Below are 57,671 nucleotides of genomic sequence, written 5' to 3' on the forward strand. Positions count from 1 at the left end.
CGTTGGCGTGGGCGTTGGCGTGGGCGTTGGCGTGGGCGTTGGCGTGGGCGTTGGCGTGGGCGCAGGTGAAGGCGTCGGCGTAGGTGAAGGCGCGGGTGCCGGCGCGCCGGTGTAATCGACCGCGAAGTTGTAGTCCTGCGGACTGTCGACGTAGATGCGGTTCGCCGACATCGTCTTCTGCGGCACGATGTTGCCGTTGTTGTCGATCAGCCCCAGCCGCACATGCTTCGCATCCGAGTTGACCTTCTGCGCCATCGCATACACCCAGTCCGCAGCGGCCGTCGTCTGCGCCGTCACCGTATAGCTGATCGATTCCAGATCGTGCCCGTCCGCATCGAAGACCCGCAGCGTGATCTTCATGCCCGCCGGTTGATCCAGCGCGGTCGTCGGGATCGGACGCATCTCGCGCCAGGTCGTGCGCGCGCCGTTGATGACCACGTCGCTGCACGCATAGAACGCTTCGGCGCTGTCGTTGCGCTGCCAGATCGTGTAAATGATCCGCCTGCCCGTTTTGCCGGCGGGCAGCTTGCATTGCAGCTTGTAGCGCCCGTTGTCGAGCGTCGCGCTGTTGAGTTCGCAGAACGGCTTGCTGTCGAGATCGGACCATTTCAACGGCTGATTGAAATCGTAGCCGTCCGAGGTCATGTACATCTGGAAGTAGCGCGTGACGTGCGGCGCGGTCGCGTACCAGACGAATGTGTAGTTTCCGCTCAGATCGGCCGAGATCGTCGTGGCCGGCCAGTCGCTTCGGCCGAGATCCAGACCGTAGTAGTTGGTCTTGCCGCCGCTGCACAGATGCCCGTCGGGCACGAAAGCCTTGTGATCGCCATTGGGCAGTCGATTCACGCCAGCCCAGTCGTACAGGAATGATGGCCCCGCCACCGCGACCGCAGCCTTGCACGGCGCCGACGTCGGGCTTTCCGGGCCCTCGAGGTAGCACGAATAGACGCGGCTGATCGGCGTCTCGATCGTACCGTGCGCCGACACCGCACACGGCACGGCCAACGGAAGCAGCACGAACGTCAATTTCCACTTCTCAGCGAACATGACAATCCCCTTTTTTGATTTGCTTCGCATATCTAATTCAAATCGTCGAACCGCGCCCGATCGCTCTTCATTCTAGAAGGCGCAATCAGGATGAGTTAGCACGAAGATGCTCCGTGCCGGCAGCCAGTGATTCGCGGCACGCATCAATCTCAATAACGCCCGCGACATAACCACAACAAGCGAAACACCGCGCCTGCCTATCTCAATTAAGAGTCGTCTCATTCAGTCTTAGTCGCGTATTCCCTATGATTCATCCATGTCCTCGCGACGCCAGCGCGATTCAGCATCAGTCATCTTTTCGATCTCAGGAGTGTTCCTCATGCTTAACCTGTTCAAGAAAGCCGCCGTCATTGCCATCGTTGCAAGCGCCGCCACGCTCGGCGCCGTCGGTTCGCAGAATGCATTCGCCGCCACGAGCAAGACCGCGACTTTCGACGTCACGCTGACGGTTCAGGACGATTGCTCGATCGCCGCCAATCCGCTGGATTTCGGCAGCACCGGCGTGCTCACGCAGAACATCGATCAAAACGCCGGCCTGTCGGTCACCTGCACCAAGGGCACGCCCTACACCGTCGCCCTCGACGCGGGCACCGCCACCGGTTCGGCCATATCGGATCGCAAGATGGGCAACGCAGCAGGCGACGCATTCGTCTCGTTCAACCTGTATCGCGATATCGCCCGCACGCAGGTCTGGGGCAACACGGCGGACACCGACACGGTCGCGGGCACCGGCGACGGCGGCGCGCAAACCATCCCGGTCTATGGCCGCGTGCCGACGCAGAACACGCCCGCGGCTGGCGCGTATTCGTCGACCATCACCGCGACGGTCGTGTTCTAAACCTCGCATCGCGCTGCAAGCATCTCGCACTCAGCGCGACGCTTGCTTGTTCGCAGATAAATCTATATCAATGGGATAGTCGGGATGACATAAGGAGACCGACGATGCCCACCTTGCTACCGCGCGTCTGCGCGGTTTTTCTCTTTCTGCAATGCTCCGCGACGCTCGCCGCTTCATTGCAAATCTCCCCGGTAACTATCCAGCTCACTGCCGCGGAGAACGGCAAAGTCATCAACCTGAGCAACGGCGGCGACGAACCGATCCACGCTCAAGTGCGCGCGTTCGTCTGGGATCAGGCCGATGAACAGGACAAGCTGACGCCGACGCGCGAGATCGTCGCGAGCCCGCCTATCGCCGAAGTGGCCGCGGGCGGACAGCAGGTCATCCGCGTGATTCGCGCGAGCATGGAGCCGTTGCAGCAGGAGCGCGCGTATCGTCTGCTCATCGATGAATTGCCGCCGGAAGGCGCGACCGCCGGTGCGAACGTTCAGTTTCGCTTTCGATATTCTGTACCACTATTTATTTCGCCAGCCGGTGAAGCGGGCAAGCCGAAGCTGCAATGGAGCATCGTCGAGAGAAACGGCAAGCCGTTTCTGCTCGTCTCGAACAGCGGGGCGATCCATGCGCAGTTGAGCGCGGTATCGCTGAAAAACGGCGGCGCGGACATTCCGATTTCCGCGGGCCTGCTCGGCTACGTCCTGCCGGGCCGCGTGCGCGCGTGGGCGCTGCCCGCCGCCGCGAGCGCCTTGCGCGGCAAGCCGGCGGACGTCGCGGCGACGGTCAACGGCTCGGCCGTCACGGAGCGGCTCGGCGAGAGCGGCGGACCTTGATCGCTTGCGCATCGCCGCGAGCATGTCCTCGTCCGCCGACACCGCCAGGAAGACGCCGGGCCGGAAAGCTCGCGTCGCGCTGACGCTCGTTCTCGTGTCGGAAGCGGCGATCGCGCAGGTCGACATCACGGGCGGCGGCTCGCCCGCCGAACTGCCGAGCCTCTCGGGCGCAGCGCGCGGGGAGCCCTTCGGCGCGTTCGCCGAAACGAATCAGCAACTCGTGCTCGAGATCGTCATCAACGGAACGAATCTCGGCGAGCCGTCGGAGTTCGAACTGCGTCACGGTCAGCTCTATGCCGAGCCGCACACGCTCGGAGCCGCGGGCATCCGCGTGAGCGATTTGAAACCGGACGCCGATGGCTGGCTCGCGCTGTCGTCGATTCCCGGCTTGCGCGCGACGTATGCGCCCGCGCGCCAGCAGGCGATTCTCGACGTCGACGAAGCTCGCCAGACCACACGCAAGATCGGCTACACGCTGCCGGTCACGCCGAAGGCGACGCCAGGCACCGGCTTCCTGATGAACTACGACGTCAGTTACACGCGCGAATACGGCGAAGACAGCGAAAACAGCATCGGCGTGTGGAGCGAGCAGCGCCTCTTCACGCCCTTCGGCGTGTTCGACAACACCGGCACCTGGATCAACGCGGACGGCGGCTCGAACCGATACACGCGGCTCGACACGAACTGGAGCTACTCGAATCCCGCGAAACTTTTCACGATGACGGTCGGCGATTCGGTATCGGGATCGCTGCCGTGGTCGCGCTCCGTGCGCTTCGGCGGATTCCAGATCCAGCGCGACTTCACGCTGAGGCCCGACCTCATCACGTTTCCCCTGCCGATGTTCTCCGCCTCGGCCGCCGTGCCTTCCGCCGTCGATCTCTACGTCAACGGCCTGCGCCAGTACAGCGGCGAAGTCGCGCCCGGGCCGTTCCAGATCGCGCAGGCGCCGAGCCTGAACGGCGCGGGCGTCGCGCAAATCGTCGTCACCGATGCGCTCGGTCGCCGCGTCACGACGAGCGTGCCGCTCTATATCGATGCGCGGCTCTTGTCGAAGGGATTGTTCAACTATTCGTTCGAACTCGGCTTCCTGCGCGACAACTACACGGTCGAGTCTTTCGACTACGAGCGTTCGCCCATCTATAGCGGCGTGTTCAGCTATGGCGTCAGCGACTGGCTGACCTTGCAGGCGCACGCCGAAGGCGGCCAGGGACTCGTCAACGGCGGCGCGGGCGCGGTGATCGGCACCGGCGGCTTCGGCGTGTTCAGCACGGCGGCGGCCGCGAGCAAGGTCGACGGTATGACCGGTTCGCTCTACAGCCTCGGCTATCAGTACATCGGGCCGAAGTTTTCCGTCAGTCTGCAGGGCACGCAGGCGTCGAGCGGCTATCGCGATGTCGCGTCGCTTACGGGCACGTCGACGTTTCAGCATGTCTATCAGGCGACGGCGTCGGTTTCGTTCCTGCGCACGCAATCGGCGACGATGAGCTACGTCGATTCCGAGGACAGCTTTTCCGGGCACGCGCGCGTCCTCACGCTCGCGTACAACGCGCAGTTCGGGCGGCGCTGGTCGCTCTTCGCGACGGCGTACCGCGACTTCCTGCAGAAGAACGTGTGGGGCGGATCGATCGGCGTGACGGTCGCGCTCGGCGGCAACATGGCGGTCAGCACGACGCTCGCGCAATCGGGCGGCCACTCGACGGCGGACGTCACCGCGTCGCGTCCGGCCGATTTCAGCGGCGGATGGGGCTGGACGGTGCAGGCGGGCGCGGGCGCGGATTATCGGCATGGGTTCGCGGGCGCGAACTATCGGGCGAGCTTCGGGGAATTCCAGGCGACGGCGCAGCGCTTCAACGGCACGACGACGGGCACCGCCGAGATGACCGGCGCGATCGCCATCATGGACGGTGCGGTGCTGCCCGCGCGCACGATCACGGATGGCTTCGCGCTCGTCTCCACCGACGGCGTCGCGGGCGTGCCGGTGAGCCAGGAGAACCGCAAGGTCGGCGTCACGAATTCGGGCGGCCATCTGCTGGTGCCGGATCTGCAGTCGTATCAGCGCAATCAGATCGCGATCGATCCGCTCGCCTTGCCCGCCGATGCGCGTATCGAAACGACGAAGCTCAACGTCGCGCCCGAACGGCGCTCGGGCGTGCTCGCGCGCTTCGGGATGTCGCGGTATCAGGGCGCGTCGGTGAGTTTCGTCGATGCGGACGGCGCGCCGATCAAGGAAGGCGCTGCCGCGACCAACGAGAGCACGGGCAAAACGGCGATCGTCGGCTTCGACGGCCTCGCGTTCTTCAACAAGCTCGACGCCGCCAACACGGTGACGATTCGCGGACACGGCGCGAGCTGTTCCGCGCAGGTGCCGTTCGACGCCGCGTCGTCACACGAGTTGCCGCAGATCGGGCCGTTCGTCTGTCGCGGCAACGGAGGATGAATCATGCGAACGCGATCGTGGATACGAAGAGGCGCGGTCATCGTCGTCGCGATGTTTGCGCTGCTCGCGCTGCCGAAAGCGTCGCGGGCGCAGATGTGTTCGTTTTCCGTCGGCTACACGGATTTCGGCGAATACGACACGACCTATTCGGAGCCGACGGAGGTCGTCGGCGCGGTCATCATGTATTGCACCGGCTACACGACGCCGATGGTGCGCATGTGCCTGAACATCAGCACGACGTCGCCGCGCGTGCTGACCGGCCCGAACGGCGCGACGCTCGACTACAACCTATACGTCGATCCGGATCATGTGAGCGTGTGGGGCTCGATTCTCAACCCGTCGACGACGCCGTACATCATCGACCTGCCCGTGCATCCGAGCGGCAAGGTGTGGGCACAGGAGCCGTTCTACGGGCGGATTCCGCCAAATCAGCAGGTCGGATTGGGGACGTACACGCAGACGTTCACCGCCGCCGACACGTATTTCGTCTATGTGGGCTACAGCGGCACGCCGCCGAGTTGCAGCACGGCGACCGCGCCGTACAAGTCGGCGGCGTTCAACGTATCGGTCAACGTGGCGAACAACTGCAACATCTCCGCGACGCCGATGGCGTTCGGCACGCAGAGCTCTTTTCAGGAGCCGCTCGAGGCGACGAGCCGCATCACCGCGACCTGCACGTCGGGCGCGTCGTACAACATTGCGCTGAACGGAGGCACGTCGGACGGCGGCGCGATCACTGGGCGCAAGCTCACACGGGTGGGTGGGACCGAGACAATCGACTATCAGCTGTACATCGACCCTTCGCATACCGTCCCGTGGGGCGACGGCACGTCCGGGACTGTGATGGGCAACGGCGTCGGTACGGGCGTCGCCTACACCTTCACCGTCTATGGGCAAGTGCCTGCGCAATCGGCCCCACGGCCCGGCCCCTATCGCGACACGATCACCGCATTCATTATTTTTTGATGCGGCTCGTGATCGCCACTGCGTGCACTCAATCCCGCACGCAATCCACGAAATACTCGATCCGTCCGTTGATCATCTCGCCGACCAGCCCGTGAATATCCGTATGGAATCCCGGGAAGCGCTCGTTGAACTCGCGCGCGAAACGCAGGTAATCCACGATCGTGCGATTGAAACGCTCGCCCGGAATCAGCAACGGAATGCCCGGCGGATACGGCGTCAAAAGAATCGACGTCACGCGTCCTTCCAGTTCGTCGATAGGCACGCGATCGATCTCGCGGTGCGCGAGCTTCGCGAACGCCTCGGACGGCTTCATCGCCGGCTCCATGCTCGACAGGTACATCTCCGTCGTCAGGCGCGCGATGTTGTTCGCGCGATAGACGCTGTGAATCTGCTCGCATAGATCGCGCAGACCGATGCGCTCGTAAGACGGATGCTGCGCGACGAACTCCGGCAGCACGCGCCACAGCGGCTGATTGTTGTCGTAGTCGTCCTTGAACTGCTGAAGCTCCGTGACCATCGAGTTCCAGCGGCCCTTCGTGATGCCGATCGTGAACATGATGAAGAACGAGTAAAGCCCCGTCTTCTCCACGATGATGCCGTGCTCCGCCAGATACTTCGTCACGATCGCGGCCGGAATGCCGGTCTCGCCGAATTCGCCGTCGACGTCGAGTCCCGGCGTGATGATCGTCGCCTTGATCGGATCGAGCATGTTGAAGCCTTCCGCGAGCGCGCCGAAACCGTGCCAGCGGTCGTTGGGCTTCAGCACCCAGTCCTCGCGATCGCCGATGCCCTCTTCCGCCAGCGCGTCCGGGCCCCAGACCTTGAAGAACCAGTCGTCGCCGTATTCGGCATCGACCTTGCGCATGGCGCGGCGGAAATCGACCGCTTCCGCAATCGACTCCTCGACGAGCGCCTCGCCGCCCGGCGCTTCCATCATCGCGGCCGCGACGTCGCACGACGCGATGATCGCGTATTGCGGCGACGTGGACGTGTGCATCAGATACGCCTCGTTGAAACGATGACGGTCGAACGTGCTGTTCTCGCTGTCCTGCACGAGAATCTGCGACGCCTGCGAAATGCCCGCGAGCAGTTTGTGCGTGGAGTGCGTCGCGAACACGAGCGCGCCCGTGCGCGGACGGCCCGCGCCGATCGCGTGCATGTCCTGATAGAACGAGTGGAACTCGGCGTGCGGCAGCCAGGCTTCGTCGAAGTGCAGCGTGTCGAGCATGTCGCCGAGCAGATCCTTGATCATCTCGACGTTGTAGATCACGCCGTCGTACGTGCTCTGCGTGATCGTCAGAATGCGCGGCTTGATCTTCGGGTTCTTCGCCAGCGCCTCGCGCGCGAACGGATTCGCCTCGATCTTCCTGCGGATATTCTCCGGCTTGAACTCGTCGCGCGGAATCGGTCCGATGATGCCGAAGTGATTGCGCGTCGGCGTGAGGAACACGGGGATCGCGCCCGTCATCGTGATCGCGTGCAGGATCGACTTGTGGCAGTTGCGATCGACCAGCACGATATCGCCCGGCGCGACGGTCGCATGCCACACGATCTTGTTCGACGTCGACGTGCCGTTGGTCACGAAGAAGAGATGATCCGCGCCGAAGATGCGCGCCGCGTTACGCTCCGACGCCGCGACCGGGCCGGTGTGATCCAGCAGCTGACCCAGTTCCTCGACCGCGTTGCAGACGTCCGCGCGCAGCATGTTTTCGCCGAAGAACTGATGGAACATCTGCCCGAGCGGATTCTTCAGGAATGCCACGCCGCCCGAGTGCCCCGGACAGTGCCACGAATACGAGCCTTCGTCCGCGTACTGCACGAGCTCCTTGAAGAACGGCGGCGCGAGCGCATCGAGATACACCTTCGCCTCGCGAATGATGTGACGCGCCACGAACTCCGGCGTGTCCTCGAACATGTGGATGAAGCCGTGCAGTTCGCGCAGGATGTCGTTCGGCAGATGGCGCGACGTGCGCGTTTCGCCGTACAGGAAGATGGGGATATCGGCGTTGCGCTTGCGCACCGCGGTGATGAACGCGCGCAAGGCGACGATGGCCGTCGCCAGTTCCGGCGTATCGCCTTCTACGACGACGTTGTCCGCGTAAGGCAGCAATTCCTCGTCGTCGATCGACAAAATGAAACACGATGCGCGGCTCGACTGCTGCGCGAACGCGGCGAGATCGCCGTAACTCGTCAGGCCGAGGACTTCGGCGCCTTCCTTTTCGATCGCTTCTGCGAGCGCCCGGATGCCGGAACCCGAAATGTTTTCGGAGCGAAAGTCTTCGTCGATGATGACGACGGGGAAGCGGAACTTCATGGGGCGAATCTCCAAATGGAAACGACCGCTGCCCGAGTCGCAATCTCGGGGCCAGCGGTCTTTCGACAAGCTTGTAACGTGCGTGGTTCGATCAGGTTTTCGGCAGCGTCACGCCGTGCTGACCTTGGTACTTCCCGCCGCGATCGGCATACGACGTCTCGCACATTTCATCGCTTTCGAAGAACAGGACTTGGGCGACGCCCTCGTTCGCGTAGATTTTGGCAGGCAAAGGTGTCGTATTCGAGAATTCGAGCGTGACGTAACCTTCCCATTCCGGCTCGAACGGCGTCACGTTCACGATGATCCCGCAGCGTGCATACGTCGACTTGCCGAGGCACACCGTGAGGCACGAACGCGGAATGCGGAAATACTCGACCGTGCGTGCGAGCGCGAAAGAATTCGGCGGAATGATGCAGACATCGCCCTTGAAGTCGACGAACGATTTCTCGTCGAAGGCTTTCGGATCGACGATGGTGGAATTGATGTTCGTGAAGATCTTGAATTCGTCGGCGACGCGGATGTCGTAGCCGTAGCTCGACGTGCCGTAGCTCACGATCTTGCGGCCGTCCTCGGCCACGCGCACCTGATCGCGCACGAACGGCTCGATCATCTTGTGCTCTTCGGCCATGCGGCGAATCCACTTATCGGATTTGATGCTCATAGGGGACGCTACTCAACGGTGAACGGCTCGGTCTCGCGACCGCCGCCTGCGGTGAAACGGGGCATGGCCGGCGGCGGTTCTCGCCGCGCGGGCCAAACGAAAGCGGGTATTTTACGCGAAGCGCGCCGCCGCGCCGGGCGCTTCGCATGCCGCCGCAGCAGCTACCGCCGGATCACGCCGCAAGCGAGCGCGGGTCCGACGTTGTGCGGCGCGCTCGCGTACGGGTCGAGCGCTTCGCGGTGCAGCATGATCGCGCGCGAAATGATCGAGCGCACGCCGTCGAGCGAGACATCTGTCGCGACGATGAAGCCCGTCGCCGCGCCGGTTGCGTCCGCGTGGATGTTGCCGAGCTCGCCTTCGAGACGCGATGACGTTCGTCTGCGATCGGAAGGCAGCGCGAACACCGGACTCGCGTCCGGCCCGTTGACCGCGATGCAGTCGCCGCGCTCGTGGACGGTCAGCGCGTGATCGCTGTTCGGCGGCATGTCGGTGAGGCTGTAGGAAACCTGCACGCCGTCCGCGCGCTCGATCAGCGTGACGGTGCCGCGCGTGGCGTTGCCGGGCGTCGGATTCAAAACGGCGTCCGCGCGCTTTTCGTGATTCTGGAAGATGAGGCCGCAACCGCTCAGCATGACGCTGCAAGCGGCCATCGCGATCGAGGCGTAAAGCGCCCTTCCGTCGAATCTGTGTCTCATGCGATCCTCTCGGCGGCCCGCCGACGCCCCGTGCGTCCGCGCTGCCGCGCATCGAAGGCGACATGATACCGCGAGCCGCATCGCACAAGGCTCGCGCCGATTCGATCGCTTATTCGAAATCAGGTGTTCTGCACGACGATGCTCGGAAACTTCGAGGTCATGTCGCGCTGGCGCTCCGCAATCGAAATGGCGACGCGGCGCGCGATGGCGCGATACGTCTCCGCGATGCGGCTGTCCGGCTGCGACACGACGGTCGGCTGGCCCGCGTCGGTGCGCTCGCGAATGGCGATATCGAGCGGCAGGGAACCGAGCACTTCGACGCCGTATTCCTTCGCCATGCGCTCGCCGCCGCCCGCGCCGAAGATGTGCTCTTCGTGACCGCAGTTCGAGCAGATATGCGTGCTCATGTTCTCGACAATGCCGAGAATCGGAATCCCGACCTTCTCGAACATCTTCAAGCCCTTCTTCGCGTCGAGCAGCGCGATGTCCTGCGGCGTCGTGACGATCACCGCGCCCGTCACCGGCACTTTCTGCGATAGCGTGAGCTGGATGTCGCCGGTGCCCGGCGGCATGTCGACGACGAGGTAATCGAGATCCTTCCAGTTCGTCTGACGCAGCAATTGTTCGAGCGCGGACGTGACCATCGGGCCGCGCCAGACCATCGGATTGTCCTGCTCGATCAGAAAGCCGATGGAGTTCGCCTGAATGCCGTGGCCTTCGAGCGGATTCATCGTCTGATTGTCAGGCGATTCCGGACGGCCGGTGATGCCGAGCATCATCGGCAGCGAGGGACCGTAGATGTCCGCGTCCAGCATGCCGACCGACGCGCCTTCGGCCGCGAGCGCGAGCGCGAGATTCGTCGCCGTCGTGCTCTTGCCGACGCCGCCCTTGCCGGACGCCACCGCGATGATGTTCTTGACGTTCGGCAGCAGCTTCACGCCGCGCTGCACGGCATGCGCGACGACCTGCGACGAAACATCCACGGTCACGTTCGCGACGCCCGCGATCTGACGCAGCGCGCCTTCCACCATTTCGCGGATCGCACCGAACTGCGATTTCGCCGGATAGCCGAGCACGACACTCACCACGACGTTCGCGCCGTCGACGGATACGTTGCGAATGCTTTTCAGATCAACCAGCTTGCGGTTGGTGTTCGGATCGGTCAGTGTGGCGAGTGCGGCGTCGATCTTCGCGCGGTCAATACTCATCGAGACTCCATGGAACGATTGTTGCTGGCGCCCAGCGGCGCACGGAACACTCTGAGGAAATTGAAAGTAATTGTTAGCGCCGTTGCGTTGTAACGCTTACGCATTGCACTATCCCGCTGCAAATCTTTCCGGGGACGCATCCCACCGGGCAGTCGGGCGCTTTTCTCATTATTGTAGAGGCTCGCCCGGAGGCTCGTCCGAAGACCCTTTCGCACTGTCGGCGCATGCGCCGAACGCTTGTTGAATCAAAGGAGATCGTAGATGAATACTAAGTTGATGACCCGCCTGTCCGTCGTTGCCCTGGTGGGCGCGCTTCTCGCCGGCTGTCAAACGCAGCAGGGCACCAACACCGCAGTCGGCACCGGCGCGGGCGCCGCGACCGGCGCGGCGATCGGCGCGATCTTCGGCGGCGGCAAGGGCGCGGCGATCGGCGCGGCAGCCGGCGCGGCGACGGGCGGTATCGTCGGCTACAACTGGCAGTCGATCAAGAACAAGATCTCGGGCGACTCGAAGGGCACGGGCACGCAAGTGACCGAGCAGCAGGACGGCTCGCTGAAGGTGAACATTCCGAACTCGATTTCGTTCGACACGAACAGCTACGCGATCAAGCCGTCGTTCGATCCGGTGCTGAACTCCGTCACGCAGACGATGCAGCAGCATCCGGAGCTGATCGCGAGCGTGGTCGGCCATACGGATAACACGGGTCAGGCGGCTTACAACCAGACGCTGTCGCAGAATCGCGCGCAGAGCGTCGCGTCGTACATTTCGACGCACGGCGTCGCGGCGCAGCGTCTCGCGGCATCGGGCATGGGCCAGACTCAGCCGATCGCGGACAACTCGACGGAAGCCGGCCGCGCGCAGAATCGTCGCGTGGAGATCTATCTGCGTGCGACCGCGCAGCCCGGACAAGTGCAGTAAGCGTCTGATTATAAAGGAGAATATGCCGCCGCGAGGGCGGTGGCACGAGCGGCAATTAGTCGTCTGAAAAAAATTTGAAACTTGGACGCGGTGCTGCTGTCTGTCCTTACGGTAGGCGGATGGCGATGCCATCACCTGCCATTCTCCTCTTGTCGTTGTTGCTCCGGGGCCCGATTGGACCCCGGTTTTTTTTTGGGCGCTCGAAACGCACTCCGCCCTATCCACCGCCGACTCCGCCCGCCTCTCCCCGCCCTGCTAAAATCGAACTCCGCGTTTTTTCACAACCTCAAGCACTCCCACCGGGCCGCGCCTTTATGTCAGCACCGATTTCAGCCACTGCCACCGCCGCGCCTGCCGCTCAAGCCTTTGAAGGCGGCCGCCGCCAGATCCTCGTCACGTCCGCGTTGCCGTACGCGAACGGTCAGATTCATATCGGCCATATGGTCGAATACATTCAGACGGACATCTGGGTTCGGACGCTGCGAATGCATGGCCACGAGGTCTACTACGTCGGCGCGGACGACACCCACGGCACGCCGATCATGCTGCGCGCCGAGAAGGAAGGCATCACGCCGAAAGCGTTGATCGAGCGCGTGTGGAAAGAGCACAAGCGCGACTTCGACAGCTTCGGCATCTCGTTCGACAACTACTACTCGACCGATGCCGAGGAAAACCGCGAACTGTGCAACACGATCTACGGCGCGCTGCAGCAGGCGGGCCTGATCGAGGCGCGCGACATCGAACAAGCCTACGATCCGGTCAAGGAAATGTTCCTGCCGGACCGTTTCATCAAGGGCCAATGCCCGAAATGCGGCGCGAAGGACCAATACGGCGACAACTGCGAAGTCTGCGGCTCGACCTATCAGCCGACCGAACTGATCAATCCGTATTCGGTCGTGTCGGGCGCGACGCCGATCCGCAAGACGTCGACGCATTATTTCTTCAAGCTGTCCGACCCGCGCTGTGAGGAATTCCTGCGCGGCTGGGTCAGCGGTCTCGCTCAGCCCGAAGCCACCAACAAGATGCGCGAATGGCTCGGCGACAAGGGCGAAGCCAAACTCGCCGACTGGGACATTTCGCGCGACGCGCCCTACTTCGGCTTCGAAATTCCCGGCGCGCCGGGCAAGTATTTCTACGTCTGGGTCGATGCGCCCGTCGGCTATTACGCGAGCTTCAAGAATCTCGCGGACCGCATCGGCGTGAATTTCGGGGAATGGGTGAAGCCCGGCTCGAAGGCCGAGCAATATCACTTCATCGGCAAGGACATTCTGTACTTCCACACGCTGTTCTGGCCGGCGATGCTCGAATTCTCCGGCCATCGCACGCCGACGAACGTGTTCGCGCACGGCTTCCTGACCGTCGACGGCGCGAAGATGTCGAAGTCGCGCGGCACGTTCATCACCGCGCAGAGCGTCATCGACACGGGGCTGAATCCCGAGTGGCTGCGCTACTACTTCGCGGCGAAGCTGAACAGCACGATGGAAGACATCGACCTGAATCTCGAAGATTTCCAGGCGCGCGTGAACAGCGATCTCGTCGGCAAGTACGTGAACATCGCGAGCCGCGCGGCGGGCTTTCTCATCAAGCGTTTCGACGGCCGCGTGCAGGACAGCGCGATGCATCATCCGCTCGTCGCGCAACTGCGTTCGGCGATTCCGCACATCGCCGGCTTCTACGAGTCGCGCGAATACGGCCGCGCGCTGCGCACGACGATGGAACTGGCCGACGCCGTCAACGCCTACGTCGACACCGCGAAGCCGTGGGAACAGGCGAAGGATCCGGCGAACGCCGTCGCGCTGCATGAAACCTGCAGCGTGAGCCTGGAAGCGTTCCGCCTGCTGTCGCTCGCGTTGAAGCCGGTTTTGCCGAAGCTCATCGAAGCGGTGGAATCGTTCCTCGGCATCGCGCCGCTCGTCTGGGCCGATGCCGACAAGCCGCTGTCGTCGGCGAGCGCGATCAACGCGTACAAGCATCTGACGACGCGCGTCAATCCGAAGCAGATCGAGGCGTTGCTCGCCGCGAATCGCGAATCGCTCGCGCCGGCCGCGGAAGCCGCAGCCGCAACGGCGACGACAACAGCCGCTCCGGCCAAGACCGCCGCTAAGAAGCCGGACGATGCGGGCGTCATTTCCATCGACGACTTCGCGAAGGTCGATCTGCGTATCGCGAAGATCGTCGACTGCAAGGCCGTCGAAGGCTCCGACAAGCTGCTGCAACTCACGCTCGACGTCGGCGAGGACAAGACGCGCAATGTGTTTTCGGGCATCAAGTCGGCGTATCAGCCGCAAGATCTGATCGGCAAGCTGACCGTGATGGTCGTCAACCTCGCGCCGCGCAAGATGAAGTTCGGTCTGTCGGAAGGGATGGTGCTCGCGGCATCCGCCACGGACGAAAAAGCCGAACCGGGCCTCTACATTCTCGAGCCGCACAGCGGCGCGAAACCGGGCATGCGGGTGAAGTAACACGCATCGCATAACGAAAAGGGCACGCAGATCGCGTGCCCTTTTTGCTTGAAGCAGACGATGCTCAGTCCGATTCCACTTCCGTCGCCGATGCCCCGAATGGCGCGCTCACGCCCGACGCCCCCGAGGCCGCCGATGGCTGCACAGTCGACGCCCGCGATGCCGACGAAGACGACGACCACAGCCTCGACCAGCGATTGAAGCGCCGCGTATAAGACAGATCGACGCCCTGATACGTCCCGCCGTACACCGTCACGGCCCAGAACCGCGACAGGTTCAGCGTCGCCTTGACCGCGTTGCTCGCCGATTGCAAGCCTTGCTCGTAGCCGATCACGAGCCGTTCGTTGATCGCCTTCGACAGCAGCACGACTTGCGGATCGGTCAGGCCCACTTCGCTCGATCCGACCGTGAACTCGTCCAGTCCGACCGTCTGCGCGATCTTCGCGCCGCCGCGGCTTCCGAGCAGCGCGAGCGCGCTCGTCATCGCGCTCTGCTGGCCGACGTTGTTGCCCTGATCGGTGCCGTGGCCGAACAGCAGCCACGAGAGCTTTTCGTTGTCTGGCACGCTCGGCTCGGAAATCAGCTTGGCGACCGGCGCCTGCACCGTGCCCGTCACCTGCACACCCGCCTCGACTTCCTGATTGCGCCGCATCGCGAGAATGTTGAGGCCGGGATTCGCCACCGGCCCGTTGAACGTGAAGAAACCGTTCTCGATGTTCAGCTTGCGCCCGAACGCCGTGTACGACGAACCCGGCGTCGTCACGCGCACGTTGCCGACCGCGCGCAGCGGCATGTTCGGCGCGCTCATCGCCGTAATCGTGCCCGCGAGGCCGAGGTCCGCACCCGCGCCCTTGAAGCGGAAGTGCTGACCGAGATCGATCCCGATGTTCGCGCGCGGCGTGAACGGCCCGACCGGCTTCTCGGTCTTCGCGGTGATCGACTGGTTCTCGCCCTTGATCGTGCCATCGGGGCGCTCGATCACGACATCGTCGCCGAGAGACGGCGCGGACGATTCCGGCAGATCGATGAGCGCGTGATCGACGGTGAACTTGCCGTCGATCGCCATGCCGCCCTGCAAGCCCGCGTTCGCGATCGTCGCGCTGCCTGACAGCATCAGCTCGCGATCCGGCGATGCGAACAGCTCCAGCTTGTCCGCGATGATGCTCGCGGTCAGATCGGGCTCCTGCTGATCGAGGCGCACCTTGCCGGTCGCGCGCAGCGTGCCGCTCGCGCCATGAAACTCGACGCGCTGAAAATCGACGAGATTCTCCGACAGCGCAATGCGGATGATGCCGTCCTTCAGTTGCACGCCCTGATCGACGACCGTCGCGGAAATGTTGTCGCCCGTCAGCGAGCCCGACAGATTCGGCTTCGCGACGATGCCCGCGATCACGAGTTTGAGCGCAATCCTGCCGCCGAGCAGATAGTTCGCGCCGAGCAGGCCGCCGGTCGTGCGCAATTCCGGCACGTTCGCGTTGATGGCGCCGGTCAGCGGCGCGTTGTCGTCGATGGTGAGCATGCCGTCGCGATTGACGAGCGGCGTGTGCACGTTGGCATCGATCACGCCGATGCGGCTCGCCTGGGCGTGCAGCGACGCGTTCAGGCGGTTGCCGTCGGTGAAATCCGCGCGCGCGGCGATATCGGAAATGCCGAGCGCCGACAGACCGCGCGTACCGTCGATCGTCACGTCGCCGGCGCGGCGCTTGATCTGCGCGTAGCCCGTCGCGGTCGCGCCGAGCGTGAAGTTCCAGTCGCCGTCGAAAACGAGATCGGTGCGGATCGGCGGCTCCGCGCCCGTCAGCGTCTGGCGCACGTCGAGCAGATGCGGCACCGACAGGTTCGTCAGCGTGCCCGCCGATTGCAGGCGGCCGTTCTCCATCGCGAACGATTTCAGATTCAGCACCGCGCCTTCCGCGACGAGCCGCGTCGCGCCGAGCACGAGACGCTTCGGACCGTAGCTCACCGAAAGCGGCGATTCGAGATTCAGCGACGGCGTGCCCTTGTTCGACAGCTTCGTGATCGCGCCGTCCCAGTGCGGGCCGTCGGGCGCGTCGGTGAACTTGCCGTTCGCGCCGAGCGCGAGATTCACGGGCTGGCCGCGCACCTTGCCGGTCGCCGTCACGTCGAGCGTGTGATGCGCGCGCGTGCCGTTCAGATTCGCGTCGAGATTCGCGATGTCGATGTCTTCCGTGCTCGCATCGCGCGCCTTCAGCGTGAAGACGAGCGCGCCGTTCGCGCCGTCGCGGATATCGGCGCGGCCTTCCGCGTGACCGAGCCGATTCGCGCCGAACACGAGGCCATCGGCCTGATAGTTCGCCGCGATGTTCGGATGCGCGATCGAGCCGGTCAGATCGCCGTCCGCCTTCGCCGTGCCCGCGATGCCGAAGCCGAGCCGTTCGAGCGCGGGCGCGTCGACCTTGAAGCGCAGCCGGTCGCCGGGCGCGCCGAAGCTGCCGTTCAGATCGACGTTGTTGCCCGCCACCGACAGCGCCGCCTTGCTCGGCAACAGCCGCATGCCCGCGACCTGTATCGTGCCCTCGCCCGTCAGCGGCAGATTGTCGTACATGCTGTCGGTGAGCTTGAAGGTCGCCTTGGTCGTGAGCGTCGGCGCGAGTTGCCCCGATGCCGCCAGCGTGCCGTTCACGCGCGCTTCCACGACACGCGCCGGCGCGGCCGGCTTGTTCGACGGCTTCGCGCCTTTCTTCGCCGGCGCGGGCTTCGGCGCGATCAACTGCTGTTGCAGCAGCAGCGGATTGAACTCGACGATTTTCGCCTTCAGGTCGTAGCTCGAATTCGCGTCCTTCTTCAGCACGCCGCTCGCTTCGACGCGGCCCTTCCCGACCGTGAGCTTCACGTCGTCGAGCGTGGTCGCTTGCGGATCGAGCTTCACTTTGGCCTGCGCGCGGATCGCGGCTTTTGGATCGTTCAGGTCGGCGGCGATGCGCTGCGTGTCGCCATCCAGCTCGATGCGGATCGGTCCGGCGAAATCCGTCGGGCGCAGCGTCGGCTCGATCGCGTTCAGATCGAGCTTCGCGACCTTGAGGTCGAACTTGCCCTTGCCGCTTTTGAGCGCGCCGCCGCCCCTCACCGACGCGTTCTTCAGGAGCCGCACATCGAGATCGGTGATGCTTTGCTCGGACGCGTCGAGCCGCACGTTCGCGTGCGCGTCGATGAGCGGCAGCAGCTTCTTGTCGATGGAACCGGGCTTCGCGTTCACGATCGACACCGGCCCGGCGACGACGAACGCGTTCGGGTCCGCGCCTTCGACGGGCTTCACTTCGGCGCGCACGGCGAGGTCGGCCTCGGGCGCGCCCGGCGCGAACGCCTGCGGATTGACGTGATCGAACGTGACGAGCGCCGACTTGAGCGGCACGTCCGCGAACGGCAGCGCCTCGACGTGCGCGCGTCCGTTGAGTTTCAGGCCGCTCGCATCGACGTCGGCGATCAGGTCTTCGAGCGAGCCCGAGAGCCGCGCGCTCACGTTCACCGTTTCGTTGTTGACCTTGCCGGCATAGCCCGCATCGCCGGAAAGCGGAAACGGACGCGCGCCGCCATCGAGCTTCGCCGACGCCGTCACCGCGCCGAACGGCGTGTCGAGCCGCTCTACCGCCGCTTCGTGATGCTGGCCGTCGCTTCGGCCGTGGAAAAGCAGGCGCGAGAATTCGGTCGTCGCCGTGCCCTGATGCAGACGCAGTTTCCCGACGGAAAGATCGTTGATCGCAAGTTGAATCGGAATGCGCAGATCCTTGGGCAGTTCCGTTTTCTTGCTCGGCTCGTTCGACGGCGCAATGCGCGCATCGACCGTCCCGATATGCAGATAATCGATCGTGAAGCGCAGCGGCTCGCGTGTGAGCGCCCAGCGGCCCGACACGCTATCGACCGCGATATCCGTGCCCTTGCCGTCCTTCCAGCGCACGTCGCGCAGTTGCAGGCCGGTCGCGATGGCGCCGCCGTCGAGCTTGCCGGTAAGTTGCCCCTTGAGCAGCTTCGTTGCCGCGTTCCATGCGTAGCGCGTGCCGCGCTCGGTCGTCAGCACGTAAAAGACCGTGCCGATGGCGATCCCGGCGATCAGCACGACGACGAGCACGAGCGCGCCGATCCACCGCGCCAAACGGCGCCAGCCGCTTTTGCGCGGCGGCGGTGTCTGCGCGCCGCCGTCGCCGCCGCCAACGTTTTCGGGCGGCGGCGCTTCGGCGTCCGCCTGCTTGTTCGGGTCCGTCATGCCGATTCAATGTCCTTCATCGTTCTCACGCATCAGAACGCGATGCCGAGCGTCAGATACGGTTTGATGCTCTTGTTCTTCAGCCCATACGCCAGGTCGACGTTGACCGGGCCGACCGGACTGCGCCAGCGCGCGCCGACGCCCACGCCCGGATCGAACACGCGCTCGCTCCAGTTGTCGGTCGCGGTGCCGATGTCGAAGAACACCGCGCCGCCCCAGTCGTGCGTGAACCAGTGCTGATATTCGCTGCTGGCCGTCACCATGTATTTGGTCGGCAGGATCGAGCCGGCCACATTGTTGCCGATGCTGAGATAGCTATAGCCGCGCACCGAATTCGCGCCGCCCGCGCGGAACAGCAGCGAAGCCGGCACGCCGCTCGACGGCCCGCTCGTGAACACGCCGCCGAACTCCGCGCGAAACACGAGCAGATCGTTCTTGCCGAGCGGCACGTATTGCAGCGCGTTGGTGTACAGGCGCGCGAAAGTCTGATCGGCCATCACGCCCTTGACGGCGAAACCCGCCTCCGCGCGGATGATGTTGCCGCGGCGCGGAAACAGCGGATCGTCGACGTCGCGGCGCACCCAGCTCCACGCGGGCACGAGCGCACGCGCCGTCGACGGATTCGGCTCGTTCTGCGTCAGGCGGTCGTCGTAGAAGGTCAGCGAATACGTCGTGTCGATGTTCTGACGCGAGCGCGAACGCTGCACGCCGACGCGCCCGCTATAGATCTTCGTGCTCGAGACGTCGGTGATCGTGTACGAGCCGAACACGGCGTTGACCCAGCCGGACGAATCGGGCGGCATCGCGAGTTGCACGCGGCCGTATTGCTGCGTCTGGTCGAGCCGCCCGGAAATCGTGAACGGGTACGCCGCGCCAAACGTATTGAGATAGCTGTAGGCGCCCTGAATGTGGAAACCCGTGTCCGTCGCGTAACCCACGCCGTAGCGGATGCTGTTGTACGGATACTCGCTCACCTTCACATGCAGCGGTGTGTCGACCGGCTTGTTCACGTCGCTGTCCGCATCGATCGCGACGCTCGCGTAATACGGCGTGTTCTGGATCTGGCGCTGCAACTCGTTCAGGCGCGCGATGTCGTAGACCTCGCCTTCGCGGATCGGATTCACATGGTCGATGATCCACGCGGGATAGCGCTTCGGGCCGCTCACCTCGAGCTTGCCGAGCGTGAAGGTCGGGCCGCTGTCGAACGTCACGGAGAGATCGGCCAGATGCGCGCGCGGATTGATGCGCGCCTGCGAACGCACGATCTTCGCGCCGAGATAGCGTTTCGATTGCAGGGCCCGCAGCGCGGCGTTTTTAGCGTCGTCCCAGCCGCTTTGCGTGAAAGGATCGCCTTCGCTGACCGAAAAAGCGAAACGCGCCGCGTTCTCCTGCGCGCGATCTTCGGTCGTCACCGCGCCGGTGAAATTCAGTTGCACCGAGGCGACCATCGTGCGCGGGCCGGGATCGACGCTCACCTTGACGTTGCGCTTGTCGTCGACCGTCGTGACGTCCGTACGCACGATGGGCGTGAAATAGCCTTCCGTCGCGACGAGATCGCGCACGTCCTTCGGCGTCGCGGTGACGAGGAACTGGAACTGGTCGTCGCTGACGTCGTCGCGCTTGGCGAAACGGGAGAGATCGAGGTTCTCCTTCAGCAGCTTCTTGATGCTGCGCGGCGCGTCGATGTCGACGTCGTACTTGGCGCAAGCGGGCGCAGCGAAGCCGAACGCGACGAGCGCCACAATCAGGGCCGGCCAGCGGCTCATGCCGCGCGGCCTTACGCGCCACGCGCGCAGCGGATCAAACGAACGCCCCGCCAAACGTGACCTCCGGCATCGGGAAAAAGTGGGATTCGAGGTAAAACTTGCAGCCGACGCAATCGGACGCAGGCGCTATTTCACCACATCGGCATGGACGCACGCCGCAAAAGCGGCCATCTCGCGCCGGACGTGCGCCGTTGGACGGCTGCGCGCCGCGTGGGTTCCGCGAAAGCTGCACGCGCGTGCGCCTTCCGGGCGACGAAACTGCCGCGCGCTTGCGGTAAAATTGCGCGCACAGGCAAAATCACAGGCTCACGCCTCGACCTCAACGGAAGCCGGATCATGTATCAGTCGGATATCACCCAGTTCATCAATCAGTTGAAAGAGCAGAAGCCCTCGCTGGAAGAAGAACAGCGCCGCGGCCGCGCGCTACTGTGGGACAAGCAGCCGATCGACCTCGACGAGCGCACCACGCAGCAGCAATCGCGCGTGAACCAGACGCCCTACGTCTATTACCAGAACTTCTGAACGTGAGCGCAGCAGGCCGCGAGCCGCAATCGTCCGCGCATTCGCCGTCTGAGGCAAAGCGCGACGAAGCCCGGGAAGACCGTGCCGTGGCGCTCGCCACGCCCGCAACCGATTCGACGCCCGACACCATCGACGGCGTCGCGATCGCGCACCTGTACGGCGAGCCGCTCTGGAAGCTGCCGACCGACCTGTACATCCCGCCCGACGCGCTCGAGATCTTTCTCGAAGCATTCGAAGGCCCGCTCGACCTGCTGCTCTATCTCATCCGCAAGCAGAACTTCAACGTGCTCGACATCCCGATGGCGGATGTCACCGCGCAATATCTCGGCTACGTCGATCAGATTCGCGAATCGAATCTCGAGCTGGCGTCGGAATATCTGCTGATGGCCGCGATGCTGATCGAGATCAAGTCGCGCATGCTGCTGCCGGTCAAGAAGGCCGACACCGGCGAAGAAGCCGAAGATCCGCGCGCGGAACTCGTGCGGCGTCTGCTCGAATACGAGCAGATGAAACTCGCCGCGCAGAAGCTCGACCAGTTGCCGCAGCTCGGCCGCGACTTCCTGCGCGCGGACATTTACATCGAGCAGTCCGCCGAGCAGCGCTTCCCCGACGTCGACATGAACGACCTGCGCGCCGCGTGGGCCGACGTCATCAAGCGCGCGAAGCTCGTGCAGCATCACAAGATCACGCGCGAAGAGCTTTCGGTGCGCGAGCACATGAGCGTGATCCTGCGGCGTCTGCAGAACGCGCGCTTCATGGAGTTCACGGAACTCTTCGACACCACGCGCGGCGTGCCGGTAGTCGTCGTGAACTTCATCGCGATGCTGGAGCTGTCGCGCGAATCGCTGATCGAAATCACGCAGGCCGAACCCTACGCGCCGATCTACGTGCGGCTCGCGTATTCTCCTGCCTAGTCTTTCTTATCTTTTTCCGCGTGGCGGCGCACCGGCCGCTCGACAGGAGACACCCGCTCGATGAAAGTCATCAGCTCCATCCACGAACTGCGCGACCAGTTGCGCGGCCAGAACCGAACCGCCTTTGTCCCGACGATGGGCAACCTCCACGAAGGCCATCTCTCCCTGATGCGTCTCGCGCGCCAGCACGGCGATCCCGTGGTCGCGAGCATTTTCGTGAATCGTCTGCAGTTCGGCCCGAACGAAGATTTCGACAAATATCCGCGCACGCTGCAGGACGACATCGAAAAGCTGCAGAAAGAGAACGTCTACGTGCTGTTCGCGCCGACCGAGACGGACATGTATCCGGAGCCGCAGGAGTATCGCGTGCATCCGCCGCACAATCTCGGCGACATTCTCGAAGGCGAATTCCGCCCCGGCTTTTTCACGGGCGTGTGCACCGTCGTCATGAAACTGATGTCGTGCGTGCAGCCGCGCGTCGCGGTGTTCGGCAAGAAGGATTATCAACAGTTGATGATCGTGCGCGCCATGTGCCATCAGTTCGCGCTGCCGACGGAAATCGTCGCGGCGGAAACCGTGCGCGATGAAGACGGCCTCGCGCTGTCGTCGCGCAACCGCTTCCTGTCCGCCGACGAGCGCGCCGAAGCGCCGCAGCTCGCCGCCGCGTTGCAGCGCGTGCGCGAAGCCGTGCTGTCGGGCAATCGCGATATCGCCGCACTCGAACGCGACGCGATGAACGCGCTCGCCGACCGCGGCTGGAAGCCGGACTACATCAGCGTGCGCAAACGCTCGAACCTGATCGCGCCGGGCGCCGACGAAACCGACGCGCCGCTCGTCGTGGTCGCGGCGGCCAAGCTCGGCGCGACGCGTCTCATCGACAATCTGGAAATCTGAAGGAAGGAAGCACCATGCAGCGCACCTTGTTGAAATCGAAGATTCACCGCGCGACGGTCACGCATTGCGAATTGCATTACGAAGGCTCGTGCGCGATCGACGAAGACCTGCTCGACGCCGCGAACCTCATGGAAAACGAGCAGATCGACATCTGGAACGTGAACAACGGCGAGCGCCTGACCACGTACGCGATCAAGGGCGAGCGCGGCAGCGGCATGATTTCGCTGAACGGCTCGGCGGCGCGCCGCGCGCAACTCGGCGATCTCGTCATCATCGCGGCGTTCGCGCAAGTCGACGAGGAAGAGATCAAGGCGGGCTGGAAGCCGAACCTCGTGTTCGTCGACGAGGACAATCGCATCAAGGGCAGCCGCGATCACGTCCCGACGCAGAACTGGACCTGATTTCCGGGCGGTTTTCGTCCGACGAAGCCGGCGTTCCTCAACGGACGCCGGCTTTTTTCATTTCTTCGACACCCAGTCGATGATCGGCTCCCACTGCTCCAGATCCTTTTCGACGCGGCTTTTGGCCACGTCCCAGATCGTGAGGCCGTGCGCGGCGAGCTGCACGTAGTTCTGCGTATCGCGCAAGAAGCCGAGCACCGGCAAATCGAGTCCTTCGACGAAACGATGCAACTGTTCGGCCGAGCGCGTGCGTGCATCGACGCGCATGCCGACCACGCCGACCTGAATCGCGCCCTTCCTCACCGCCTTCTCCTTCGATAGCCGCGTGAGAAAGTCCTGCGTCGCGAGGATGTCGAACATCGACGGCTGGAGCGGCACGATCACTTTATCGGCGAGATCCAGCGCGAGCGACAGGCGGTTGCCGTGCACGCCGGCGGGCGTATCGACGACGGCTTTCTCCAGACCTTTGGGCGGCTTCGCGGGAGAATCGACGTCGACGGCCCATTCCTCGATCTTCGGCAGCATATCGACGCGCAGCGAAAGCCACGCGTGCGACGAGCGCTGCTTGTCGAGATCCGCGAGCGCGACCCATTCGCCTTGCGCCGCGAAATAGCCGGCCAGATTGGTTGCGAGCGTGCTTTTGCCGACGCCGCCTTTAGGATTTGCCACCACGATCACGGTCATGAAGTGTCCTGGATTTTGTTGGGCGCGCTCGCGCAGTGTTTCCGCGCCGCGCACGATTTCGTCTTGACTAGAACAGGTGCATGATTTCGAGCGTTGATATTATCGGCAAAACTCGCGCGGCCGGCATCTCTCCCGAACGGCCGTACGCCTTCCTCCATTTCAACCGACCGAACGCTCATGACGCCCCTTCGCCCCGATGTCACGCTCGATTTCCTTCGCAATCGCCAGAAAGGCCGCCTGCCCGAGCTGCTCGGCGTGCAACTGATCTCGCTCGATCAGGGCCAGTTGAGCGGCGAACTCACGATCCGCCCGGAATTGCTCGCGCCGAATGGCTTTCTGCATGCGGCGACGGTCGTCGGCCTCGCGGATACGTGTTGCGGCTACGCGTGCATCGCGCATCTGCCGGAGAAGGCGCAGAACTTCACGACGCTCGAACTGAAGAGCAACCACGTTTCGACGGCGCGCGAAGGCAGGATCGTCGCGAAGGCGACGGCCGTGCACCTCGGGCGCAGCACGCAGGTGTGGGACGCGACGGTCACGAACGGCGACGGCAAGCTGATCGCCATGTTCCGTTGCACGCAGATGATTCTTTATTGACCGAAGGCAGCTTGTAGCGCGTCCAGATCGAGCGACTGCGCGAACGAATCGGCGAGGCGATCCAGCGACGCCTCGCGCAGCGCCGGATAATCGAGCGGCTCGGCGTCTTTTACGCCCGCCCATGCGAGCAGCGCGGCGCAGGCTTCGGGCGAATCGAAAACGCCGTGCAGATACGTCGCGGCGATCTGGCCGTCATCCGATACCGCGCCGTCGACACGCCCGCCGTCCAGCGCGACCAGCGGCCGCGCGAGCGCCGGTCCGCGCGTGCGGCCCATGTGGATTTCATAGCCGCGCACGGGCGCTTTGGCATCGCCGATGGTCAACCGTCCGGTGACATTCTCCAGTTGCTTCTGCGGCGTTAGCACGGTCGAGAGATCGAGCAGCCCGAGCCCGCCCACGCACCCCGCCGCGCCTTCGACGCCATCGGGATCGTCGATCTCGCGTCCGAGCATCTGCATGCCGCCGCATATGCCGAGCACCTTGCCGCCGTATCGCAGATGCCGTTCGATCGCGCGATCCCAGCCGTTTTCGCGCAGCCATGCGAGATCGCGCTGCACGCTCTTCGAACCGGGCAGCACGATCAGATCGGCGGGCGGCGGCGCGACGCCCGCGCGCACATAGCTGAAGTCGATCTGACGATGCGCCCGCAGCGCATCGAAATCCGTGTGATTGCTGATGCGCGGCAGCGCCGGCACGATCACCTTCAGCGCGGGTGCATCGCCCCGCGTGTGCGGCTGGCTCGGCAGCATGTCCTCGGCGTCGAGCGTCAGGCCGTGCAGATACGGCAGCACGCCGAACACCGGCTTGCCCGTCTGCGCTTCCAGCCAGTCGAGCCCTGGCTTCAACAAGCCGATATCCCCGCGAAACCGGTTGATGACGAAGCCGCGAACGCGCGCCCTTTCGCTCTCCGACAAACACGCGAGCGTGCCGACGAGATGCGCGAACACGCCGCCGCGATCGATATCGGCGACGAGCACGACCGGGCAATCGACGCGCTCCGCGAAGCCCATGTTGGCGATATCGCCGTCGCGCAGATTGATTTCGGCGGGACTGCCCGCGCCTTCGACGATCACCGCGTCGAAGTCCTTCTGCAAGCGCTCGTACGACGCGAGCACGGCGTCGAACGCGATGCGCTTGTACGCGTGATACGCGCGCGCGTCGAGGTTCGCGTGCGCGTGACCGTGGATGATGACCTGCGCGCCGCGATCGCTCGTCGGCTTGAGCAGGACCGGATTGAAGTCGATGCGCGCATCGACGCCCGCCGCGATCGCCTGAAGCGCCTGCGCGCGGCCGATCTCGCCGCCATCGACGGTCACTGCGCTATTGAGCGCCATGTTCTGCGGCTTGAACGGCGCGACGCGCACGCCGCCGCGCCGGGCGAGGCGGCACAATCCGGCGACGAGCGTGCTTTTGCCGGCATCGGACGTCGTGCCCTGGATCATCAGCGTGCCGCGTGGCGTGAATGGCATCGGAGGATTCCCATGAAGAGCGACGCGCTATCTTAGCCCGTCAGTACAATATCGCGATGACCCCCGACCTCACTTTCATCCTCGGCGGCGCACGCTCCGGCAAGAGCGCGCACGCCGAACGGCTCGCCGCCGAAAGCGGCCTGCCCGTGACGTATATCGCGACTGCGCGCGTCGGCGACGCGGAGTTCGCCGAACGCGTGAAGCTGCATCGCGGGCGCCGGCCCGCACACTGGACGCTCGTCGAAGCGCCGCTCGATCTCGCGGGCGCGTTGCGCGAAGCGGATCGCGCGGGACATTGCGTGCTGATCGACTGCCTGACGCTGTGGCTCGCGAATCTGCTTTTTTCGAAAGAAGCGATGAGCGACGAAGTCGCCGTTCTGCCCGACAGCGCCCGCGATGCCTTCGCGCAATTCGACGCGGCGCTCGGGCAGACGAAAGGCAAAGTGATCGTCGTGAGCAACGAAATCGGGCTGGGCGTCGTGCCGCTCGGCTCCGTCACGCGTCTTTATGTCGATGAACTCGGCCGGCTGAATCAGCGCGTCGCGGCCGCGAGCACACGCGCGACGCTGATGGTCGCGGGCCTTCCGCTCGCGCTCAAGGGTTAGCGCGATGCTCCTTCTCTCCGCCTACGCAATGGCGCTTCTCGCCGTGCTCGGCGTGATCGTCGATCGCATCTTCGGCGAGCCGCGCGCGCGGCATCCGCTCGTCGGCTTCGGCAATCTCGCGACGAAGCTCGAAGTGCGCGTGAACACCGGCTTTCGCGCGCGGCCGGCGGGCATCCTCGCGTGGTTCGCGCTGGTCGCGCCGCCGGTCGGCATCGCGTGGTTTCTGGTCGGCGCGCTGCCGTTCGCGTATGCGTGTCTCGTGCATGTGCTGCTGCTCTGGTTCGCCCTCGGCGCGAAAAGCCTGCGCCAGCACATCGCGCCGATCGCTCGCGCGTTGAGTTTCGGCGATATCGATCACGCGCGCGTGCTGACGTCGCGCATCGTGTCGCGCGATACATCCCAAGCCGATGAAAACGCGCTCTCGCGCGCGGCGGTCGAATCGGCGCTGGAAAACGGCAACGATGCGATCTTCGGCGCGCTCTTCTGGTTCGCGGTCGCGGGCGGCCCCGGCGCGCTGATGTTCCGCCTCGCCAACACGCTCGACGCGATGTGGGGTTATCGCACGCCGCGCTTTGTGCGTTTCGGCTGGGCGGCCGCGCGCTTCGACGATGTGCTCAACTTCATCCCCGCGCGCCTCACGGCCGCGACCTACGCGCTCGCCGGCGACACGCACATGGCGTGGCACTGCTGGCGCACGCAGGCGCGCTCGTGGGACAGCCCGAACGCGGGGCCGGTGATGGCCTCGGGGGCCGGCAGTCTCAACGTGCTGATCGGCGGCGCGGCGGTGTATCACGGCGTGCTCGAAACGCGTCCGACGCTCGGCGCGGGGCATACGGCGACGGCGAAGCATGTCGTCGCGGCGTTGCGGCTCGTCGAGCGCGCGACATTGATGTGGCTCGCGGTGCTATTGATGATCGCGGTTCTGAGCGTAACGACGAGTGGCTGACTGACATGACGCAATCCATCCGGCACGGCGGCAATCTGCGCGAGGCCGCGCGCCGCTACGCGATATCTCTCGATGACTGGCTCGATCTGTCGACCGGCATCAATCCGCACGGCTATCCGGTGCCGCCCGTCGCGCCCGATGCGTGGCGGCGCCTGCCCGAAGACGACGACGGCCTCGCCGAAGACGCCGCGCGCTACTACGGCGCGCCGCTCGCGTTGCCGGTGGCGGGATCGCAGGCGGCGATACGCGCGTTGCCCGCGCTTTTGCGCCGCGGCACGGCGGCCGTCGCGCCGCTCACGTACGGCGAATACGCGCCCGCGTTCGCACGCGCGGGCCACGCGATCGCCACGCTCGACATCACGAAGCACGATTTGCCCGATACGTTCGATCACGTCATCGTCGCCCATCCGAACAATCCGACGGCCGAGCGCGTCGCGCGCGACACGCTGCTTTCCTGGCACGAACAGCTCGCCTCGCGCGGCGGCACGCTGATCGTCGATGAAGCGTTCGCCGATACCGATCCCGCATCGTCGCTGGCGAGCGAGACGGCGCACGACGGGCTCGTCGTGCTGCGCTCGGTCGGCAAGTTTTTCGGGCTCGCGGGCATTCGCGCGGGTTTCGTGCTGGCCGCGCCCGCGCTCGCCGACGCGTTGCGCGACGCGCTCGGCGCATGGACCGTGAGCGGCCCGGCGCGACATGCGGTCGCCGCCGCTTTCGCCGATATCGCGTGGCAGCGCGAAATGCGCGAGCGTCTGCATCGCGATGGCGCGCGCCTTGCCGCATCGATCGCCATCTACGGTTTCGACGTGCGCGCGACGCCGCTTTTCGCGTGGACAGCGACGCCGAAAGCGCCCGAACTGCAACACGCGCTCGCGTTGCGCGGCATCTGGACGCGTCTTTTCGATCTGCCCGGCATGACGCCGAGCCTGCGCATCGGATTGCCAGGCGCGGAAGGCGACTGGGCGCGCCTGTCGCTCGCGCTGCGGGAGATTTGCGCGTGAAGTTGCGCCGTGCGATTGCCCTGCTGATCGGCTTCGCGGTGACGCAAGCGCATGCGATCACCGTCGTCGATGACAGCGGCGCGTCCGTCACGCTCGCGAAGCCCGCCGAACGTGTCGTCAGTCTCGCGCCGCATGTCACCGAGTTGCTGTTCGCGGCGGGCGGCGGCGCGCGCGTCGTCGGCGCGGTGACGTATAGCGATTATCCGAAAGAGGCGCAGGCGATTGCCCGCGTCGGCGACAACAAGGCGCTCGATCTCGAACGCATCGTCGCGTTGCATCCGGATCTGATCGTCGTGTGGCGGCATGGAAATGCGGCGCGTCAGACGGATCGGCTGCAGGCGCTCGGCGTGCCGATCTATTTCAGCGAGCCGAAGCATCTCGACGATATCGCGGCGAGCATCGGCAAGCTGGGCGCGCTGCTCGGCACGCAGAATGAGGCACGCGCCGCGTCCGATGCCTTCACGCGCGAGATTGCGCGATTGCGTGCGCGTTACGCGGAACGGCCGCGCGTGAGCGTGTTCTATCAGGTGTGGGACGATCCGTTGATGACGCTCAATCGCGACAACGTTTTCGACGAAGTGATCGGCTTGTGCGGCGGCGCGAACGTGTTCGCAGCCGAGAAACCGCGCGTGCCGACGATATCGACCGAAGCCGTGCTCGCGGCGAATCCGGAAGCGATCGTCACGGCGACACCCGGCGCGACGAAGCCCGATCGCCCGTTGCCCGCGCTCGAAAGATGGCGGCGCTGGACATCGATGACGGCGGTGGCGCGCGGCAATCTCTTCGGCATCGACGGCGATCTGATCAATCGGCCGACGCCGCGGCTTGCGCTGGGCGCGGATGAGCTGTGCCGCGATTTGGAAATCGCGCGCGAGCGGAGGACGAAGTAGTCAGGCGTTCCACCGCACAAGCAGCCACTGCCCGCGCACGCGCCTGAACCACGCGATCCCGCCGAAATCGAGCGGCCATTGCAACGCCGATTCACGCGCGACGCCGAGCAGATGCGCAGCAAGCACGCGCACGACGCCCGCATGCGCGACGACATGCACGGCCCGTTCATCGACACACGTCGCATCGAACCACGCGATCACGCGATGCGCGAACTGCGCGAGACTCTCGCCGCCGTGCGGACGCGCATGGGCGATATCGTCGGCCCATGCATCGATCAGCGCGCGATCGATCGCGTCCCACGCGCGCCCTTCCCACGCGCCGAAGTGCATCTCGGCCAGACGTGCGTCGGGATGAACGTCGCCGCCCAGCGCACGCGCGATCGAAGCGCAACGCACGAGCGGACTCGCGTGCCATCCATCGACGCATGGGGGCACGTTCAGCGCCTTCATGCGCGCCGTCAACGCGCTCGCCGATTCGCGCGCATCGCGCTGCAAAGGCACATCGGTTTGCCCGTAGCAAACGCCCGCATCGACGGCGACTTCCGGATGCCGGATCAGGACGAGATCCATGCGAGCCCTATGAGATAGATCGCGATCTCGAACACTTGCTGCGCGAAACCGAGGCAATCGCCCGTGTAACCGCCGATGCGCCGCACGAAGTACCGTCCGATGAACAAGCGCAGAACGATCAGCGCGACGATCGTCACGCACGCGAGCTTCCAGTCGATCACGAAGAGCCACGGCAGGCCGAACGCGAGCGCCAGCGCGAACGACGACACGCTCATGCGCTGCGCGACCGGCTTCGCCTTGCCTTCGGCGCGCACGTAATCGAGCGTGACGAGATAGCTGATTGCGAACGCGCGGCTCGCGGCGTGCGCGGCGATCATCGTCCACGCGACGCGTTGCGGCGGCAATGCGGCGAGCGTCTGCCATTTCAGCGCGAGCGCGATCATCAACGCAATCGCGCCGAACGCGCCGATGCGCGAGTCGTGCATGATGCGTAACGCGTCCTCGCGCGTGTATGCGCCGCCGAAGGCATCGACGCAATCGGCGAGTCCGTCTTCGTGAAACGCGCCGGTCAAGACGAGCGTCGCGGCCATCGAAAGCAGCACCGCGATGCCCGCCGGAAACACGCGCAACGCCGCGAGATACACCAGCGCCGCGACGCCGCCGACCATCGCGCCGACGAGCGGAAAATAGCGCGCCGCCGCGTTCAGATAGTCGCGCTCGAAGCCGACCCAGCGCGGCACCGGCACGCGCGTGAAATAGCCGAGCGCGGTGAAGAAATAGCGCAGTTCGTCGAGCGGGCGCATCTCAGTCGGCTTTATTCGAGACGCCCGCCGACTCGAAGCTCGCCATTTCGTCGACGAACGCGACGGCCGCGCGCAGGATCGGCAACGCGAGCGCCGCGCCCGTGCCTTCGCCCAGACGCAACTCGAGTTGCAGCAGCGGCGCGGCACCGAAATGCGCGAGCATCCGGCGATGCCCCGTCTCGTTCGATGCATGCGCGAACACGCAATAGTCGAGCACGTCAGGCGCCATCTTCGATGCAACCAGCAACGCGGAAGTCGCGATGAAACCATCGACGAGTATCGTCATGCCCGCGCACGCGGCGGCGAGATACGCGCCCGTCATCATCGCGATTTCGAAGCCGCCGAAGGTCGCGAGCGTGTCGATCGCATCGCCTTCATCGCGATGCAGCGCGAGCGCTTTAGACAGCACCTCGCGCTTGTGCGCGAGTCCTCGCTCGTCGAGACCGGTGCCGCGCCCGACGCACTCGTCGATCGGCAGATCGCACAGACGGCTCATCAGACATGCCGCCGCCGACGTATTCGCGATGCCCATTTCGCCGAAGCCGATCACGTTCGTGCCGAGCGACGCGTGATGCCGCACGCGCGCCCCGCCCCGCGCGATGCCTTCGAGCGCGGTCTCGCGCGACATCGCGCGTTCGTGCGCGAAGTTGCGCGTGCCGAGCCCGAGCGACAGACGCTCGTATCCATGATCGATGGGAATCGGCGTCGCGACGCCCGCATCGACGACTTCGAGCGTCATGCCGACCGAGCGCGACAGCGCGTTGATCGCAGCGCCGCCCGCCAGAAAATTCGCGACCATCTGCGCGGTCACTTCCTGCGGATACGAGCTCACGCCCTCTTTCGCGATGCCGTGATCGCCCGCGAAGACGATCATCGCGGGACGCTCGATGCGCGGCTTCGCCGTGCGTTGAATCAGGCCCATTTGCAGCGCGATGTCTTCGAGCCGCCCGAGACTGCCGGGCGGCTTCGTCTTCGTGTCGATGATGCGGCGCAGTTCGCCTTCGATGGCGCGGTCGAGCGCGCGGGGCATCGGGATGCCGTTATTCGTGGACATCGGAATTCCTTTCATGAGCGAGGGATGGAAGGCACGAGCGCTTCGTGCTCGCCATCGCGAATCAACGCGAGCGGATAGCCGAATGCGGCGCTCGCGCGTTCGGCCGTGAGCACGTCGGCGACGAGTCCCGCATGAGCGCCGCCGTTGCCGTCGAGCAGAAGCGCGTGTGTCGCGAAACGGCGCGCGAGATTCAGATCGTGGCACGAGAAGATTACGGTGCGCTTGTGCGCGCGCGCCGCGTCGCGCAACGCGTGCAGGCAATCGATCTGATGATGCAGGTCGAGATGCGAAAGCGGTTCGTCGAGCAACAGCAGCGGCGCGTTCTGGCACAGCACGGCGGCGAGCGCGACACGCTGGCGTTCGCCGCCGGAAAGCGTCAGCACGTCGCGCGACGCGAACGATGCGAGACCCAACGTTTCGAGCGCGGCGTGCGCGGCGGCGCGATCCTCGTCGCTCTCCCAGCCCCAGCCGGTGAGATGCGGAAAGCGGTTGAGCAGCACGGTATCGAGCACGCTCGCGCTGAAGGCGTCGTGCGCGGCTTGCGGCATCAAAGCGCGTGCGCGCGCGAGTTCCGTCGCGCGCCATGACGCGAGCGCGCGGCCGTCGAGCGACACGCTGCCCGATGCGGCTTTCGCAATCCCGGCGAGCACGTTGATGAGCGTCGTCTTGCCCGCGCCGTTCGGCCCGGCGATGCACCACATTTCGCCCGCTTCGATCGACTGCGTGAGCCCGTCGATGAGCGTGCGCTTACCCGCGCGAAGCACGATGGCGTCGAGCCGCAAAATCATCGCGGCCTCCGCAGCAGCATCCACAGGAACATCGGGACGCCGATCAATGCCGTGACGACGCCGACCGGCAATTGCGCGGGCGCGATCACCGTGCGCGCGACGAGATCGGCGGCCATCACCGCGAGTCCGCCCGCGAGCGCGGCGGCGGGCACGAGCATGCGCTGATCGTTGCCGAACGCGAGGCGCAACAGATGCGGCACGACGAGCCCGACGAAGCCGATGGTGCCCGCCGTCGTCACGGCCGCCGCCGCCGCGATCGATGCGACGAGATGCACGCGCAGACGCAAGCGCTCGACCGGCACGCCGAGCGCGCGCGCGGTCGTATCGCCGCGCAAGAGCACGTTCAGTTGCGGTGCGACGGGAACGATGACCGCGAGCACGACGGCGAGCGCGATCAGCGCGGGCCATGGCGCCGCCGCGCCGTTGAGATCGCCCGTCAGCCAGAAGATCATGCCGCGCAAACGGTTCTCGGGCGCGACGCTCAGGATCAGCGTGATGAGCGCGCCCCATCCCGATGCGATCACGACACCCGTCAGCAAGAGCCTCGGCGATGCGTCCTGTCCGCTTTGCCACAAGTCCTTGCGCGCGAGTCCGAGGACCAGAACGATCGATGCGAACGCGCCCGCGCAAGCCGCGATATCGACGCCCCACCACGGCAGCGACCCGAGCATCGCGGCAAGCGCGAAGGTTGCCGCGCCGCCGGATACGCCGAGCACGTACGGTTCCGCCAGCGGATTGCGCAACAGCACTTGCAGCAGCGCGCCGGCGAACGCGAGCAATGCGCCCGACGCGAAGCCCGCGAGCGCGCGCGGCAGACGCAAGGTCAGCACGATGTCATCGGCGATATCGGGCGTCGCCGAGTGCGCGTGAAAGAGCGCGCCGATCGCGCGCGATACGGGCAACGCGACGCTGCCCATCGCGAGCGACGCGACCAGCACGACGAGCGTCGCTGCGCCGAGCGCGATCCAGATCGCGGTGGCGCGGCTCGCGTTCATCGCGCGCGGACGTTCAGCCACGCGGCTCACGACGGATGCCAGCCCAACGTGATGTACGCGCCGCGTCGTGGCGTGTTGTACGAGTACGCAAGTTCATAGTCCTTGTCGAACAGGTTGTCGATGCGCGCCGTGACGTACCACGACTTCGAGATGTCGCAGCGCGCCGACAGATTCACGATGCCGTAGCCCGCGAGCGTCGAATCGTAATCGCTGCGTTGACCGCTCACGATCCATTCGCCACCGACGCGCCACGGCCCGATCGTGCGATGCGCCGTCAGCGTCGCGAAATGCCGCGCGCGCCGCGTCAAATCCTCGTGATTCGTTTCGTCGACGGGATTCTGGAACGTGACGCCCGCGCGCACATCCGTTGCGCCGACGTGCCCCGCCCACGATCCCTCGATGCCCTGCACCTTCGCGCGCCCGACGTTCTGCGCGACATAGTAGAAGCCGCCGTCGGACACGTAATCGATCAAATTCGAATAGCGCGTCTGAAAAAGCGTCACGCGCACCACGCCGAGCGCATTCGATGCGTACTGCAACGCCGCCTCGACCGAATGACTGCGCTCCGGCTGAATCGACGGATTGCCGCTCAGCGGATAGTAGAGATCGTCGAAGCTCGGCGCGCGAAACGAGGCCGAATAGCTCGCGCTCGCCTTCCAGTGCGCGTCGAAGTTATACGCGTAGCCCAGATAGTAGCTGTTCGCGCCGCCGAAATCGGAATACTGATCGCGGCGCAGATTCGCCTGCAACTCGTTCGCGCCGATGTGCCCCACGTAACCCGCGAACATCGAATTCACATGACGGTCGGGCGCGCTGAACTGATCGGAATCGAGCGTCTGATCGAGATGCTCGTAGCCGAAGAGCAGCTTGTGCGCGTCGCTGATCCGCACGTCGTTCTGCCACGTATATTGCCGGTTCTCCGAATCGAAACGGCTCGTATAGACGCCGTTCTGCTCGATGTTCGCGCGGTCCTGTCCCTGCGCGATCGTGAAGTGCGTCGTCCAGTTATCCGTGACGCGGCCGTTCGCGAACACCGACGCCGAGCGCACGCGATCGTGCGTTTCGTTGATATCGGTCGGCTGGCCATAGGCATCGTCGAAACTGTTGATGCCGTTCGATTGCAGGAAGCGCACGCCCGCGTCCCACTTGTCGCTGAACTCGTGACGCAGCGTCGCCGCGACGCTCTCGTTCAGATAGCCGTTCGCGTTCGGATTGGCGCCGGGCGCGATTCCCGGATCGATCGACGAGAAGCCGTCGGTTTTCTCGCGCGAGACGTTCACGCTGAAGGTCGTGCGGCCGTCCTTGTCGAGCGCGCCGCTCACGCCCGCCGATTGCCGCTGCGTGTGATAGCTGCCGTACTCGGCCTCGAAGTTGAAGCGCGGCGGATGCGCCTCGCCTTCCTTCGTGAAGATCTGCACGACGCCGCCAATCGCATTCGATCCATAGAGCGCCGACACGTTGCCGTTCACGACCTCGACGCGCCCGATCTGGTCGAGCATCAATTGCGATAGCTGTGCCGCGCCGAGCGACGCCGATTCGACGCGCACGCCGTCGATCAGCACGAGCGATTGCGACGACGCCGCACCGCGTATGAAAAGCCCCGAGTTCGAGCCCGGTCCGCCGTTGCGCGTGATCTGCACGCCGGGCGCGAGCGCGACGAGTCCGAGCGCGTCGCTTGCGTTTGCATCGGCGATGTCCTGCTCGTCAAAAAGCGATGTCTGCGGAATCGATTCGGCAAGCGGCTGCGGCGCGCGCGTCGATGTGACGACGACGGGCGCAAGCGTTTGCGTGCTGTCTTCCGTCTGGGCCGCCTGTGCAGCGCCGGCGAACGGCAAGGCGCCGATGGCCGCAACGAGCGCGCCATGACGGGAGAGACCGCTTCTGAGCGCGGCCAGTGGCAATACCATGTGTGAAGTGTTCCGTTTCGCGTGAGCGCGACCCCGCTCCCCGCGAGGACGATGCGCGACGAACGCACCGCGCCATGCGCGCCGATGCGTCGGACTCCGGCCGGTATCCGGGCTGGCGATCAATCGTCTCGCCTTCCCGCGCATGGCGCGCAGTGGCATCGACACGTTTCTTGCAGTCGCGCGCGTGCGACGAATTTCGACACGCTCGCGCGGCAAAAACGCGCATGAGACGACTTGCAACTTGCGTTGCGGTCGCTTACCGTTGCGGGGGCAGCACAGGTTGGCTCGTCGTCGATTGCGGCGACTTCGCTCCCTGTTTCCCGTTTGACTGCATCCACGAGATCCGCGGATGCGAGCACCAAAAGTGCGGCAAGTGTAGGAGCGCGGTTCGGGGCCGTCAAGAAAACCGCGCGGGCAGACTGGCGCGGCGCATGACGAATCGAACGAGAAGCGAAAGAGAAGCGGCCGGCCTGTCATCACGAGCGTTGCGGGGCGCTCGCGTTTTCTGCACACGAATGCATCGCGACATGCGCTTGATTCGAAGGATTAAGCGCTAGATCGCGTGTTGTTACGTCTCGAAACGAGACATTTATCGGAAGCTCCGTTGAACCGCGCTAAAATGCGAGGTCTTTAGAGGACGCAGCACATGCTCAACGAACTCGAATCACTGTCAGGAAACATCGGCCGGCTGATCCAGATCAGCGAGCGCCACAAGCAGGCGCATCAAGCGCTGCAGGAACAACTCGAACAGCTGCGCGCCGACTATGCGAACGTGCAGGCCGAGCTCGCGCAAGTGCGCGAAGAGCGCGATACGCTGCAGTCCGAACGCGATTCGCTGTCCGCGAAAATCGACGACGCGCAAATCCGCCTGAACGCGATTCTCGAAAAGCTGCCGCGCGGCAAGTCCGCGCAACATGCCGAGTCCGACAATCAACTCGATCTCCTCGAAGCCGATTCCCGGGAAGCACATGAAACGGAATTGCACGGCGAGCATCATCAGGGAGAGAAGGCATGACGACCACGCAGATCGAAGTATCCATTCTCGGGCAGCCGTATCGTCTCGCGTGCTCGCCGGAAACCGAAGGCGCATTGCGTGAAGCCGTCGCGCGCGTCGACGCCGAAATGAACAAAGTGCGCAATGCAAGCAGCGTGCGCGGCACGGATCGCATCGCGGTGATGGCGGCGCTTTCGCTGGCGTCGGAATTGCTTAAGCTGCAGGACAGCGTGCGTCACGGCGAGGCCTTCCCCGCCGAAGAAATCCGCCGCACGATGCACTCGATGAACGAGCAATTGGGCGCGGTCATTGCGCAACACGAAGCGCAATAAGGCAGATGCGCGTCGAGTCAATCAGCGCGCAATGTCAATCGAAAAAAGAAACTGCCGAAGTAGCGTGAAGAGGCTGCAGAAGGCAAACGATTGGTGTAGAGTGACGTTTCCCTGCCTGGTACGCCAAGGTCATATATTCCTTGAACCAATGCTACATTGGCACGGTTGCGGAACCTTGCAGCACGGGCGCGCGCGTCGCTAGTCCGATGTACCCGAAGTGTTGCTTACCGCGACCAATCTTGAACCCAGGTTCAGGATGCCGGCCTAGCGGCTGTGGCGGGGACCTCATTCAAGAAACGGCATCGGTTTTTCCGATGCCGTTTTCGTTTGTCCCTGCCGTTCGCTCTTCGATTCATGCACACGACCATGCGCTACTGGCTGATGAAGTCCGAACCGGACGAAGCGAGCATCGATCATCTCGCGCACGCGCCGAAAAAAACCTTGCCGTGGACGGGCGTACGCAACTATCAGGCGCGCAACTTCATGCGCGATCAGATGCAGATCGGCGACGGCGTGCTCTTCTATCATTCGAGCTGCCCGGAGCCGGGCATCGCGGGCATCGCGAAAGTGTGCTCGACGGCGTATCCGGATCCCACGCAATTCGATCCGAAGAGCGATTACTACGATCCGAAATCGACGCAGGAAACGCCGCGCTGGATGCTCGTCGACGTGAAGTTCGTGAAGAAGACGCCGCTCATATCGCTCGCCGCGTTGCGCGAACATCCAGAGCTTGCCGACATGCAAGTGCTCGCGCGCGGCAACCGGCTCTCGATCACGCCCGTGACCGAAGCGCAATGGCGATTTATTACCGAGCACCTCGTCTAACAAGGAACTTACGACTTCACGACTGCGACTAAATCCCGTCGCACGTACGCGATGTCACGGAGTCCTTCGATGCTCAATAAGAAAACCGCCGCCGCCTTCGCCCTGCTCGCGATGTCCGGTGCCGCGCTAACGTTGTCTCAAACCGCCGCTGCGCAGACGGTGATGACGCAGCCACAGCCCTCGGGCGTGCTCTCGCTCTCCGCACAAGCGAGCGCGCAAGTGCCGCAGGATGTCGTCAACATCACGCTCTTCTACGAACAGGAAGCGGCCGATCCGTCGTCGCTCACCAGCACGCTCAATCAGCGCGCCGAGGCCGCGTTACGCGAAGCCAAAGGTGTCGACGGCGTGACCGCGAAGAGCGGCTCGTTCACCGTCTATCCGTCGACGGATCGCGACGGCAAGATTTCCGCGTGGCGCGGGCGCACGGAAGTCGTGCTCGAATCGCATGACTTCGCGGCGGCATCGAAGCTCGCGGGCAAGATGAGTTCGTCGATGCAAGTGGGTAGCGTCGCGTTCTCGCTGTCGCCCGAAGCGCAGCGCGCGGCCGAGCAAAAGCTCGTCTCGCAAGCCATCGATTCGTTCCGCAAGCAGGCGCAAAGCGCCGCGCAAGGCTTCGGCTACAGCAATTTCACGATTCGGGAAGTGAATGTCGGACGGAGCGGCGCGCAGCCGCGTCCCGTCATGATGATGCAATCGCGCGCGATGAGCGCCGATGCGAAGATGGCCCCGATCGCGATGGAAGCCGGCACGACCACGGTGACCGTCGACGTTTCCGGCTCCGTACAAATGGGACGCTAAACGTCGCTCCCGCTGTTCACGCGGGGCGGCGTTCGACCGCCCCGCTCTTTCCTCAAGCCTTTGCGGATTCGGGCGGCAGGCGCAGATTGCGCTTGTAGGCCCACACCATCATTACCACGCCGGCGACGATCATCGGCAGCGAAAGCCATTGGCCCATCGAGAGATTGAGCGCGAGCAAGCCGAGATAATCGTCCGGCTCACGCGCGAATTCCACGGTGAAGCGCGCGAGTCCATAACCGATCAGGAACAGCGCCGAAATCGCGCCGACCGGACGCTGCTTGCGCGAGAACGTCCAGATCACGATAAACAACACGAGCCCTTCCAGCGCGATTTCGTACAACTGCGACGGATGACGCGGCAGCATGTGGTAACGCTGAAAAATTTCCGTGAGGTGATACTGCGCGTCGAGCTGCGGATTCTTCGAGAGCCACACGGCGTCGTCGTTCGTCGAGTTCTGGAAGAGCATCGCCCACGGCGCGTTCGGGTCCGTCACGCGGCCCCACAGCTCGCCGTTGATGAAATTGCCGAGTCGCCCCGCCGCGAGACCGAGCGGCACCATCGGCGCGACGAAATCCGTCACCTGCAGCCATGTGCGCTTGCGGTGATACGCGAACAGCACCATCGCGAGCGTCACGCCGAGAAAGCCGCCGTGAAACGACATTCCGCCTTCCCATACCTTGAAGATATCGAGCGGATGCGCGGCGTAATAACTGGCCTTGTAAAACAGCACGTAGCCGATGCGCCCGCCCAGAATCGTGCCGAGCACGCCGTAGAACAGCATGTCGTCGATGTCCTTCACGGTCCAGCCTTGCGCGGCGACATAAGGCAGCCGCAGCCGCAACCGGCCGATGACGATGGCCGACACGAACGCCACCAGGTACATGAGGCCGTACCAGCGCACGGCGAGCGGTCCGAGATGAAGCGCGATGGGATCGAAATTGGGATGTATGAGCATTCTGATGTGGGGATCTTTAAGCGGGCTACAGGGGCGAATCATACAGAACCGGCGCTTTCGGCCCTCGAACGGACGATTTCGATGAACCCGGCGAGCACCGGACTCACTTCCGCGATCCGCCATACCAGCCCCGTTTCCACGAAAGGACCGGGATCGAGCAGCGGACGATACACGACGCCCGTGCGCCTTAGATGACGCAGCGATTGCGGCACGAGCGCGACGCCCATGCCGGCGGACACGAGGCTCACGATGGTCTGCATCTGGATCGCCTCCTGCCCGATACGCGGCGTGAGCCCGGCCGCGCCATAGCAGCCCATGATGATGTCGTGCAAGCCGGGCGCGAGACGCCTCGGAAAGACGACGAGCGGCGCGGCGGCGAGATCGTGCAGGCGGACCGGTTCGCCTTCGCCCGAGTTCAGCTCTTGCGCCTGCTTCTCGGACATCGCGATCATCAGCGGCTCGCGCGCGATCGGCACATACTCGAGCGACGACGCGTAACGCGGCGGCAGCGGCGGAATGACGAGGCCCGCATCGACGCGCCCGGCGACGAGTTCGTCGATCTGCACGTCGCTCGTCGCTTCGGTCAGTTGCAGACGCACGCCGGGATGACGCGCACCGAAATCGCGCAGCAGCGCCGGCAGAAGCCCGTAATCGGCGGTGGAGACGAACGCGAGCGACAGCACGCCCGCCTCGCCGCGCGCGAGCGATTGCGCGAGCGGACGCAGCGCATCGGCGGATGCGAGCAGGCGGCGCACTTCCGGCAACAGATCCTTGCCGACGGGCGTCAGCTCCACGGTCCGTTTCGTGCGCACGAAAAGCGCGACGCCGAGCGATTCTTCCAGCGCGCGGATCGCCTGCGAGAGCGGCGGCTGCGTCATCGCGAGGCGCGCGGCGGCACGGCCGAAGTGCATCTCTTCGGCGACCGTCACGAAATAACGCAGGAGTCGTAGTTCCATTGATATGTTTTGCGACCTAGTAAGCCCTGAATAATATATTGGACAGACACATAGCGCGGTTGCATTCTTGCTGCATCAAATCAAGAACATCCCCTCAGGAGCACACCATGGCCTTCAATCGCCGCTCGAAGCACATCACTCAGGGCGTCGCGCGCTCGCCCAATCGCTCGATGTATTACGCCCTCGGCTACAAGGAGGAGGACTTCGACAAGCCGATGATCGGCGTCGCCAATGGCCACTCGACGATCACGCCGTGCAACGCGGGCTTGCAGCGCCTCGCGGACGCCGCCGTCGAATCGATCAGGAAATCCGATGCGAATCCGCAGATTTTCGGCACGCCGACTATCTCCGACGGCATGTCGATGGGCACCGAAGGCATGAAGTACTCGCTCGTGTCGCGCGAGGTAATCGCGGACTGCGTCGAGACCGCCGTGCAAGGCCAGTGGATGGACGGCGTCGTCGTGATCGGCGGCTGCGACAAGAACATGCCGGGCGGCATGATCGGCATGGCGCGCATGAACGTGCCGTCGATCTATGTGTATGGCGGCACGATTCGCCCCGGCAACTGGAAGGGCAAGGATCTGACGATCGTGTCGTCTTTCGAGGCGGTCGGCGAGTTCACCGCGGGGCGCATGTCGGAGGAGGATTTCAAGGGCGTCGAGAAGAACGCGTGCCCGTCGACCGGCTCGTGCGGCGGCATGTACACGGCGAACACGATGAGCTCGTCGTTCGAGGCGCTCGGCATGTCGCTGATGTATTCGTCGACGATGGCGAATCCGGATCAGGAAAAGGTCGATTCCGCGGCCGAATCGGCGCGCGTACTCGTCGAAGCGGTGAAGAGGGATCTGAAGCCGCGCGACATCATCACGAAGAAGTCGATCGAGAACGCGGTGGCGCTCATCATGGCGACGGGCGGCTCGACGAACGCCGTGCTGCACTATCTCGCCATCGCGCACGCGGCGGACGTGGAATGGAGCATCGACGACTTCGAGCGCATGCGCAAGAAAGTGCCGGTCATCTGCGATCTGAAGCCTTCCGGTCAATATGTCGCGACGGACTTGCACAAAGCCGGCGGCATTCCGCAAGTGCTGAAGATCCTGCTCGACGCGGGTCTCTTGCACGGCGACTGCATCACGATCACCGGCCGCACGATGGCCGAAGAACTGAAGGACGTGCCGAGCAAGCCGCGCGCGGATCAAAAGGTCATCTTCCCGATCGAGCAGGCGCTTTACAAGGAAGGGCACCTCGCGATCCTGCGCGGGAATCTCGCGGAAGACGGCGCGGTCGCGAAGATCACGGGCCTGAAGAATCCGGTCATCACGGGTCCTGCGCGCGTGTTCGACGACGAGCAAAGCGCGATGGACGCCATTCTCAGCGACAAGATCAAAGCTGGCGACATTCTCGTGCTGCGCTATCTGGGGCCGGTCGGCGGTCCGGGCATGCCGGAGATGCTCGCGCCGACATCGGCGATCATCGGCAAGGGGCTGGGCGAATCCGTCGGCTTCATCACCGACGGGCGTTTCTCGGGCGGCACCTGGGGCATGGTGGTCGGCCACGTCGCGCCGGAAGCGTTCGCGGGCGGCACCATCGCGCTCGTGCAGGAAGGCGATTCGATCACCATCGACGCGCACAAGCTGCTTCTGCAACTGAACGTGGATGACGCCGAACTCGCGCGCCGCCGCGCCGCGTGGAAGCAGCCCGCGCCGAAGTACACGCGCGGCGTGCTGGCGAAATTCGCGGCGCTCGCGGGGCCGGCGAACAAGGGCGCGGTGACGGGTTGACGTGCAACCGGCGCGCGCGTCACCAGATGTAGCGCGCGCCGAGCAGCCCTTCGTAGCTCCGATAACCGCCGTCGCCTTGCTGATAGCCGAGATTGCCCCACACGCGCCACTGTTTCGCGATCTGGCCTTGCGCGCCGAGCTTGAACTCCATGCGATTTCTCGGGCCGTCCTGCGACACGCGCACGTCGTTGAACGAAACCGAGGAAAGCTGCGTGTCGTGCCACCAGTTGATTTCCGCGAACGGCAGCCATCCGGGCGACGCCGCCGAGCCTGGCGCGTGAAAGATCCGCACGCCGACGCGCGTCGTGAATCCGCCGCCATCGTCGCTGTGAATCACCGTTCCGTTGTGCTCGACGTGATCGCCGGCGTGATAGTTCGTGTAGATCAACTGAAGCTGCGGCTCGACGAGCACCGGTCCCGTCGATGTCTGCCCGAGCGCAAAGGCCCAGCCGCCTTCGAGCGATCCCGCCCACACGCTGCTCGAATAATTCTCGCCCGGCAGATCCGCGCCCTTCACGGTGTTGTCGAAATGGGCGTACTGCAGCCAGGTGTCGACGTACGGGCCATCGGCTGACCAGGCATTGCCGCGCCACGTCGCGTAGACGCCCGCGCTCGCCCCGTTGACGTTGCCGCGCGCGGTCGCGGAACTGTTCTGCGCGGTCGCATCGGTGGTGGACGAGCCGTAGCCCGCCATCACGCCCGCCTGCCAGCGATGCCCGTCCGACACCCGATGCAGCAGGTCGATGCCCGCCTGCACGAGCGCGGTGTCCGTCGATTCGCCGATACGCCCGCTGGCCGCGTCGCTGTCGGTATGCGCGCCTCTCGTGCGCGCCCAGGCCGTCGCGTTATCGGCGTCCGGCGGTAGCGCGGCGTAGGAATCGGCGAAGCCTGCGCGATCGTGCAGTGTCATCGTGAACATCGTTTCGGCCGAGCGCTGATTGCCGAGGTAAGCGCCCGGCTCCGGGCGCGGCGTCGGCGCCGAACGCAGATACCAGTCGCCATCGTCCGGCGTCGCCAGGCCGCCTTGCCGCAGACTGTATTCGTACGGACCCGCGACCACGCGGCCGTCAAGCGTGAACACGCCGTTCGATTGTCCGTCCACCTGGACGATCTCGATGCCGTTCGCCGTTTGCGCGCCCGCGCCGCCCGCATTTGCGATTGCGACGCGCGTCTGCCCCGCCGTGCCGCCGTGTACGACAAGTCTGTCGGTCGCCGATCCGTCGCCCGCGAGCACCGTGGAGAGTGCCATCCGGCCGTTGTTGCCGGTGTAATCGCCCGCGACGGTCAGCGTGCTCGCGGGCGCGGCGCTCGCCATGCGAATCTCGCCGTTGTTCGTGAGCGCGCCCCCGATGAGGAATTGTCCCGCCGGACCGCCCGCGAAACCCGGCGCGGCATCGGCTATGGCCAGCACGCCGTTGTTGAGCACCGCGCCGCCCACCGAGCCATAGCCGCCGAAGGTCGCGCTCGGAGCCACGCTTACCTGAGACGTATTCGCGAGCCGCGCGCCGTCGGTCAACACCAGCGCGCCCGCATCGACGCGCGTGGCGCCGCTGTAGGTTTGCGCGTTGGTCAACGTGACGACGCCGCTGCCTTGCTGAACGACATCGCCCGTGCCGCTGATCGTGTTGCGGAAGATCACGTTGTCGGCGCGGTCGAAGACGAGCGCGCCGTCATCGACGACGTTCCCGGCGACGCTGCCCGTCGTCCCGCCCGCGCCGAGCCGCAGCGCGCCCGAAGCGATCGTCGTCGTGCCGGTGAACGTGTTGTCGCCGCTCAGCGTCAGCGTGGCCGCGCCGCTCTTCGTCAAACTGCCTGCGCCGCCGATCGTGCCGCTGAACGTCGAATCGGCCGCGCTGTTCACGCTCAGCGCACCGCCGGCGAGCGTCACATTGCCCGCGCCGGCGAGATCGCTGACGTGCTGATCGAAGCCGCGCAGATCGAAGGTCGCGCCCGCCGCCACCGCGAGCTGCGAACTTCCCGCGATCACGTCGCGCGCGCCCGCGGCGAGCGTGCCGGCATCGATCAGTGTCGCGCCGGTATAGCCGTTCGCCGCCGACAGGATCAACGTGCCCGCGCCCTTCTTCGTCAACGTCCGGCCGTCCCAGCCGCTCGCGAACCGGCCAGTCTGGTCGTTGAGCGCGACATCGGCATTGAAGGTATCCGCCGCGCCTGCGAGCGTGAACGCGCCGTCGCCCTGTGCCGCGCCTGCGAGCCAGCGCAGGCCGAAGCCGACTTCGTAGTCGAGCCCGTTGTTGGTCTTCGCGCCGGCGAGCGTCAGATAATCGACGGGACTCGCCGTGCCGCCGAACCCGACGCTCGCGAAATCGCCTGCGATACCGCCGCTCGTATGGATGATGTCAAAGCGCGTGCTCGTGAGCGCGCTCGCGGAATCCGGCGCGCTCGCGCCGAAGCCGCTCACGTTCAGCGCGCCGCCGAGACTCGCGCTCGCCGCCGTGATGATCGGCTGGGCCTGTCCGATGGCGATCGTCAGCGCTGCGCCCGGCGCCTGGCTGAAGTTCGTCGCGACGTTCAGCGTCGAATCCGCGGCGATGGCGGTCGTCGCGCCCGGCTGCGTCGCATAGCTGCCCGCATTGAACGCGCCCGGCTGATTCAGCGCGAGCGTGCCCGCTTGCACGTTTACCGCGCCTTGCGACGATCCCGCTGCTGTCAGCGCGGCGGTGCCGCTGCCCGCCTGCACGAGCGTGCCCGTTCCCGTTATCGCGCCGTCGAACGAAAAGGCGTCGCTGCGATTGAACCGAAGCAGGCCGTCATTGACGACATTGCCCGTCACGATGCCGGCCGCGCCGCCCGTGCCGAGCGTGAGCGAGCCCGAAGACCTTACCGTCGTGCCGCCGCCGTTCTGAATGACCGCGCCGCCGAGCGTCAGCGCGCCTTCGACATCGAGCGCCGCTGAGGATGTCCCGCCCATCAGCACCGTGCCGTTGAGCGTCCAGTCGCTGCCCGCGCGCGGGTTCAGCCGGACGAAGCCATGTTCGGGACTTGCGAAGAAGTTCCCCGACTCCGTGTTGGTGCCCGTCAGGATGATCGAATTGTCTGTGCTCTGGCTGGTGATGGCGTTGCCATTGCCGCTTATCAGCCGCGAACCCGCGCCGAGCGTCACGACGTTGTTCGGGCCGAATAGCAGAATGGCCGTTTCCGACCCGCTGGCAATGACGCCGGCGTTATCGAGCGTGCTCCCGCTTTGGAGCCGCACGCCCGCCCCGATCGTGCTGCGGATCACGCCCGTGGCGCCATTGCGTACCTCCATGGGAAGGCCGCTTCTGCCGAGAATGCCTTCGTGATAGGCATCGATGAGTCCGTCATTGCCAATCAGCGCCGTTCCGGCACTCACGAGGATCCCGCTGCCGTTATCGTGATCGCCCATACCCGAGCGGATGACCGCCCCGGCGTGATTGTTCACGGTCACGTTGCCCGTCGATCCGAGGAGAATGCCGTCCGTGCTGGCCGTCACCGCCGAGTTGGCGTTGAGCGTTCCGAAGTTGTCGACGGTCCCGCTCGCCGCGCCCAAGTAGGTAATTGCATGGCTGATACGCGCGCTGACATCGCCGCGATTGACGATATTGTTGGCTGCACCGTTGTTGTTGAAGAGGATGCCGTGCGTATGGCCCAGCGCCGCGCCGGACACCTGATTGACGAGCGATCCGGGCACGTCGAACACAACTGCCGCCGCGATGTTGTCCGTAGAACTGATGATCGAACCCGCGTTCGACATGGTTACGGGCGCAATGCCTTCGACGTTGATGGCGTTGCCCGATGAGGTCGTGATCGCGGTGCCGGGCTTGATCAGGTAGGACGTGTCGGTCGAAACCGTCTGCGTGGCCGAGCTTGGCCCGAGTGTCGTGACGGCGTGCGCCGACATCGCGAAAAGAAGGAGCACGGCGGCGTAATGAGGACGCCGTTCAGTAAAGAATGGCCGGTCCCGCCCGCGATATCGTTGTTTGCTCATGCGCTGGACGACTCCGTGCCACCGACGTCCCAAGGCGTGCATCACGACTGCGAGTCACGCGCTCATCGCTGTATCTGGTCGAAGCATTGGCAGTATAGGTAAACGCCCGTCGAATTTCGGCGTCATCCTCTTTGTAACGATATGCGTGGCAGGCGAACATGATCAGTTCGCCAAAAGAAATAGCGCAACAATCGAACGCGCGCGTTCGACTGGAGAAACAGGGTGTCGCCGGGATCAGGTTATCGCGTGCCGGGCGGAGATACCGTCGCCGCGATAGAACTCATTCGCCGCGCTGACGGCGCAACTCTTCCTCGACTGCATCGCGCACCCATTCGCTCATCCGGCCTTCGAGCGCCATCGCGACTTCGCGCGTGATCGCCGAGACGAGTTGCGTCGAATGTTCGCGCAGCACTTCGCGGCAGCGTTCTTCGATGAGCGCGCGCGCATCGCCTGTCAGGAAGTTCGTGAAGCGGCCGCGCAGCCGCTCGGCGATCTGGTCCGCGTCGTATTCGATCGCGGCGTTGATCGACGGCGCGCGCGCGTATTCCGGCTTGCCGGGCACGACGACATCGGTCAGCGTCGGAATGGAGGAATCGAAGGATTCGGGCTTGTCGGTCATCTCGGGTGGTCTCCTTTGTCACTGCCAGCGTAGCGCACGCAACGCGCGCTTTCTGTTCGCTCAACCGCCCTGATTGTGCGTCTCGATCGCATAGCCGCGATCGCGATAGAAGCGATAACGCTCGCGGCCCGCGGCGAGTTCGTCGCCCTCGCTGCCGACGATCTCGACGAGCCGCTCGAAGCGCGCGAACTGCGCGGACACCGGCGCGCCGAGATTCACCAGCACCTGATGATGCGGCGCTTCATCCAGATTCGACGTGAGCACGACAGGCGTGTCCTGCGCGAGCGCGCTCTTCGCCATGCAGTGCGGCACGAATTCGAGCGGCTGGAAGGTCCACAACTGCTCGTCGAACGCGGCGAGACGCTGCGGTTCGGCGAGCACGACGAGCGGCTTGCCGCTCGCATACACCTTGCGCGCGAGGCGGCAGGCGTAGGCGAGCGGATCGCCGACATTCGTATGGAAGTCGATGCGTGTCATGCGCCCGCGCGATCGATCAGGAACTGCGAAAGCAGCGGCACGGGACGGCCCGTCGCGCCCTTCGCCGCGCCGCTCTTCCACGCGGTTCCGGCGATATCGAGGTGCGCCCACGGATACGCCGTCGCGAAGCGCGACAGGAAGCACGCCGCCGTCACGCTGCCGGCCGGACGTCCGCCGATATTCGCGACATCCGCGAAATTCGACTTGAGCTGGTCCTGATACTCGTCGTCGAGCGGCAGGCGCCATGCCGGATCGGACGCTTCGCGCGATGCGTCGAGCAACTCGCCCGCGAGCGCGTCGTCCTTCGAGAAGAGACCGGTGTTGTGATGCCCGAGCGCGATGATGCACGCGCCCGTGAGCGTCGCGATATCGACCACGGCGGCGGGCTTGAAGCGCTCCGCGTAGGTCAAGGCGTCGCACAGGATCAGGCGGCCTTCGGCGTCGGTGTTGAGCACTTCGATGGTCGTGCCGTTCATCGCCGTGATGATGTCGCCCGGCTTCACCGCGTTGCCCGCGGGCATGTTCTCGCAAGTCGGGATCACGCCGATCACGTTGAGCTTCAGGCCCATTTCGGCGACCGCGCGCATCGTGCCGAACACGGAACCCGCGCCGCACATGTCGTACTTCATCTCGTCCATCGCCTCGCCCGGCTTGATCGAGATGCCGCCCGAGTCGAACGTGATGCCCTTGCCGACCAGCACGATCGGTGCGTTCTTGCCCTTCGTCTTGCTCGCTTCGACGCCCGCGCCCTGGTAATGCATGACGATGAACTGCGGCGGCTCGACCGAACCCTTCGCCACCGACAGGAACGAGCCCATGCCGAGCGCCTCGATCTGCTTCTGGCCGAGCACCTCGACCTTCAGCTTGAAGTCGCGGCCAAGCTTCTTCGCGGTCTGGCCGAGATAGGTCGGCGTGCAGACGTTCGGCGGCAGATTGCCGAGATCGCGCGTGAGATCCATGCCGTTCGCGATCGCGACGCCCTGCTTCACCGCGACCCTGGCGGCTTTCTCGTCCGCGGAATCGATGCTGAACACGATCTTCCTGAGCGAGCGCGCGCCGTTGTCGGGCTTGCTCTTCATCTGCGTGAATTTGTAGGTCAGCTCGCGCAGCGCGAGGATCGCGGCGCGCACGGCCCACACGCCGTCGCGCTCCTGGACCGGCAGTTGAGCGAGCGTGAAGGTCGCCTGGCCGATCTTCGAGCCGAGCAGCACGCGCCACGCGGCGCGCACGGCTTCGCCATAGGCTTTCTGATTGAAGGCGTCCTGCTTGCCGAGCCCGACGAGCAGCACGCGCGATGCGCCGATGCCGGTCACTTCGGGCACGAGCAGCGTCGTGCCGGCGCGGCCGCTCATGTCGCCGGCTTTCACGACGCGCGAAATGAGGCCCTTGGTGGCGACGTCCATGTCGCGCGCGGCGCCCGTGAGCGTCTGCGCTTCAAAGATGCCGAGCACGATGACATCCGACTTTCCGGTAAGGAAACCATTTGCCTCGCCTTTGCTCCAATCACAGGCTTTTATGCTAAAGTCCATCGCGCTTATCCTCGGATAAAATCTAGGCTGAAGGATGAAAGCCGCAATTATCCGCTATTTTTTCCGCGGCGGTCACAGGCGCAAAGCGAGGATGAGCACGATGCCCTTCCCCTTCGCCACAAGATGCGTGCATGATTCCGCATCCCCGCCGGCAAATCGCAAAACTCAATGATCTTCGAACGCTCCCTGCAGCGCGAACTCGCGTATACGGCCGGCGCCGTGTTCATGGTCCTGCTCACGATCATGCTCACGACGATGATGATCCGCATCGTCGGCTTCGCGGCGCAAGGTCAGATCGACCCGAAAGACGTCGTCGTGCTGATCGGGCTCACCGTCATCGGCTATCTCGCGGTCATGCTGATCGTGACGCTGTTCGTCTCCATCCTCTTCGTGCTCACGCGCTGGTATCGCGACTCGGAAATGGTCGTGTGGCTCGCGTCGGGCGTGAGTCAGACGCAGCTCATCAAGCCGATCGCCGTGTTCTCGACGCCGATCATCATCCTCATCATGTTCTTCGCTTTCGTCGGCTGGCCGTGGTCGAATCAGCAGAGCAAGCTCATCAAGCAGCGCTTTCAGCAGCGCGATGAAGTGTCGCTGCTCGCGCCGGGCCAGTTCCGCGAATCGCCGGCGAGCCATCGCGTGTTCTTCATCGAGAAGATGTCGCAGGATCAGGGGCACGTCGAGAACGTGTTCGTCACGAGCACGGAAGGCGGCAAGGTCAACGTGATCGTTTCGAAGAACGGGCACACCGAAACGCGTCCCGACGGCGACCGCTTCATCGTGCTCGACAACGGCCGCCGCTACGACGGCGAGCCCGGCCAGCCGAACTTCCGGATCATGGAATTCGAGCGCTATGGTGTGAAGATAATGAGCCGCCAGGTCGTCAACACGCCGACGACCACGGGCATCTACACGCCCGATCTGCTCGCGGATCCGACCAAGGAAAATCTCGCGGAGTTCGCGTGGCGCGCGGGCTTGCCGATCATCGCCATCAATCTGATGCTGCTCGCCATTCCGCTTTCGTATCAAAACCCGCGCCGCAGCCGCACGATCAATCTCGTGATGGCCGTGCTCATCTATCTCACGTATTCGAACCTGCTGAACGTCGTGCAGTCGTGGATCGAGCAAGGCAAGCTGTCGTTCGGCGTGGGACTCGTCGGGCTGCACCTCGTCGTGGGGGCGCTCGTCGCGTTCATCTTCTGGCTGCGGATTCGCAACCGGCCGCTCTTCAGGCTCTCGTCGCTGACGGGTTCAAAGGGGGCCTGACATGTTGCGCATCTACGAACGATACTTCGCGCGCCAGATCTACCTCGCGTTCATCTTCATCCTGTTCGCGTTCTCGGGGCTGTTCTTCTTCTTCGACCTGATCAACGAGCTGAACACGGTCGGGCACGGCAAATACAACTTCATGCTCGCGGTGCTGCGCGTCGGGCTGCAGACGCCTTCGCGCTTCTACGAGATCATTCCCGTCGCCGCGCTCATCTCGGCCATTTACGTCTTCGCGCAGATGGCGGCAGCCTCGGAATTCACGATCTTCCGCGTGTCGGGGCTTTCGACCGGCGCGGCGCTGCGCTCGCTGATGAAGATCGGCATTCCGCTGGTGTTCATCACGTACCTCATCGGCGAAGTGATCGGGCCATACACGGACCAGTTGTCCGAGCGCGTGCGGCTTGAGGCGCTCGGATCGTCGGTGTCATCGAATTTTCAGTCGGGCGTGTGGGTCAAGGACACGTTGACGGCGAAAGAGAACGGCGAACAGGTCACGCGTTTCGTCAACGTCGGCACGCTGAACCCCGATACGACGATCGCCAACGTGCGAATCTACGAGTTCGATTCGAAGTTCCGCCTGACCAACGTACGCATCGCGAAGACGGGTGTGTACGCGCCGCCCGGCCACTGGAAGCTCACCGGCGTGACCGACACCCGCCTGAACGACGCGCCGCCGCAGGCCGTCAATCCCGGCGACACGTTGAATCCGGTGTATCGCGCGACGCAGACCACGCTGCCGGAGTACTCGTTGCGCTCCGAGCTGACGCCGCAGATTCTGTCGGTGCTGCTCGTGTCGCCGGACCGGATGTCGATGTTCAACCTCTTTCGCTATATCCAGCATCTGACGGAGAACCATCAGGACGCGCAGCGCTATCAGATCGCGTTCTGGCGCAAGATTCTTTATCCGTTCGCGGTGTTCGTGATGCTGATTCTGTCGCTGCCGTTCGCGTACCTGCATACGCGCGCGGGCGTGGTCGGCGTGAAGGTGTTCGGCGGCATCATGATCGGCATGAGCTTCCAGTTGTTCAACACGCTGTTCTCGCATATCGGCAATCTGAATACCTGGCCCGCGCCGCTCACGGCGGCCGCGCCCGCGCTCGCCTATCTGGCGGTCGGGTTGATCGGACTGAAGTGGGTCGAGCGGCACTGACGTTTCTTCTCTGACGGAGAACGCGCGATGAAGAAGCACGGCATCATCCTGTTCGGTCACGGCGCGCGCGATCCGCGCTGGGCCGAGCCATTCGAGCGGCTCGCGCAGAAGTTGCGTGGTTCGCGCGGCGATCAGCCGGTGGCGCTGGCGTTTCTCGAGTTGATGTCGCCGGATTTGCCGGCCGCAGTGGCGCGGCAAGCCGCCGATGGATGCGATGCCATTACGGTCGTGCCCGTTTTTTTCGGACAAGGCGGGCATGTGCGTCGCGACTTGCCGGAGATCGTCGAGAAGTGCCGGAAGGCACATCCCGACGTTGCGATTTCCTGCGCGACGGCAGTCGGGGAAGATGACGCGGTGCTGGAAGCGGTCGCGGGGTATTGTTTGCGGCAGATGGGCGCGTAGATCAACGCTGGCCGTTCGGCCGAATGGCACCCTCCGAATCGAGCGCCTCTACTTGGATTGACTTTTCCGTATATCCGATTGGGCTCCGTATGAATCTGCTCATTTCCAAGTGGGCAATAGCCTCGCAGTACGCATTCCCGCGCCAGCAACTCGAAAAAGAAGAAAATCAAGCTCGTCGACTTTTGAATTCCGAGATCCAAAGCAAAAGGAGCGCACCGTCTCCGGTGCGCTCCTTGCTTTGAGCCTGTCGAACGACATCAAGCCGCCGCCTGCATCCCCTTCAAATGCACCTTCGGCTTCACCGCCGACGCCCGTTCGCGAAACGCCTCACCGATCATCAGCAAGCTCGGCTGCGACGGATCCAGCCACTCCTGCGCCTCACCCAGCGCCATGCGCGCGAGCGTCAACGTCAGCGTGCGTTCGCGCGGCGTGCTGCACGCCTCCACGATCGCCACCGGCGTCGAGCCGGGACGTCCCGCATCGATCAACTGCTGCGCGATGTCCGGCGCGCTGTCGCGGCCCATGTAGAACACGAGCGAATCGGCCTTCGCCTGCTCGCGAATCTCGTCGCTGTCCGCCGCACGCGAATGCGTCGCCAGTGCGACGCTGCGCGCCACACCGCGCAAGGTCAGCGAGCGCTTCAGCGTCGCCGCGCTCGCGAGCGCCGCCGTGATGCCCGGCACCACTTCGAACTCGATGCCCGCAACTTCGAGCGCGCGCATTTCCTCGTCGGCGCGGCCGAAGAGCATCGGATCGCCGCCCTTCAGACGCACCACGACACCGTGTTCCAGCGCGGCATCGACGATCTGCTTGTTGATGAAGTGCTGCGCCGTCGAACGCTGTCCGCAGCGCTTGCCGACAGCAATCTTCTTCGCGTTGGGCGCGTAGTCGAGCATCGCCGGTTCGACGAGCGCGTCGTGCAGCACGACGTCCGCCTGCTCGAGCAAGCGCATGCCGCGCACGGTGATGAGATCCGCCGCGCCCGGCCCCGCTCCGATCAGATAGACCTTACCCATTGCAATCATCCGTCGCTAAATGTCGATCAAGCCGCGATCGAACGAATCATGCCGGCGGCGACCGTGTGATGCGTCGCTTCATCGATCAGCACGAACGCGCCGGTGCCCTGATGCGTATCGTACTCGTCCGCGACGATCGGCTTCTGCAACGTGAGCGCCACGCGGCCGATATCGTTCATCGCGAGCGTGCTGCGATCGACCGAATGCGACAGCGTATGCACGTCCAGCACCTGCTTCACCGCGCCGATGCGCGCGAACACCGTGTTCGTCGTCTGTTTCAGCAGATATTTGCGCTGCGGCGAAAGCGGCTCTTCGTCGAACCAGCAGAGGTCCGCTTCGAGCTTCTTCGCCGGCTCGACCTTCGCCGCGGCGGGCACGAAGGTATCGCCGCGCGACACGTCGACGTCTTCCGTCAGGCGAATCGTCACCGTCTGGCCAGCGAACGCGCGATCCACCGGCGCGACACCACCCGGCACCGGCGCGATAATCTCGGCAACCGTCGCTTCGCGGCCGGCGGGCAGCACGGTCAGCGCATCGCCGACGCGCACTTCGCCCGCTTCGACGCGGCCCATGTAGCCGCGGAAATCGTCGGCTTGCGAGCCGTCCTGACGCGCGACCCATTGCACCGGGAAACGCAGCGCCTGATCGTTCGGCTGCGCGACCGGCAGCGATTCCAGCAGATCGAGCAGCGGCTCGCCTGCGTACCACGGCATGCGCTCGCTCGCCGTCACGATGTTGTCGCCCTTCAGCGCCGACACCGGCACGAAGCGCACGTTCGACAGCCCGAGCTGACGCGCGAGCACGACGTACGCATCGCGAATCTCGTTGAAGCGCGCTTCGCTGTACTCGACCAGATCCATCTTGTTGATCGCGACGATCACGTGCTGCAGACCGAGCAGCTTGACGATCGCGCTGTGGCGCTTCGTCTGCGGCAGCAGTTGCGCGACGCCGTCCTCGAACGTGACGCGCGTTGCGTCGACGAGAATGATCGCCGCATGCGCCGTCGACGCGCCCGTCACCATGTTGCGCGTGTACTGCTCGTGGCCCGGCGTATCGGCGATGATGAACTTGCGCTTCGCCGTGGCGAAATAGCGATACGCGACGTCGATGGTAATGCCCTGCTCGCGCTCGGCTTCGAGGCCGTCCGTGAGCAGCGAGAGGTCGATTTCATCGCCGACCGTGCGCTTGTTCTTCGCGCGCGAAATCGCCGACAACTGATCCGACAAGACGGCCTTGCTGTCGTACAGCAGACGGCCGATCAGCGTGCTCTTGCCGTCGTCGACGGAACCCGCGGTGATGAAGCGCAACACGCCCAGATCTTCAGCTTGATAGATGCTCATGACTCGTTTCTTCCTGTGGCGTGATGCTTAGAAATAACCTTGCTTCTTGCGCTGTTCCATCGCGGCTTCGGAAGCCTGATCGTCCATGCGCGTCGCGCCGCGTTCCGTGATTTCCGTCACGGCCGTTTCCGCGATGATCTTCTCGACGTCATCGGCATCGCTCGCGACCGGGCACGTGCAACTGATATCGCCGACGGTGCGGAAACGCACTTGCGCGATCTCGGCGGTCTCGCCTTCGCGCACCGGCGTGAGCGGCGTTACCGGCACGAGCAGGCCGTTGCGGCGCACGATCTCGCGGTCATGCGCGTAGTAGATGTTCGGCAGTTCGAGCTTTTCGCGCGCGATGTACTGCCACACGTCGAGCTCGGTCCAGTTCGAGATCGGGAACACGCGCAGATGCTCGCCGTTGTGCAGACGCGCGTTGTAGATGCTCCACAGTTCCGGACGCTGCGCCTTCGGATCCCACTGGCCGAATTCATCGCGGAACGAGAAGATGCGCTCTTTCGCGCGCGCCTTTTCTTCGTCGCGGCGCGCGCCGCCGATCATCGCCGTGTAGCCGTATTGCTCGATGGTTTCGAGCAGCGTCACCGCTTGCGCGGCATTGCGCGAATCCGTCTCGCGACGCAGACGCACCGTGCCCTTCTTGATCGAATCCTCGACATGACCGACGACGAGCTCCGCGCCGATCTCGGCCGCGCGGCGATCGCGGAAATCGATCACTTCCTGGAAGTTGTGACCCGTGTCGATGTGAACCAGCGGGAACGGCAGCGTCGTCTTGCGGCCCCCGCCGAGGCCGAACGCCTTGAGCGCGAGCGCCAGCACGACGACCGAATCCTTTCCGCCCGAGAACAGGAGCGCGGGCTTGCTGCATTCCGCGACCAGTTCGCGAATGATGTGGATCGACTCGGCTTCGAGCCAATCCAGGTGATCCATGCGAGTCGCCTTGTTGACGACCGGTGCGGTGACGTTAGAGTCGAGCGTCGTGCTCATGTTCGTCGATCCTTTTTCTAGCGGCGCTTCTATGAGCGCCGCGTTCAGTGACAGGGGGTAGTGCCTTAGATCGCGGAGCTTGGTGCTGCTTCGACGATCTTGATATTCGTGATGTGCAAGCCGCATTCCTTCGTATCGCGCGATTCCCACCACCAGCGTCCGGCGCGGCTGTCTTCGCCGGGGCGCACCGCGCGCGTACAAGGCTCGCAGCCGATGCTCGGATAGCCGCGCGCGTGCAGCGGATTCACGGGCACATCGAAGGCTTTCAGGTAATCCCACACATCGGTTTCGGTCCAGTCCGCGAGCGGATTGAACTTGGCGATGTTGCGCGGCTCGTCGCGCTCTTCCTCGTGCAGCTCGGCGCGCGTCACCGATTGTTCGCGGCGCTGTCCCGTCACCCACGCGGAGACATCGGACAGCGCGCGATTGAGCGGCTCGACCTTGCGGATATGGCAGCAGCTCTTGCGCAAATCAATGCTTTCGTAGAACGCGTTCAGACCGTGATCGCGCACGTAGGCATCGACCGCGTCCTGTTGCGGATGAAACTGCTCGATGTCGTAGCCGTAGCGCGCTTTCACGGTATCGAGCATGCCGAGCGTTTCCGCGTGCAAACGGCCCGTATTCAGCGAGAAGATGCCGATCTTCACACCGCGCGAAAGGATGGCGTGCGTCAGCACCATGTCTTCGGCGGCGAGACTGCTGGCTAGCTTGACGTTCTGGTGGCGCGCCGCGATCGAATCGAGCAGCGCATCCAGGCGTTCAACCTTGGCTTGCAATTCAGGCGTCATACATCAGGCTCCGAGCGCTGCGACGAGCGCCGCGCGACGACGGAACAGCGGTTCCGGATTGTCGGTCGCGCCCTGATACAGATTCGTGAACTCGGTGAACGCGTTGAGCGCGTCGTTGATGTCCTTGTCCGCGCGCACGGCGAACGCATCGAAGCCGCAGCGCGCGTGGAATGCAACCTGATCGCGCAGCACGTCGCCGATTGCGCGCAGTTCGCCCGTCCACTGATAGCGCTCGCGCAGCAAGCGGCCGATAGAAAAGCCGCGGCCATCGCGGAACACCGGGAAATCGACGGCGATCACGGAAATCTGCGCGAAATCCGCGACGATGTCGGCGGGTTCGTCGTCCGGCGCGAGCCACACGCCGATGTCTTCTTTCGCGCGCGACGCGACGATCGCCGGCTTGTGCTCTTTCCACAGCGCAAACGGCACGATGATCTTGCCGGCCGGCAGCGCATCGACGGCGGGCAACGTACCGTCTTCGGCGGCGCGCACAACGGTGAAACTGTCTTCGACGACCGCGCGGTTCTTGATAATCAACGTCATTTGCAGATCCTTAAGCGTGAGCCTGGCGCGATGCGTACACGCGCTCCTTGAACGGCGCCATGCCGATGCGGCCGAACGTCTCGATGAAGCGCTCGCCTTCGATGCGGTTATCGACGAAAGTGTCGATCACTTGCGCGATCACGTCGGGCATCTCTTCGGCCGAGAACGACGGGCCGATCACCTTGCCGAGATGCGCGCCGGTCGCGCCCGAGCTTTGCTCGCCGCCGAGCGTCACCTGATACCACTCCGAGCCGTCCTTATCGACGCCCAGAATGCCGATATTGCCGACGTGGTGATGACCGCACGCGTTGATGCAGCCCGAGATGTTCAGCGAAAGGTCGCCGAGGTCGTGCACGTAGTCGAGATCGTTGAAACGGTCCTGAATGGCGAGCGCGATCGGGATCGACTTGGCATTCGCGAGCGAGCAGAAATCGCCGCCCGGGCACGCGATGATGTCCGTCAACAGGCCGATATTCGCCGTCGCGAAACCGAGCGCCTTCGCGCGTTCCCACACCGTGTGCAGATCGCGCTTCTTCACGTTCGCGAGAATCAGGTTCTGCTCGTGCGACACGCGGATTTCGCCGAACGAGAATTCATCGGCGAGCGCGGCGACGTCGTCCATCTGCTGATCGGTGGCGTCGCCCGGCGCGATGTGGCGCTGCTTGAGCGAGAGCGTCACGGCGGCGTAGCCCGGCACCTTGTGCGGACGCACGTTGCGCTCGACCCAGCGCGCGAAAGGCTTGCTGTCGATCAGATGCTTTTCATAGGAAGCGTCGGTGTCCGCGAGCTTCTCGTAGACGGGCGGCGCGAAGAACTTCGACACGCGATCGACTTCTTCCTGCGTGAGCGTCGACGGGCCGTCCTTCAAGTGTTGCCACTCTTCCTCGACCTGCTTGCTGAACTTCTCCGGCGACAGCGCCTTAACGAGAATCTTGATACGCGCCTTGTACATGTTGTCGCGACGGCCGTAGCGGTTGTACACGCGCAGCACGGCTTCGCAATAAGTAAGCAAGTGTTGCCACGGCAGATCGCGCTTGATGATCGCGCCGACGATCGGCGTGCGGCCGAGGCCGCCGCCCGCGAGAATGTCCATCACGACTTCGCCTTGCGCGTTCTTCTTCAGATACACGCCGAGATCGTGGACTTGCACGGCCGCGCGGTCTTCCGCCGAGCCGTTCACCGCGATCTTGAACTTGCGCGGCAGCCACGCGAATTCCGGATGGAACGTCGACCATTGACGCAGAACTTCCGCCCACGGACGCGGATCGACCTGCTCGTCGGGCGCGACGCCCGCGAACTGATCGGCGGTGATGTTGCGGATGCAGTTGCCCGACGTCTGGATCGCGTGCATTTGCACCGACGCGAGCTTGCGCAGGATTTCCGGCGTCTCTTCGAGCTCGACCCAGTTGAACTGGATGTTGGTCCGCGTCGAGAAGTGACCGTAGCCGCGGTCGTGCTCGCGCGCGATGGTGGCCAGCATGCGGAGCTGGTCGCTGCGCAGGTTGCCGTACGGGATCGCGATGCGGTGCATGTACGCGTGGCGCTGCATGTACAGGCCGTTCTGCAAACGCAGCGGACGGAATTCTTCTTCGCTCA

General features: G+C 64.5%; 50 protein-coding genes, 1 other RNA gene and 1 riboswitch (1 of these 52 running past the window's edge). Of the genes, 24 read left to right on the forward strand and 27 right to left on the reverse strand.

Translation table 11 applies throughout. The features are described 5' to 3' along the window. Positions 1–1,047 (reverse strand): lytic polysaccharide monooxygenase (locus BG60_RS38310; protein ID WP_051996602.1); only part of this gene is annotated, 1,047 nt, incomplete at its 3' end. 319 nt (positions 1,048–1,366) lie between these two features. Between BG60_RS38310 and BG60_RS22140 the strand changes: the two genes are divergently transcribed. The 4 genes from BG60_RS22140 (at position 1,367) to BG60_RS22155 (ending at position 6,118) form a co-directional block, all read left to right on the forward strand. Continuing rightward, the gene (locus tag BG60_RS22140) at positions 1,367–1,885 is read left to right on the forward strand and encodes a Csu type fimbrial protein (protein ID WP_034472898.1); all 519 of its coding nucleotides are present in this window, start codon (positions 1,367–1,369) and stop codon (positions 1,883–1,885) included. Positions 1,886–1,989: 104 nt separating this feature from the next. Next, positions 1,990–2,715, forward strand: coding sequence for a fimbrial biogenesis chaperone (locus BG60_RS22145; RefSeq protein ID WP_034472900.1), 726 nt, complete (start codon positions 1,990–1,992; stop codon positions 2,713–2,715). Between the two features lie 22 nt (positions 2,716–2,737). Beyond that, entirely contained in the window at positions 2,738–5,152 is a 2,415-nt protein-coding gene (locus BG60_RS22150) for a fimbria/pilus outer membrane usher protein (RefSeq protein ID WP_241484876.1), read from the forward strand. A 3-nt stretch (positions 5,153–5,155) separates the two neighbouring features. Next, on the forward strand, positions 5,156–6,118 hold the full coding sequence (locus BG60_RS22155) for a Csu type fimbrial protein (RefSeq protein ID WP_008351048.1): 963 nt from the start codon (positions 5,156–5,158) through the stop codon (positions 6,116–6,118). A gap of 28 nt (positions 6,119–6,146) precedes the next feature. Here the strand turns inward: BG60_RS22155 and BG60_RS22160 are convergent, their stop codons facing one another. From BG60_RS22160 to apbC, 4 genes are all read right to left on the reverse strand, one after another. Next, positions 6,147–8,432 (reverse strand): arginine/lysine/ornithine decarboxylase, encoded by a 2,286-nt coding sequence (locus BG60_RS22160; RefSeq protein ID WP_008351050.1) that lies wholly within the window; start codon positions 8,430–8,432, stop codon positions 6,147–6,149. 91 nt (positions 8,433–8,523) lie between these two features. Next, positions 8,524–9,093 carry a dCTP deaminase gene (gene dcd, locus BG60_RS22165; protein WP_008351052.1) on the reverse strand — a complete coding sequence of 190 codons (570 nt, stop codon included), beginning with the start codon at positions 9,091–9,093 and terminating at the stop codon, positions 8,524–8,526. 161 nt (positions 9,094–9,254) lie between these two features. Then, complete coding sequence (locus BG60_RS22170; RefSeq protein ID WP_008351054.1) at positions 9,255–9,788, reverse strand: superoxide dismutase family protein; 534 nt, start codon at positions 9,786–9,788, stop codon at positions 9,255–9,257. A gap of 119 nt (positions 9,789–9,907) precedes the next feature. After that, complete coding sequence (apbC, locus tag BG60_RS22175) at positions 9,908–10,996, reverse strand: iron-sulfur cluster carrier protein ApbC (protein ID WP_034472904.1); 1,089 nt, start codon at positions 10,994–10,996, stop codon at positions 9,908–9,910. A 261-nt stretch (positions 10,997–11,257) separates the two neighbouring features. Between apbC and BG60_RS22180 the strand changes: the two genes are divergently transcribed. Beyond that, entirely contained in the window at positions 11,258–11,914 is a 657-nt protein-coding gene (locus BG60_RS22180; protein WP_008351059.1) for a YiaD family glycine zipper/OmpA-like lipoprotein, read from the forward strand. Between the two features lie 314 nt (positions 11,915–12,228). Continuing rightward, entirely contained in the window at positions 12,229–14,376 is a 2,148-nt protein-coding gene (metG, locus tag BG60_RS22185) for a methionine--tRNA ligase (RefSeq protein ID WP_034472906.1), read from the forward strand. 64 nt (positions 14,377–14,440) lie between these two features. Here the strand turns inward: metG and BG60_RS22190 are convergent, their stop codons facing one another. Next, on the reverse strand, positions 14,441–18,598 hold the full coding sequence (locus tag BG60_RS22190; RefSeq protein ID WP_034472908.1) for a translocation/assembly module TamB domain-containing protein: 4,158 nt from the start codon (positions 18,596–18,598) through the stop codon (positions 14,441–14,443). A 32-nt stretch (positions 18,599–18,630) separates the two neighbouring features. Next, positions 18,631–20,364, reverse strand: coding sequence for an autotransporter assembly complex protein TamA (locus BG60_RS22195; RefSeq protein WP_239295371.1), 1,734 nt, complete (start codon positions 20,362–20,364; stop codon positions 18,631–18,633). Between the two features lie 333 nt (positions 20,365–20,697). On the opposite strand from BG60_RS22195, the gene BG60_RS22200 reads away from it, so the two are divergent. The 4 genes from BG60_RS22200 to panD all read left to right on the forward strand — a co-directional run bounded on the left by BG60_RS22200 (position 20,698) and on the right by panD (position 23,095). Next, complete coding sequence (locus BG60_RS22200; RefSeq protein ID WP_174447747.1) at positions 20,698–20,886, forward strand: DUF3460 family protein; 189 nt, start codon at positions 20,698–20,700, stop codon at positions 20,884–20,886. A gap of 86 nt (positions 20,887–20,972) precedes the next feature. After that, complete coding sequence (locus BG60_RS22205; protein ID WP_034472990.1) at positions 20,973–21,800, forward strand: segregation and condensation protein A; 828 nt, start codon at positions 20,973–20,975, stop codon at positions 21,798–21,800. A 60-nt stretch (positions 21,801–21,860) separates the two neighbouring features. Then, complete coding sequence (panC, locus tag BG60_RS22210; protein WP_008351071.1) at positions 21,861–22,694, forward strand: pantoate--beta-alanine ligase; 834 nt, start codon at positions 21,861–21,863, stop codon at positions 22,692–22,694. Positions 22,695–22,708: 14 nt separating this feature from the next. Next, positions 22,709–23,095: an aspartate 1-decarboxylase gene (panD, locus tag BG60_RS22215; protein WP_008351073.1), complete on the forward strand. Its 387-nt coding sequence runs from the start codon at positions 22,709–22,711 to the stop codon at positions 23,093–23,095. A 57-nt stretch (positions 23,096–23,152) separates the two neighbouring features. Here the strand turns inward: panD and BG60_RS22220 are convergent, their stop codons facing one another. Beyond that, a complete protein-coding gene (locus tag BG60_RS22220) occupies positions 23,153–23,779 on the reverse strand; it encodes a ParA family protein (RefSeq protein ID WP_008351074.1) in 627 nt (208 codons plus the stop codon). A gap of 177 nt (positions 23,780–23,956) precedes the next feature. Between BG60_RS22220 and BG60_RS22225 the strand changes: the two genes are divergently transcribed. Beyond that, the gene (locus tag BG60_RS22225; RefSeq protein ID WP_034472911.1) at positions 23,957–24,376 is read left to right on the forward strand and encodes a PaaI family thioesterase; all 420 of its coding nucleotides are present in this window, start codon (positions 23,957–23,959) and stop codon (positions 24,374–24,376) included. Here the strand turns inward: BG60_RS22225 and BG60_RS22230 are convergent. Continuing rightward, complete coding sequence (locus tag BG60_RS22230; RefSeq protein ID WP_034472914.1) at positions 24,370–25,845, reverse strand: cobyric acid synthase; 1,476 nt, start codon at positions 25,843–25,845, stop codon at positions 24,370–24,372. The two genes, BG60_RS22225 and BG60_RS22230, sit on opposite strands and share 7 nt — an antisense overlap. Positions 25,846–25,901: 56 nt before the next feature. Between BG60_RS22230 and cobU the strand changes: the two genes are divergently transcribed. Genes cobU through BG60_RS22250 form a run of 4 tightly spaced genes read left to right on the forward strand, consistent with a single transcriptional unit; the run spans position 25,902 to position 29,287 of the window. After that, complete coding sequence (gene cobU, locus BG60_RS22235) at positions 25,902–26,450, forward strand: bifunctional adenosylcobinamide kinase/adenosylcobinamide-phosphate guanylyltransferase (protein WP_034472917.1); 549 nt, start codon at positions 25,902–25,904, stop codon at positions 26,448–26,450. A gap of 4 nt (positions 26,451–26,454) precedes the next feature. Continuing rightward, positions 26,455–27,396 (forward strand): adenosylcobinamide-phosphate synthase CbiB, encoded by a 942-nt coding sequence (gene cbiB / locus BG60_RS22240; RefSeq protein WP_034472919.1) that lies wholly within the window; start codon positions 26,455–26,457, stop codon positions 27,394–27,396. Between the two features lie 5 nt (positions 27,397–27,401). Further along, positions 27,402–28,397: a threonine-phosphate decarboxylase CobD gene (gene cobD / locus BG60_RS22245; protein ID WP_034472921.1), complete on the forward strand. Its 996-nt coding sequence runs from the start codon at positions 27,402–27,404 to the stop codon at positions 28,395–28,397. Beyond that, positions 28,394–29,287, forward strand: a complete 894-nt coding sequence (locus tag BG60_RS22250; protein ID WP_034472991.1) for a cobalamin-binding protein — start codon at positions 28,394–28,396, stop codon at positions 29,285–29,287. Before cobD ends, BG60_RS22250 begins: the two co-directional genes overlap by 4 nt. Here the strand turns inward: BG60_RS22250 and BG60_RS22255 are convergent, their stop codons facing one another. From BG60_RS22255 to BG60_RS22280, 6 genes are read right to left on the reverse strand one after another with little or no spacing between them, the layout of a single operon-like run. Further along, the gene (locus tag BG60_RS22255) at positions 29,288–29,857 is read right to left on the reverse strand and encodes a histidine phosphatase family protein (protein ID WP_008351088.1); all 570 of its coding nucleotides are present in this window, start codon (positions 29,855–29,857) and stop codon (positions 29,288–29,290) included. It abuts the gene before it with no gap. Further along, positions 29,842–30,600, reverse strand: coding sequence for an adenosylcobinamide-GDP ribazoletransferase (locus tag BG60_RS22260; RefSeq protein ID WP_034472923.1), 759 nt, complete (start codon positions 30,598–30,600; stop codon positions 29,842–29,844). The genes BG60_RS22255 and BG60_RS22260 overlap by 16 nt, the downstream gene beginning before the upstream one ends. 1 nt (position 30,601) lies before the next feature. After that, positions 30,602–31,654: a nicotinate-nucleotide--dimethylbenzimidazole phosphoribosyltransferase gene (gene cobT / locus BG60_RS22265; RefSeq protein ID WP_174447746.1), complete on the reverse strand. Its 1,053-nt coding sequence runs from the start codon at positions 31,652–31,654 to the stop codon at positions 30,602–30,604. Positions 31,655–31,665: 11 nt separating this feature from the next. After that, positions 31,666–32,442 (reverse strand): ABC transporter ATP-binding protein, encoded by a 777-nt coding sequence (locus BG60_RS22270; protein WP_034472993.1) that lies wholly within the window; start codon positions 32,440–32,442, stop codon positions 31,666–31,668. Then, entirely contained in the window at positions 32,439–33,467 is a 1,029-nt protein-coding gene (locus BG60_RS22275) for a FecCD family ABC transporter permease (RefSeq protein ID WP_034472929.1), read from the reverse strand. Before BG60_RS22275 ends, BG60_RS22270 begins: the two co-directional genes overlap by 4 nt. After that, the gene (locus BG60_RS22280; protein WP_034472931.1) at positions 33,464–35,344 is read right to left on the reverse strand and encodes a TonB-dependent receptor domain-containing protein; all 1,881 of its coding nucleotides are present in this window, start codon (positions 35,342–35,344) and stop codon (positions 33,464–33,466) included. The genes BG60_RS22275 and BG60_RS22280 overlap by 4 nt, the downstream gene beginning before the upstream one ends. 81 nt (positions 35,345–35,425) lie before the next feature. Continuing rightward, a riboswitch (cobalamin riboswitch) is annotated at positions 35,426–35,723 on the reverse strand. Positions 35,724–35,990: 267 nt separating this feature from the next. Here BG60_RS22280 and BG60_RS22285 point away from each other — a divergent pair. The 5 genes from BG60_RS22285 (at position 35,991) to BG60_RS22300 (ending at position 38,293) form a co-directional block, all read left to right on the forward strand. Continuing rightward, the gene (locus BG60_RS22285; RefSeq protein WP_008351100.1) at positions 35,991–36,359 is read left to right on the forward strand and encodes an ATPase; all 369 of its coding nucleotides are present in this window, start codon (positions 35,991–35,993) and stop codon (positions 36,357–36,359) included. Next, a complete protein-coding gene (locus BG60_RS22290) occupies positions 36,356–36,670 on the forward strand; it encodes a cell division protein ZapA (RefSeq protein ID WP_008351102.1) in 315 nt (104 codons plus the stop codon). Before BG60_RS22285 ends, BG60_RS22290 begins: the two co-directional genes overlap by 4 nt. Positions 36,671–36,775: 105 nt before the next feature. Next, positions 36,776–36,957, forward strand: a non-coding RNA gene (ssrS, locus tag BG60_RS36655) — 6S RNA. A gap of 79 nt (positions 36,958–37,036) precedes the next feature. Then, on the forward strand, positions 37,037–37,495 hold the full coding sequence (locus BG60_RS22295) for an EVE domain-containing protein (protein ID WP_008351103.1): 459 nt from the start codon (positions 37,037–37,039) through the stop codon (positions 37,493–37,495). 69 nt (positions 37,496–37,564) lie between these two features. Then, positions 37,565–38,293: an SIMPL domain-containing protein gene (locus BG60_RS22300; protein WP_034472932.1), complete on the forward strand. Its 729-nt coding sequence runs from the start codon at positions 37,565–37,567 to the stop codon at positions 38,291–38,293. 52 nt (positions 38,294–38,345) lie between these two features. Here BG60_RS22300 and lgt read toward each other — a convergent pair whose 3' ends face one another. Together lgt and BG60_RS22310 are read right to left on the reverse strand one after the other, a co-directional pair. Then, positions 38,346–39,248 carry a prolipoprotein diacylglyceryl transferase gene (gene lgt, locus BG60_RS22305; protein WP_034472935.1) on the reverse strand — a complete coding sequence of 301 codons (903 nt, stop codon included), beginning with the start codon at positions 39,246–39,248 and terminating at the stop codon, positions 38,346–38,348. Between the two features lie 38 nt (positions 39,249–39,286). Continuing rightward, positions 39,287–40,204, reverse strand: coding sequence for a LysR family transcriptional regulator (locus BG60_RS22310; protein WP_034472937.1), 918 nt, complete (start codon positions 40,202–40,204; stop codon positions 39,287–39,289). A 107-nt stretch (positions 40,205–40,311) separates the two neighbouring features. Here BG60_RS22310 and ilvD point away from each other — a divergent pair, with 107 nt between their 5' ends. Beyond that, on the forward strand, positions 40,312–41,985 hold the full coding sequence (ilvD, locus tag BG60_RS22315) for a dihydroxy-acid dehydratase (RefSeq protein ID WP_008351111.1): 1,674 nt from the start codon (positions 40,312–40,314) through the stop codon (positions 41,983–41,985). A 19-nt stretch (positions 41,986–42,004) separates the two neighbouring features. Here the strand turns inward: ilvD and BG60_RS22320 are convergent, their stop codons facing one another. The 4 genes from BG60_RS22320 to BG60_RS22335 all read right to left on the reverse strand — a co-directional run bounded on the left by BG60_RS22320 (position 42,005) and on the right by BG60_RS22335 (position 48,577). Beyond that, positions 42,005–45,952, reverse strand: a complete 3,948-nt coding sequence (locus BG60_RS22320) for an autotransporter outer membrane beta-barrel domain-containing protein (protein ID WP_241484877.1) — start codon at positions 45,950–45,952, stop codon at positions 42,005–42,007. A gap of 280 nt (positions 45,953–46,232) precedes the next feature. Beyond that, entirely contained in the window at positions 46,233–46,571 is a 339-nt protein-coding gene (locus BG60_RS22325; protein WP_008351113.1) for a DUF2486 family protein, read from the reverse strand. Positions 46,572–46,631: 60 nt separating this feature from the next. Continuing rightward, complete coding sequence (locus BG60_RS22330; RefSeq protein ID WP_034472941.1) at positions 46,632–47,048, reverse strand: DNA polymerase III subunit chi; 417 nt, start codon at positions 47,046–47,048, stop codon at positions 46,632–46,634. Next, positions 47,045–48,577 carry a leucyl aminopeptidase gene (locus tag BG60_RS22335; RefSeq protein WP_034472942.1) on the reverse strand — a complete coding sequence of 511 codons (1,533 nt, stop codon included), beginning with the start codon at positions 48,575–48,577 and terminating at the stop codon, positions 47,045–47,047. The genes BG60_RS22330 and BG60_RS22335 overlap by 4 nt, the downstream gene beginning before the upstream one ends. Before the next feature lie 168 nt (positions 48,578–48,745). Here BG60_RS22335 and lptF point away from each other — a divergent pair, with 168 nt between their 5' ends. Genes lptF through BG60_RS22350 form a run of 3 tightly spaced genes read left to right on the forward strand, consistent with a single transcriptional unit; the run spans position 48,746 to position 51,398 of the window. Continuing rightward, positions 48,746–49,843, forward strand: coding sequence for an LPS export ABC transporter permease LptF (gene lptF, locus BG60_RS22340; RefSeq protein ID WP_008351116.1), 1,098 nt, complete (start codon positions 48,746–48,748; stop codon positions 49,841–49,843). A 4-nt stretch (positions 49,844–49,847) separates the two neighbouring features. Then, positions 49,848–50,996 (forward strand): LPS export ABC transporter permease LptG, encoded by a 1,149-nt coding sequence (gene lptG / locus BG60_RS22345; protein WP_008351117.1) that lies wholly within the window; start codon positions 49,848–49,850, stop codon positions 50,994–50,996. Positions 50,997–51,023: 27 nt separating this feature from the next. After that, a complete protein-coding gene (locus BG60_RS22350; RefSeq protein ID WP_008351118.1) occupies positions 51,024–51,398 on the forward strand; it encodes a sirohydrochlorin chelatase in 375 nt (124 codons plus the stop codon). Positions 51,399–51,655: 257 nt separating this feature from the next. Here BG60_RS22350 and cobA read toward each other — a convergent pair whose 3' ends face one another. The 6 genes from cobA to BG60_RS22380 all read right to left on the reverse strand — a co-directional run. Beyond that, the gene (cobA, locus tag BG60_RS22355; RefSeq protein ID WP_008351119.1) at positions 51,656–52,414 is read right to left on the reverse strand and encodes a uroporphyrinogen-III C-methyltransferase; all 759 of its coding nucleotides are present in this window, start codon (positions 52,412–52,414) and stop codon (positions 51,656–51,658) included. A gap of 26 nt (positions 52,415–52,440) precedes the next feature. After that, complete coding sequence (locus BG60_RS22360; RefSeq protein WP_008351120.1) at positions 52,441–53,754, reverse strand: sulfate adenylyltransferase subunit 1; 1,314 nt, start codon at positions 53,752–53,754, stop codon at positions 52,441–52,443. 27 nt (positions 53,755–53,781) lie between these two features. Beyond that, a complete protein-coding gene (cysD, locus tag BG60_RS22365) occupies positions 53,782–54,744 on the reverse strand; it encodes a sulfate adenylyltransferase subunit CysD (protein WP_008351121.1) in 963 nt (320 codons plus the stop codon). 65 nt (positions 54,745–54,809) lie between these two features. Then, positions 54,810–55,532: a phosphoadenylyl-sulfate reductase gene (locus tag BG60_RS22370; RefSeq protein ID WP_008351123.1), complete on the reverse strand. Its 723-nt coding sequence runs from the start codon at positions 55,530–55,532 to the stop codon at positions 54,810–54,812. A 3-nt stretch (positions 55,533–55,535) separates the two neighbouring features. Further along, on the reverse strand, positions 55,536–56,075 hold the full coding sequence (locus BG60_RS22375) for a DUF934 domain-containing protein (protein ID WP_034472943.1): 540 nt from the start codon (positions 56,073–56,075) through the stop codon (positions 55,536–55,538). Between the two features lie 10 nt (positions 56,076–56,085). Then, on the reverse strand, positions 56,086–57,671 hold the 3' portion of the coding sequence (locus BG60_RS22380) for a nitrite/sulfite reductase (protein ID WP_034472944.1). Its footprint extends 91 nt past the window's final position; only the last 1,586 of its 1,677 coding nucleotides appear in the window; the start codon falls outside the window, past its right edge; it ends in the stop codon at positions 56,086–56,088.

The organism is Caballeronia zhejiangensis (genome assembly GCF_000698575.1).
Classification (GTDB): Bacteria; Pseudomonadota; Gammaproteobacteria; order Burkholderiales; family Burkholderiaceae; genus Caballeronia; species Caballeronia zhejiangensis.

What these genes read in the sequence shown, in the direction of transcription:
- BG60_RS22140 (WP_034472898.1), top strand. Translation starts at nt 1,367, where the DNA reads ATGCTTAACCTGTTCAAGAAAGCCGCCGTCATTGCCATCGTTGCAAGC.
- BG60_RS22145 (WP_034472900.1), top strand. Translation starts at nt 1,990, where the DNA reads ATGCCCACCTTGCTACCGCGCGTCTGCGCGGTTTTTCTCTTTCTGCAA.
- BG60_RS22150 (WP_241484876.1), top strand. Translation starts at nt 2,738, where the DNA reads ATGTCCTCGTCCGCCGACACCGCCAGGAAGACGCCGGGCCGGAAAGCT.
- BG60_RS22155 (WP_008351048.1), top strand. Translation starts at nt 5,156, where the DNA reads ATGCGAACGCGATCGTGGATACGAAGAGGCGCGGTCATCGTCGTCGCG.
- BG60_RS22160 (WP_008351050.1), bottom strand. Translation starts at nt 8,432, where the DNA reads ATGAAGTTCCGCTTCCCCGTCGTCATCATCGACGAAGACTTTCGCTCC.
- dcd (WP_008351052.1), bottom strand. Translation starts at nt 9,093, where the DNA reads ATGAGCATCAAATCCGATAAGTGGATTCGCCGCATGGCCGAAGAGCAC.
- BG60_RS22170 (WP_008351054.1), bottom strand. Translation starts at nt 9,788, where the DNA reads ATGAGACACAGATTCGACGGAAGGGCGCTTTACGCCTCGATCGCGATG.
- apbC (WP_034472904.1), bottom strand. Translation starts at nt 10,996, where the DNA reads ATGAGTATTGACCGCGCGAAGATCGACGCCGCACTCGCCACACTGACC.
- BG60_RS22180 (WP_008351059.1), top strand. Translation starts at nt 11,258, where the DNA reads ATGAATACTAAGTTGATGACCCGCCTGTCCGTCGTTGCCCTGGTGGGC.
- metG (WP_034472906.1), top strand. Translation starts at nt 12,229, where the DNA reads ATGTCAGCACCGATTTCAGCCACTGCCACCGCCGCGCCTGCCGCTCAA.
- BG60_RS22190 (WP_034472908.1), bottom strand. Translation starts at nt 18,598, where the DNA reads ATGACGGACCCGAACAAGCAGGCGGACGCCGAAGCGCCGCCGCCCGAA.
- BG60_RS22195 (WP_239295371.1), bottom strand. Translation starts at nt 20,364, where the DNA reads ATGAGCCGCTGGCCGGCCCTGATTGTGGCGCTCGTCGCGTTCGGCTTC.
- panC (WP_008351071.1), top strand. Translation starts at nt 21,861, where the DNA reads ATGAAAGTCATCAGCTCCATCCACGAACTGCGCGACCAGTTGCGCGGC.
- panD (WP_008351073.1), top strand. Translation starts at nt 22,709, where the DNA reads ATGCAGCGCACCTTGTTGAAATCGAAGATTCACCGCGCGACGGTCACG.
- BG60_RS22220 (WP_008351074.1), bottom strand. Translation starts at nt 23,779, where the DNA reads ATGACCGTGATCGTGGTGGCAAATCCTAAAGGCGGCGTCGGCAAAAGC.
- BG60_RS22225 (WP_034472911.1), top strand. Translation starts at nt 23,957, where the DNA reads ATGACGCCCCTTCGCCCCGATGTCACGCTCGATTTCCTTCGCAATCGC.
- BG60_RS22230 (WP_034472914.1), bottom strand. Translation starts at nt 25,845, where the DNA reads ATGCCATTCACGCCACGCGGCACGCTGATGATCCAGGGCACGACGTCC.
- cobU (WP_034472917.1), top strand. Translation starts at nt 25,902, where the DNA reads ATGACCCCCGACCTCACTTTCATCCTCGGCGGCGCACGCTCCGGCAAG.
- cbiB (WP_034472919.1), top strand. Translation starts at nt 26,455, where the DNA reads ATGCTCCTTCTCTCCGCCTACGCAATGGCGCTTCTCGCCGTGCTCGGC.
- cobD (WP_034472921.1), top strand. Translation starts at nt 27,402, where the DNA reads ATGACGCAATCCATCCGGCACGGCGGCAATCTGCGCGAGGCCGCGCGC.
- BG60_RS22255 (WP_008351088.1), bottom strand. Translation starts at nt 29,857, where the DNA reads ATGGATCTCGTCCTGATCCGGCATCCGGAAGTCGCCGTCGATGCGGGC.
- BG60_RS22260 (WP_034472923.1), bottom strand. Translation starts at nt 30,600, where the DNA reads ATGCGCCCGCTCGACGAACTGCGCTATTTCTTCACCGCGCTCGGCTAT.
- cobT (WP_174447746.1), bottom strand. Translation starts at nt 31,654, where the DNA reads ATGTCCACGAATAACGGCATCCCGATGCCCCGCGCGCTCGACCGCGCC.
- BG60_RS22270 (WP_034472993.1), bottom strand. Translation starts at nt 32,442, where the DNA reads ATGATTTTGCGGCTCGACGCCATCGTGCTTCGCGCGGGTAAGCGCACG.
- BG60_RS22280 (WP_034472931.1), bottom strand. Translation starts at nt 35,344, where the DNA reads ATGGTATTGCCACTGGCCGCGCTCAGAAGCGGTCTCTCCCGTCATGGC.
- BG60_RS22285 (WP_008351100.1), top strand. Translation starts at nt 35,991, where the DNA reads ATGCTCAACGAACTCGAATCACTGTCAGGAAACATCGGCCGGCTGATC.
- BG60_RS22290 (WP_008351102.1), top strand. Translation starts at nt 36,356, where the DNA reads ATGACGACCACGCAGATCGAAGTATCCATTCTCGGGCAGCCGTATCGT.
- BG60_RS22295 (WP_008351103.1), top strand. Translation starts at nt 37,037, where the DNA reads ATGCGCTACTGGCTGATGAAGTCCGAACCGGACGAAGCGAGCATCGAT.
- BG60_RS22300 (WP_034472932.1), top strand. Translation starts at nt 37,565, where the DNA reads ATGCTCAATAAGAAAACCGCCGCCGCCTTCGCCCTGCTCGCGATGTCC.
- lgt (WP_034472935.1), bottom strand. Translation starts at nt 39,248, where the DNA reads ATGCTCATACATCCCAATTTCGATCCCATCGCGCTTCATCTCGGACCG.
- BG60_RS22310 (WP_034472937.1), bottom strand. Translation starts at nt 40,204, where the DNA reads ATGGAACTACGACTCCTGCGTTATTTCGTGACGGTCGCCGAAGAGATG.
- ilvD (WP_008351111.1), top strand. Translation starts at nt 40,312, where the DNA reads ATGGCCTTCAATCGCCGCTCGAAGCACATCACTCAGGGCGTCGCGCGC.
- BG60_RS22320 (WP_241484877.1), bottom strand. Translation starts at nt 45,952, where the DNA reads ATGAGCAAACAACGATATCGCGGGCGGGACCGGCCATTCTTTACTGAA.
- BG60_RS22325 (WP_008351113.1), bottom strand. Translation starts at nt 46,571, where the DNA reads ATGACCGACAAGCCCGAATCCTTCGATTCCTCCATTCCGACGCTGACC.
- BG60_RS22330 (WP_034472941.1), bottom strand. Translation starts at nt 47,048, where the DNA reads ATGACACGCATCGACTTCCATACGAATGTCGGCGATCCGCTCGCCTAC.
- BG60_RS22335 (WP_034472942.1), bottom strand. Translation starts at nt 48,577, where the DNA reads ATGGACTTTAGCATAAAAGCCTGTGATTGGAGCAAAGGCGAGGCAAAT.
- lptF (WP_008351116.1), top strand. Translation starts at nt 48,746, where the DNA reads ATGATCTTCGAACGCTCCCTGCAGCGCGAACTCGCGTATACGGCCGGC.
- BG60_RS22350 (WP_008351118.1), top strand. Translation starts at nt 51,024, where the DNA reads ATGAAGAAGCACGGCATCATCCTGTTCGGTCACGGCGCGCGCGATCCG.
- cobA (WP_008351119.1), bottom strand. Translation starts at nt 52,414, where the DNA reads ATGGGTAAGGTCTATCTGATCGGAGCGGGGCCGGGCGCGGCGGATCTC.
- BG60_RS22360 (WP_008351120.1), bottom strand. Translation starts at nt 53,754, where the DNA reads ATGAGCATCTATCAAGCTGAAGATCTGGGCGTGTTGCGCTTCATCACC.
- cysD (WP_008351121.1), bottom strand. Translation starts at nt 54,744, where the DNA reads ATGAGCACGACGCTCGACTCTAACGTCACCGCACCGGTCGTCAACAAG.
- BG60_RS22370 (WP_008351123.1), bottom strand. Translation starts at nt 55,532, where the DNA reads ATGACGCCTGAATTGCAAGCCAAGGTTGAACGCCTGGATGCGCTGCTC.
- BG60_RS22375 (WP_034472943.1), bottom strand. Translation starts at nt 56,075, where the DNA reads ATGACGTTGATTATCAAGAACCGCGCGGTCGTCGAAGACAGTTTCACC.